The sequence below is a fragment of the Salinisphaera sp. SWV1 genome, assembly GCF_052044155.1.
Classification (GTDB): Bacteria; Pseudomonadota; Gammaproteobacteria; order Nevskiales; family Salinisphaeraceae; genus Salinisphaera.
On sequence record NZ_JBQDYE010000015.1, the window covers coordinates 1 to 56,778 of the forward strand.

The following is a 56,778-nucleotide window of genomic DNA, read 5'->3' on the forward strand; positions in this document are numbered from 1 at the left end:
TTTAGGAGAGGTGTCCGAGCGGTCGAAGGAGCACGCCTGGAAAGCGTGTGTGCGGTAACCCCGTACCGAGGGTTCGACCAGCCGCACAGCGGCTGACGCGAGCAAGCTTGGCTTGTGAGTCCGGAGGATAAAAATCGCCAAAAGCGATTTTTACAATCCCTCCCTCTCCGGTCGCCCGCAAGGGCGACGTATCAGTTACAATCTGCAGCCGTTTTAGGAGAGGTGTCCGAGCGGTCGAAGGAGCACGCCTGGAAAGCGTGTGTGCGGTAACCCCGTACCGAGGGTTCGAATCCCTCCCTCTCCGCCAACAAAGTGCGTCGGCGCGAAAACCGAAGCACTCGTTTGCAATGGTGGCCCGCGTCGGTGCCCCCGCGACGATATGCCGTAAACCCCGTCAGGCCCGGAAGGGAGCAGCGGTAGCGGCGGACTCGGGCGCCGGGGTGTCGCTGGCGCGGGCCGCCACCTTTATCTGCCCGCGGGCAGCGCGGGCGATGGCCTTCGCTGGGTGAGGGGCGGGCCCTGGCTGTTGACGCGGCCGACGTTCCCGCTTGAAACGTCCGGGCCATGCCGCGATAGTTGAGAAGATCAGCCGCATTCGTTCCAGGATGGTTCGCCTCATGACGCAAGCGCCGCTAGTGTCCTGTAACGTCAGGTCACGTTTCTCCGCATGAGTTTTCAAGCGCTGGCGCGAACATGGCGGCCCCGCCGCTTCGATCAGCTCGTGGGCCAGGAGCATGTCGTCCGCGCGCTTACCCACGCGCTTGACGGCGACAAGCTGCATCACGCGCTGCTGTTTTCCGGTACGCGTGGCGTGGGCAAGACCACACTCGCGCGCATTATTGCCAAATGCCTGAACTGCGAGCGCGGCGTAAGCGCGTCGCCCTGCGTCGGCGAGGAGGCCTGCGCCACCTGCCGCGAAATCGACGAAGGCCGCTATGTCGACCTGATCGAAGTCGATGCGGCGTCGCGTACCGGTGTCGACGACACCCGCGATCTGATGGACAACGTGCAGTACGCACCCACGCGCGGCCGCACCAAGGTGTACCTCATCGACGAGGTGCACATGCTGACCAAGCATTCCTTCAATGCGCTGCTCAAGACGCTCGAGGAGCCGCCGCCACGCGTTCAGTTCCTGCTGGCGACGACCGAACCGGAAAAGATCCCGGTGACCATCCTCTCGCGATGTCTGCAATTTCCGTTGAAACGTCTGTCGGCAACGCGTATCGCCGATCGGCTGCGCCATATTGTGGACGCGGAGTCGTTGTCGGCTGACGAGGAAGCGCTGGCCGAGCTCGCCCGCGGTGCCGACGGCAGTATGCGCGACGGCCTGTCGTTGTTGGATCAGGCCGTTGCGTTCGGTGGCGGTCATCTGGACGTCGACGGTGTGCGCGACATGCTCGGCACGATTGGCGAAGCGCGTGTCGCCGAATTGATCGACGCGGTGATCGACGCGCAAGCCACCGCCGCCCTGATTGCGCTGGAATCGCTCTATGCCCAGGGCATCGACATGCGATACCTGCTCGAGGCGATCGCAACCGCCTGGCAGCACATCGCCACAGTGCAGGTGGTCGGCGAAGCAATCGATGACGAAAGCGCGCGTTGGCAGGCCTCGGCAGATCGCCTCGATCCGCGTGTCACACAGTTGTTCTACGACATTACGGTTGCCGGCATACGCGACTTGCCGAATGCGCCCGATCCGTTGGTCGGCGTCAAGATGTCGGTATTACGTATGCTGGCTTTCGCCCCGGCATGCAGCGATAACCCCGTGCCCGCGTCGACCACTTCGCCGGCGCCCGTCGCGCGCGGGCCCGAGGTGCCGGAACAGGGTGCCCCGGCGGATCGCAAGCAGAGCGCGCGCGAAGCGATGGCCCGCGCCCGCGCGCAGCTGCAGGGCAAAAAAGACGGCGGATCAGACGAGTCGACGACGGTCACGCCCGCTGAGCAGTCCGTCACGCCCGATGCCGCAGGGCCATCCGTGGCCGTGTCGGAACCGTTTGCACAAGCGCCGGCCGACCTTGCGCCAGCGGTTGCCGAACGGCCTGCGGCGATTAACGAGCAAAGCGCCCCAGCAGCGGAGGAAGCCGCGACGCCAGCCCCGGCGAATCGCGCGGCGGCCGAGGAGGTGCCGGCGCCGGTTGCGCCGGCTTCCCCAGATCGCGAATCGGCCGGCGGGGCCCAGCGACAACAGGGCGGGCTGACCGTCGCCGCCGCGCACACGAGTTCTGCACAGGCGCAGCCCGAGGCGGAGCGTCAGGCGACCCACGAGGTCGCCGTGACGGCGGTTGGCACGCCGGAACAAAGCCCGCTTGATCCGGCTATCGCGGTTGTCGATTCGTCGCGGGCGGCGGACGCGGCCGAGGCAGACACCGGGCACGCGCCCGAGGCCACAGGCGACACGTTCGATTTTTCGTCGACCCGCGATCACCCCGAGGATTGGCACGCGCTCGTTCCGCGTCTCGATGTTCGCGGGTTCGCCGCCCAGCTTGCCAACAACGGCGTATGCCGCCATCTCGACAACGCGTTGATCGAGCTCGATCTGGCCCGTGCGAACGCGTTTCTGGCTACCGAGGATGCCCGCGAGCGGCTGCAATCGGCCCTGTCGGATGCCTGGGGCACGGCCGCGCCCCCGCACCTCAAGATCAACGTGGTGGACGAGCTGCACGACACGCCGGCCAAGCGTATCGAGGCCAATGCCGAAAAGCGGCAGCAGGACGCGGTTGCATCCATCGAAAATGACCCGATCATTCAGCAATTGCGCAGCCAGCTTGGTGCCCGGCTGCGTCCCGAAACGATCAAACCCCATCGCTCACCGGGCGCGATGCAGCAAAGAGACGATCAATGAAAGGTTCCATCGGCAAAATGATGCAACAGGCCCAGGCCATGCAGGGCAAGATGCAGGAAGCCCAGAAAGAGTTGGCGCAGATGGAAATCACGGGTGAGTCCGGCGCCGGCCTGGTCAAGGTCGTGATGACCGGAAAGCACGAAGTCAAAAAAGTGCATATCGACCCGTCCGCGCTGGAAGAAGACCCGGAGTTCCTCGAGGATCTCGTGGCCGCGGCAATCAACGACGCCGTTCAACACGTGGAGACCGCAAGCAAGGAAAAAATGTCCGAGCTGACCGGCGGCATGGAACTGCCGGAAGGCATGAGCCTGCCGTTCTAGACGGCCGATCGAGGCCCGTGCAACGCGCGGGCCTCGCGCCTGGCGTCCATGTCGGATGACGCCTCCGGCTTAATCCACCTACAACAACAGCCCGGCCGAAGCGCGTAGGTCGGCTTAGGCCGCAGGCCGTAAGCCGACAGAGCCCCGCGCACCCGGCGAGCCGGTCCAGACGCGCAGACCGAAGCCCTGCGCCAGCCACCGCCGCGCCCCTCGTCATGCCGATCAGCCCGGGCTGCGGCACCTGCCGGCAGCAACAAGCCCCCAGAAGCAGGCCGCATTCCGGCATAATCGCGGCCTCGGCCCAGACGATGTGCACCACGAAACCGCCATGGCCTTTGCTCCCGCTTTATCCCGGCTGATCGACGCTTTCCGCGTACTGCCCGGCGTGGGCGCGAAAAGCGCCCAGCGTATGGCGTTTCATCTGCTTCAGAACGAGCCCGAGGGCGGTATCCATCTGGCGCAGACGATTCAGACGGCGATAGCCAACATCCGGCATTGCCGCGAATGTCGGATGTTCGCCGAAGCCGAGCTTTGCGAGATCTGTCGAAACGAGCAGCGGGACGCCAGCCGTGTGTGCGTGGTCGAGAGTCCGGCCGATGTCATGGCCATCGAGCAGAACACCAACTTCGACGGGCGCTATTTTGTGCTCATGGGCCATCTGTCGCCCATCGACGGTATCGGCCCCGAGCAACTCGGCCTGGATATTCTGCGCGATCGTCTGGTCCGTGGGCCGGTGGCGGAGCTGATACTCGCGGTCGGCGCCACCGTCGAGGGCGAGGCGACCGCTCAGTACATCGCCGACCTCGCGCGCCAGAACAGCGCCAGTGTCACCCGTATTGCCCACGGCGTACCGGTGGGGGGCGAGCTCGAGTACGTCGACGCCGGCACTCTGAGCCAGGCGTTCTCCGGCCGCCGGCCGCTGTAAACGAAAGACAAGCGGGCGGTAGCGGCTGCGCCGGGCCTGGCCGGCCGCGTATCAATTCAACAGGCGGTCGATCTTCGCTGCGCTGATGAAATCATTGTCGGACAGGCCGCCGATGGCGTGCGTGGTCAATTCGATGCGGCAGCTGTTGTAACCGAACGTGATATCGGGGTGATGATCTTCGCAGTGCGCGATGTACGCCACGGCGTTCACGAATGCCTGGGTCTGGTAATAGTTCTTGAACTTGAACTGGCCTACGATCTTCTCGTCATCCGCATTTTGCCAATGATCACTGAGCTGCTTCATGCGATCGGTCACCGTCTGACCCGTCATCGGCTGGGTGCCGCCTTCGCAGGGGGCGCATTTCTGATCCGCGAGCGCATTCATAAGCGTGACTTGGTTGCGAACTGTTCGATGTCACGATAACACTGCCCGCCGCCGTGACGAACCCCGGTGGGTGGTCGTCGGCGAACGTCTCGCGCACAATGCAAGTTTAGGAATCAAGAAGAACCCATGAGCTACGCCGACGATAACCTGATCTGGATCGACCTCGAGATGACGGGTCTCGACCCGGACGCCGATCGCATCATTGAAATCGCCACGCTGGTCACCGACGCGAATCTTCACGTGCTGGCCGAAGGGCCGGTGCTGGCCGTCCGCCAGAGTGATGATCGGCTGCAGGGAATGGACCAGTGGAACACGCGCCAGCACAACGCCTCCGGGCTGGTAGCGCGGGTTCGCGCCTCGAGTGTTGATGAAGTCGAAGCCCAGCGCCGCACCATCGAGTTTCTTGAAAGCTACGTGCCCGCGCGCCGCTCGCCCATGTGCGGCAACAGCATCTGCCAGGATCGCCGCTTTCTCGCCCGCTACATGCCCGAACTGGAGGCCTACTTCCATTACCGGCATATCGATGTCAGCACCCTCAAGGAACTTGCCCGCCGCTGGGCGCCCGAAGTGGCGAGCGGCTTCTCCAAGGATTCGAGTCACCTGGCCATGGACGACATTCGCGACTCGATCGAGGAGCTGTCCTACTATCGCGATACCTTGCTAAAGGTATGATGATAATAGGAAAAATGAAATCGTTCGTCTAAGGTCTAACGGCCGATACGTTGACCCGAGCCGGCGTGCGGCGTAAAACAAAGTATACGCGCCGAGGGCCACTAACGAATCAACGCATTGGCGCCGTATCGCGCGGTCTCTCGGAGGGGACGGAGAACAACAATCCACGACACGGCGAAATAAAGAATCCCGGCAGCCGCAGCTTCAAAGCTGCAGAAAAACAATACGGGAACGCCACCTCAGGACTCCTTCGGGAGTCCTTTTTTATGAATGGAAGCCCGGCACCCACATGCACATGCCAGCCCCGCTCCGGATGTCGGATCACGCCTCCGGCGAATCAGGCCTACAACAGCTCGATCGAAGCGAGTAGGTCAGCTTAGACCACATGGATTGCATCGCAATCCATGATACCTTTGGACTTGGCCAAAATCAGCGCCAAAAAAAGTCTTTTGGCACAGATGCTTGCGATGCAATCCATATCAGGCCACAGGCCGTAAGCCGACAGGCCCGCGCGCCCGGCGAACCACCCAATTCGCCCGGGCCGGCCCGTACGTCCGATTACGCCACCGGCGAATCCGACCTGCAAAAGCCAGATCGTTGCCGCAAATCACCGACGGCTATGTATTCTTGATCCGATCGAACGCGTCGAGCGCCGCCTGGCGCGAAGCCTTGAGATCGACTATCGGGTTCGGATAGGTCTGGCCCAGCGTCACGCCGGCATCGTCGAGCACTTTCTGTGGCGCGGCCCATGGCCGATGAATATGTTTGTCCGGCAGACCGCTTAGCTCGGGAACCCAACGTCTGACGTACGCGCCGTCCGCGTCGAAACGCTCGCCCTGGCGTGCCGGATTGAATATACGGAAGAATGGGGCAGCGTCGGCGCCACAACCCGCCGCCCATTGCCAGCCGAGCGTATTGTTCGCCAGATCGGCATCCACGAGCGTATCCCAGAACCAGCGTTCGCCATGCTGCCAGGCGATCCGCAGATTCTTGGTCAGGAACGACGCCACCGTCATGCGCAGGCGGTTGTGCATGATGCCGGTCGCCCAAAGCTCGCGCATGCCCGCATCTACCATCGGGACCCCGGTGCGGCCGGCCTGCCAGGCTTGCAGGGCCTCGTCATCGTGGGTCCAGGGGAAATGCTTGAACCGCGGATCGAGCGGTTCATCGGGCGTATTCGGAAAGTGGAACAACACGTGGTGTGCGAACTCACGCCAGCCGATTTCGCTGAGAAAGATATTCGCATGCTTACGATGCGATTCATTACCGTGGTCGTGCAGCCACTCTGCCAGGCGATGCACGATCTGGCGGGGCGCGATCTCACCGAAATGCAGGTGCGGCGAAAGATACGACGTGCCCGGCTGCGCGGGGCGCTCACGGCTTTCGCCATAGCCGCCGAGCGTGTCGTTCACAAAGGTTTCCAGACGCGCGTGGGCCCCGTTCTCGCCCGGCCGCCACGCTTGCCGGATACCCGTATCCCATCGGATATCCGGCAGCAGGCCCAGGTCCGACAGCGCCTCCGAGCCAATCCGGGACCATACCGCCGGCAATGCCTCGGGGGCGGGGAGTGGATTGCGCACCGGGTCGTCGCGAATGGCTTTCCAGAACGGCGTGAACACCTTGTACGGCGTATTCTGCCGGGTCGAAACAGTCCACGGTTCGTGCAGCAAGGCGGCATTGAAGCTCGCGGCCTGGATGTTTGCCTCCTCGAGGTGGCGCTTCACCTGTTTATCGCGAGCGATCGTGCTCGGATCGTACAGCCGATTCCAGTAGACCGCGCATGCACCGCTTTCTTCGATCAACGCATCCAGCGCGGCTATCGTCGGCCCCTGACGAATCACCAGCCGCGAGCCCAGCGCTTGAAGATCGGTGTCCAGCGCCGCAAGCGAAAGATGTTGCCAGACGCGCTGCGCACCGCCCGGCGCCCAGTCTCCCAGTTCGTCGGGCGCATGGATGAACACCGGTACGATCGAATCGAACCCGGCGTCGATCGCAGCGTGCAGCGCCGGATTGTCCGCCAGCCGCAAGTCGCGCCGAAACCAGATAATCACGCGTTTTTTCATCGAAGCTCACTCGTCGATCGATACACCACTGGGCGTACGCAGACCCCGAAACAACAGATGATAGCGCGCAAGTCATTGGCGACGGGTCCAAAGGCCGAACAAAGCGCGTAGGTCGGCTTAGATCACATGGATTGCATCGCAACCCATGATGCCCTGGGGATCGGCCAAAATCAGCGCCAAAAAAGTCTTTCTGGTACAGATATTTGCGATGCAATCCATATCAGGCCGGAGGCCGTAAGCCGACACTGAGGCCCCGGCGATCAAACGCCGCGTCCGTACGCCGGTACGCCTCATGTCGAACCCATCGGCCCTATCCTGCCGCGCCGCGTTATCAAATTCGCTCGCCGTCTTCGATCTGCTGCCGGAGCGTACGAGCCTGGCGACGAATGGCCGCCATCAATCCCGCATCCGCGCGTTTCTTTTCCAGATTCTTGACCTGAAACACCATGCGTGGATTATCGCGAAACGCCTCGAGATTGCGGTCGAGGAAATCCCAGTAAAGCGTTGTTATCGGGCACGCTTTGTCGCCACTCGCCTGCTTGTAATCGAACTGGCAATGCTTGCAGTAATTGCTCATCTTGTTGATGTAATTGCCTGATGCACAATACGGTTTGGTTCCAAGCAGGCCGCCGTCGCCGAACTGGCTCATGCCGAGCGTGTTGGGCAGGCTGGCCCAGTCGATGGCATCCAGATACATGGCCATATGCCACTCGTGAAAGCGGTACGGGTGCACGCCGGCCAGGAGCGCAAAAAGCCCGAGCACCATCAACCGCTGGATATGATGGGCGTAACCATTGTCCACCACGTTGCGCATGGCGTCGGCAACACAGGCCATATCGGTGTCGCCGTCCCAATACGTGCGCGGCACCGGTAATTCGGCGCGCAGCGCGTTCCGGCCGGCATAGCCGGGCATTTCACGCCAATAGATGCCACGCACGAATTCACGCCAGCCCAGCACCTGGCGGATATACCCCTCGACGCTGTTCAGCGGCGCCTTGCCGGACTCGTAAGCCGCGATGGCCGCGTCGACGCATTCGCGCGGGCCGACCAGATGAAGATTGAGCGCGGCGGACAGGCGGGAGTGATAGGCGAACGGCATGTCGGTCCAGAGCGCATCCTGGTAGTCGCCGAACAACGCGAGCCGATGGTCGGTGAAATCGCGCAACGCGGTACGCGCTTCATCGTGGGTGACGGGCAGGTCGAAGCCCTCGATCTGGCCCGGGTGGTCATGGAATCGCGCTGCGACCATATCGATAACGCCGCGCGTGATCGCGTTGGGTCGAAAGCCGCGGACGTGCGGGAGTTTGCCGGGGCCGTCTCGGCCAAAGGCGCGGCGGTTCTGTTTGTCGAAGTTCCATTGGCCGCCTTCCGGCTGGTCGCCATCCATCAGAATATACTCGGTGCGCCGCATCCAGCGATAGAAGTACTCCAGCGTCAGCGAGCCCCGGGCATCGGCCCAGTCGTTGAAGGCATCGAGACCGCAATAGAAGTGGCGGTCGGGCCGAACCTGCAGGGGTAGGTCTTGATGCTTCGCGCAATCGGCCAGCACGCGCTGTACCCGATAATCACCGCATTCGCTCATCACCAGCCGTTTCGGGCCGAGCTCGCGCACCGCGGTCGTCAGGATCGCCGCGAAATCGACGCCGCTGTCGCACCGCCCATCCACATCCAGCGCGTGGTACCAGACGCGGAACCCACGTGCGCGCAGATCGTCGCGATGATGGCGCATGGCGGCGAAAAACAGCACCAGCCGTTGCTTGTGGCACCACATATGCGTCGCTTCGGTCTGGTTTTCTGCCATCCAGACCACATCCCGTGCGGGATCGTAGTCGTCCAGCGCCGACAGTCCACGATCCAGCTGATCGCCGAGCACGATGACGAGATTTCGGATACCAGCCAATCGCGGCTCCTGCAGGGTCGGGTCACGTATCGTACGCGGGTCAATCCGAGCCGGATGCCGGCCCGTGCCACGGCCGTCCCATGCCGGACGACGCCTCCGATGAATCCGAGCCACAACAGCCGAAACAAGGCGCGCAGGTCGGGTTAGACCACATGGATTGCATCGCAATCCATGATGCCCTCGGGATAGGCTAAAATCAGCGCCAAAAAAAGTCTTTTTGGCACAAATGCTTGCGATGCAATCCATATCAGGCCGTAAGCCGACAGAAGTACGCCTACCCACCAGACCAAACCGCCCAAGCCGCGGCCGCCCCACATGTCGAAGCGCGCCGCCAACGAATCCCCCCACAAACGCCAACCCCACCAACCGGGCCGGGCGGTTGGCCCACTCGCCACCCCGCGCCGCGGGGGCACAACGGTCTGCGTCCGCGGCGCACCGGGCCGGCCACCTACATTCATCATTCGGCCTCCGGCATACTGCGCACCATGTCACGTTCGCTCGACGACAACATCGCCCGTGCGGCAAACGCTCTTGGCTCGGCCTCGCGCGTGCTCGCGATTACCGGTGCCGGCATGTCCGCCGACTCGGGCATGCCGACATACCGCGGTGTGGGCGGCTTATACAATGACCAGGCCACGGCCGACGGGGTGCCGATCGAACAAGCGCTCTCGGGCCCGATGTTCGCGCGCGAGCCGGCGCTGACCTGGAAATATCTGGCGCAGATCGAGTCGGCCTGTCGCGGCGCACGGCCCAATGCCGGCCACCGGGGGCTCGTGTCGCTGGCCGAACATGTCGACCATTTATGCGTGGTCACGCAGAACGTGGATGGCCTGCATCGGGCCGCGGGTACGCGCCAGCTGATCGAAATGCACGGCAATATTCATCGTCTGTTCTGCGTGCGCTGCGGACAATCCCGCGACGTGCCGGACTACGCCGGCTTGCGACGATGGCCGCCCCTGTGTGCGCGTTGCGCGGGGGTGGAGCGCCCGGCGGTGGTGCTGTTCGAGGAAACGCTGCCGCGTTCGGCGCTGGAACGTTATCAGCGCGAACTCGCCCGCGGTTTCGACGTGGTACTAATGATTGGTACCACGGCGGTTTTCGAATACATTGCCGCGCCCGTATACGCCGCGGCATCGGGGCGGGGCACGGCAATAGAGATCAATCCCGCGGACACGCCAATCACGGAATTGTGCCATGTAAAGTGCGCAGGGCGTGCCGCCGATGTCATTCCAGCGCTCCTTCGGCAACTCGCGGCCGGCGGTCGCTGACGGAACACCCGCAAACCGTTCAGATGAGGGCATAGGCTCGAACCCATGAGCAATACAGAAAATATCGTGTGGCACGAAGGCTCGGTCAACCGGCAACGGCGCGAAGCCATCAACCGGCACCGCGGCCTCACCATCTGGTTCACGGGCCTCTCCGGTTCGGGCAAATCCACCATCTCCGTCGCGCTCGAAGAGCGGCTCACCAACATGGGCTGCCGCACCTATCGCCTGGACGGCGACAACGTCCGCACAGGGCTCAATCGCGACCTGTCGTTCACGCCCGAAGACCGGATCGAGAATATCCGGCGGATCGGCGAAGTGGCCAAGCTGTTCCGCGACGCCGGCATCATCAACCTCACCGCGTTCATCTCGCCGTACCGCCGGGACCGCGAAATGGCGCGGGCCCTGTCCAGCGAGGAAGATTTCGTCGAAGTGTTCGTCGATGCCCCCCTGGAAATCTGCGAGCAGCGCGACCCGAAAGGGCTGTACAAGAAGGCCCGCGCCGGCAGCATCCCCAACTTCACCGGCATCAGCGCACCGTACGAGCCGCCGGAACACGCCGAGGTGCATCTGCACACCGCGGAGAAGGACATCACCGGCTGCGTGGACCAACTTGTCGAGTATCTAATCACACACGGCTACCTCGAGCGTTCGCTCGTCGCCGCCGCCGGTACCGCACGGTGAAGACAGTGTGTTTTGAACGTGTCGGTAGACCTGACACGTTGTGCTATCCTCCCGCGCTTCGACTCGAACCGCTGGTGCCACCCGTATGTCCCTAATGCGTCTTGGCCTGCTTTTAATCGCCTCCGTTGCCATAGCCGGCTGCAGTACGCTCCACCTTGGTAGCAGCGCATCGGGTGTATCGGTGGTGGGCAAGAGCACGTATTGCGGCACGCCGTCGCAAGCCTCCGAAGTACATTACTTTGCCGATCCCGACGCCTTTCAAAACTGGATCGACTACCGCAACGTCAACGGCTTTAACCCGAAGATGGCGCGCAACGGTGTACTCATCGTCGAAATGGGCCAGCGCCCGACTGGTGGCTACGACATCCAGCTCGCCAGCAAGAAAACCGGCATCAAGAATAATGTGCTGACCATCGGCATGGATTGGCACGCCCCGCGGCTGGATGCAGCCGTCAGCCAGGCGATGATCACCCAATGTGTGGCCCTGCATTTGCCACAAGGGCAGTATCACAAGGTCCGCGTCGTTGATCAGCTGGGCAATGTCAGGGGCAGTGCCGACGTGAGCAGCTCGGCGAAAGGCAGCTGAGCGGTAACCTTGCCTGATAGGGTTTAACAAAATTCTACGCTTATGTACGAGCAATCACTGCTGTGCCACAGGTTTCGCAGCAGCCCGGGTCGGGCCGACGCAGTGGCATCGGGCTGATCACCGCGGAGCAGCCGAAACCGGTCTCGGCGCTCGCACAAGTTGAGCTGCAGCAATCGAGTTATCTGCCCCGGGCTGCGATCGATACGACTACTGAATTTAATTGACGTCCGAAGCAGATAAACGCATACATCAGGCGATCCAGATCTGCGCCGGGACCGTATTCCGGGAGAGGTGTCCACTAACGACTTGATCCTCAGGTTCTGGTTGACGAACCTGGAAAGAGTTCTATCTTCCAGCGCGCCTTGTAGATATCGGGGAGGGTCCTGGCGGCCAGATAAAAATTGCTGCTCAGCACGCCCTGGCCCGTCAATGCATTGAACCAGGCGTAGTCGTTGTGGGGGCGCGGTCCGTCACGACGCTGCTGTCGCGTGGCACGCCCCTCCCTGCGCGCCACGATGGCATCGCGGGTCGCACCGTCGGTGAGCACCACAAGGCACGGCAGATAACCGTCGTGATTCAGCCCGACATGCAGCTTGACCGCGCCTTTTGTGGTGCGGAACTTCGTGCAGGGAAAGACCGACAGACAGAGACCGATGGTCGAGGCATCGAGCGAGATCAGTCGCTTTTAGAACCACGTAACCGACTATTCGGAGACGTTATTGTCGAAGCGGTCGAGATCGGAACGTAGGGGCTGGTCGGCGAAGTGTTCGTTCCAGCGCCGCGGGATGAGTGCGGCGACGCCGCTCGCCGGATGAATGCCGACCCGTTGGAGCATATCCACCAGATAGATATACGGATCGATGCCATGCAGCCGGCAGGTGGCGATCAGGCTCTGGATGATGCCCATGTGCTCGGTGCTGGCTTCCATCCAACAGAACAGCCAAGTTGCCACGCCCCATCGGGATCGGCCGCAGACCACGTTCCAGATGGTTGGTGTCAATTGGCACCTCGCGATCGCCGAGTAAGACTTCGAGCGACGCCTTGCGCTCGGAACGCGCAGGCCACCGCCCTGGCCAGGGGATGACTGGGCTCCAGATCCAGGCACTGGCCGCACCATTGCCGGAACGCCCGGACCGCCGGTCCGCGGTATTTCGTTCGCGCGGCCTGTTTGTTGGGGCCTGTGCATTGTTTTTGCCGGATTGTGGCGTCGGTCTGGTAACAAGTCACCGATCAGCGTCAGTGCGTGTTGCGCCTGGGGATCACTGTCCAGCACCCGTTCGAAGCCCCGGCGGATATGCGCGCCCTGCGCTGGGCATGGATGACGCCCGACCGGGCCTCGGCATAGCGGACTTGGGCCGCAGCTTGCCGGGCCGGCCCGCCCGGCCTTGAAGGGCGTCTCGTCCATCGCCAGGACCCCACTTTGCAGCAGATGTTCGAGCTGGGCGAAATGGATCGGGCAGAGCAAGGCCGCTGTTCGGGCCACCAGTCGGGTCAGTGTGGCGCGGGCCAGCGTGATGCCGCCGGCGGCCAGATGCGCGGGCCACCGGTCGAATGCACGCCATCACGTATCGTGACGGGCCGTGCGTCGATCGATGTTTATGACCGTTGGTATCATTCCTCAGCACGACGGGCCGTGACCCACCGTGCCGTGGTCGAGTTCCCGGTGCTGGTCTAGGTCGACTAGTTCAATGATCAGCATCTGTTCGAGCCGATCGGCGATATTCCCCGGCCGAGGCGGAAGCCAAATTCTTTGACACAATTGCCCCGGCTACCGAAGTGGCGTGACTCAAACCCACGAGTCTTCAGTAAACCCGGGGCGGTTCAAATCTAAACTGGTCTGATAGTCCATGCCGAATTTACGTATAGCCCTGGTTCACTATTGGTTTGTAACGGATCGTGGAGGGGAAAAGGTTGTAAATTCTTTATGCAAGCTTTTTCCTGATGCTGACGTATTCACGCATGTGATCGACCGTGAGCGATTTGGTGCTTTAAACAAGGCGCATTATGTGCGTGAAACGTTCATTGCCCGTATTCCTGGCGCGCGCAAACATTATCAAAGGCTTTTGCCGTTGATGCCCCTTGCGCTTGAGCAGCTGGATCTTCGTGAATATGATTTGGTAATTTCCAGTGAGTCCGGGCCGGCGAAGGGGGTGTTGACTGGTCCAGACACGTTACATATCTGCTATTGCCATTCCCCGATGCGCTATTTATGGGATATGTATCCGGATTACCGCGAGGCGGCCGGTCGATTAACGCGCGCAATGATGGTTCCGCTAACGCATTATTTAAGGCTATGGGACCGAGCCTCAGCCGATCGCGTAGACCACTTCATTGCGAACTCGCATTTCATCCGTGCACGTATTCGGAAGTGTTATCGGCGCGATGCGAAGGTCATTCATCCGCCGGTGGATGTTGGGCGCTTTGAATGTGTGTACGAGAAGGGCGATTATTTTCTGCTATTAGGGCAGCTGACCCGGTATAAGCGTCCAGATATCGCGATTGAGGCTTTCCGCGCTCGCTCGTCGATGCGATTGCTTGTGGTCGGGGAGGGGGATTTCAGAGATGAGTTGCGGCGAAATGCGCCAGGTAACGTGGAGTTCCTCGGGCGCGTGGATGACGCCCGTGTGAAGGAGCTTCTGGAGTCAGCGCGCGCGCTGGTTTTTCCCGGAGTGGAAGATTTCGGAATTGTGCCGATAGAGGCCATGGCCTGCGGCACGCCAGTGCTCGCTTACGGGCGAGGTGGCGCGCTCGAAACCGTTATAGACGGTGAAACGGGTTTGCTGTTTTCTCACCAAACGCCCGAATTTCTGATGTCGGCTCTGGAGCGTCTTGAGCAGTGGGAGCCGACCATTGACCGCGCGGCTATCCGGGCGCATGCCCTAACCTTCTCGGAGGAGCGATTTCATCACCGCATGAAGGAAGCTGTTGACGGTTGGCTAGCCCAGGTGCATGGAGGATATTCGGCGGGTGGATAACGAATGGGTGGCGTTTGTTGATGTGCCGAGATCCATCCGGGCGAGCGCGCATGCGGGTTAGTGAGCAGCACCGCGCCTTCGTCGTATACTATTAACACGGCACAAAATAGATGATTCTTCGGGCTAATAGCGCGAGTATACGACCGCATGCTCGTCGCGGCTATTGGCCGCTAAGCCTTTGAAAATAAACGATGTAAAGGCGACTGCTTTTATTTTCATGGCGTTGAAAACAGCGGATGAAGTCGGCTGTTTTGATGCCTTATTGATAATAGTAGTCGGGCACGAGGGCTATTTGTACGGAATTTGCCAGCTGCAATCGGCAGACGTTATACCGCGCGAGTTGCGCGGTCGTCTGACGCGGGCCGCCGGCGGGCGCGAAACCGGCAGTGGACTTGTACGGTGGCCCGATTCTCGTTTTCTTCCCTTCTTTGTTTTGCTAATCGTTTATTGGCGTACTTCGCTTTGTTGCGCATATTTTGTTCGGTCGGGCATGGCGTGCGGAAATTTCGCGGTATATACCCGGGTGTAGAAGTGTGCCTGCAACAGCTGCGCGGATACGCGTGTTGAATGGCAGACGAACTTGGAGTTGAAAAAGATCGCGGGGTGACTCCGTTTGGGGGCTGTTCTTAGGCGGTCGAGCTTGGATGAGCTGCTTCAGTCGTTGCGTGTGGTGGTTGGCGATATGTTCCTGGTTGGTCCGCGGCCGATTGTGGAAACATGAGTTTGTGCGTTATGGCGGTCATGGGCGGCTCGACCTCTCGGCATGCCCGGGCATGCGCGGCCTTTGGCGCCGCATCGGCTGTCGCGATACCCATTACCGATTATCGATAGCGTATTGCCTTGGATTGCGCCTATGTTTGAGCGCAGGGCCTTGGGCCGGATCTTAAGATGCTGTTCAAGGCGATTGCGGTAGTACTGCGAAATCGCCGGGGTGCCTACCGCTTTCACCGGTATACGCCGGGCTCGAATTGGTAGCGGCATCGTATATCCGCAGGAGGCTCGGCGGCGCATGCTTTTTCCGTTGTAAAATCTTGTACCTAACGCGTTTTCCATGGGTCGGCTGGAGGTTCGATAGGGCTAAGCCGTTTTCGAGCCCGAGCGTGTAAAATCGCGTAGTTGAATTGGTGAATAAGAGGCATGTTCCAACGCGGTTTTCTTAGAGAGCACGGTAATATTTCGGTCGCGCTTTATGTGTTGGTCGATCTGGCGATGATCTGTGCCGGGGCCTACCTCGCTTACTTCTGGCGGTTTGATGCGCTTGGCCTCGGGGCGCATTACCGCGGTCCGGTCATTGTCGCGCTTCTGCTCACAGTCAGTGTGTTCCCTTCACTGCAGCTTTACGACTCGTGGCGCGGTCGTAACCTCGTGGATCAGTTCCGGGCCGTAACGTTCGGGTGGGGGGGCGTCATGCTCGGTTTGATCCTGGTCGGTTTCGCGGTCAAACAAAGCGATAGTTATTCGCGCTTATGGGTCGCCACCTGGGCGGGTTGCGCCTGGGCATTGCTGGTTGTGGGGCGGGTGGCGACATTTGTCACCTTGCGTGAACTTCGCGCTCGCGGGTTGAATCACCGTCGAATCCTCATTGTCGGCGACAGCGCACTAGCCGAAGAAGCCTTGGCACGGGTAAAGGCAACGCCTTCCACCGGTTGGGAGGTTATCGCCGTGGCGATGATCGATCACGACGGAAACCAGAAGCTCGGCGATGTGCGAGTGGTGGCGTATCAGGACCGGACCGAGCGCCTTGCGCGCCGCTTCCATGTGGATGAAATCTGGCTCTGCTTGCCGCTCGATCAGCAGGCGCTGATTGACCGTGTGTTGTGGGACTTTCGCCATAGCCCCATTACCATGCGCCTTGTGCCCAATCTTCGCGGTATGCGTCTCATCCAGCATCCAGTCACGGAAATTCTCGGCGTGCCGATGCTGAATCTGAACGTCTCGCCCATGCATGGGCTGAGTCGGGTGATCAAGGCGGTCGAAGATCGGACGCTAGCCTTGATCATCCTCGCGCTCATCAGTCCGTTGTTGCTGGTACTCGCGTTTGGCGTAAAGATGAGTTCTCCTGGGCCGATCTTCTTTCGTCAGAAACGCATGGGATGGAATGGTCGACTTTTTACCATATTGAAGTTCAGGTCCATGCTCGTGGATGCGGAGTCCCGAACCGGCGCGGTCTGGGCGCGGGCAGGCGAGACGCGTTCGACGCGTTTCGGTGGTTTTCTGCGGCGGACCAGCCTCGATGAACTGCCCCAGTTCATCAACGTGTTGCGCGGAGACATGTCGATTGTCGGGCCGCGGCCGGAGCGGCCGGTTTTCGTCGACCAGTTCAAGGCCGAAATTCCCGGCTATATGCAGAAGCACATGGTGAAGGCCGGGATCACGGGCTGGGCCCAGGTCAATGGCTGGCGCGGCTCGACCGACCTTACAAAGCGGATCGAGCACGATCTGTATTACATTGAGCACTGGTCGCTGTGGTTCGATCTGAAGATCATCTTCCTCACGATCTTCAAGGGATTCGTGCACAAGAACGCGTATTAGTGGGCCTCGTGCGATCCGATCGGTGTTTGGCTCGTGAGATCAGCGGGCTTTGTTCTGTTCGCATAGGCCGAGTGGTTGACGTGAGTCGGTTCAGCCGTAATAGCTCTGATACCAGTCCACGAATTTCTTCACGCCTTCGTCGACGGTGGTTTCGGGGCGGTACCCAACGGCTTCGAACAGGCCATGGACATCGGCGTGGGTCGCTTCGATGTCGCCGGCCTGCATGGGCAGCATTTCCTTTTCGGCCGTGATGCCCAGGCATTCCTCGAGGCGGTTGATGTAGTCCATCAACGGCACGGGGTTGCCGTTGCCGATGTTGTAGATCCGCCAGGGTGCGGGGCTGCGGTCGACACGGGGGGCGTCGCTGTTCCAGTTTTCGTCCGGTGTGGCGGTTTTATAGAGGACGCGGGCGATGCCTTCAGCGATATCGTCCACGAAGGTGAAGTCGCGCCGGTGTTTGCCGTGGTTGAACACCGGGATGGGCTCGCCCGCCAGCATCTTGCGAGTAAACAGGAACAGCGCCATGTCGGGCCGGCCCCAGGGGCCGTATACCGTGAAAAATCGCAGGCCTGTCGTCGGCAGGCCGTACAGATACGAGTAGGAGTGCGCCATTAACTCCGTGGCCCGTTTCGAGGCGGCGTAAATGGCCAGCGGGTGATTGGCGTCGCCGCCGGGCGAGAAGGGCATGTCGGTGGAAGCGCCGTACACCGAGCTGGTGGAGGCGTATACCAGGTGGTCGACTTTGTTGTGCCGACAGCCTTCGAGGACGTTCAAGGTGCCCGTGACATTCGAGTCGATGTAATCATGTGGATGGTCGATTGAATGCCGTACCCCAGCCTGGGCGGCCAGATGTACGACGCGCTCGAAGCCGCGTTCGGCGAACAGTGCCGGCATGGCCTGACGATCGGCGATGTCGAGCTCGACTTGTTCGAACGCCGGATTGTTTTCGAGCACGGCCACGCGGGCACGCTTGAGCGCGACGTCGTAATACGGGTCGAAATTATCGACGCCCACCACGTGCTCGCCTCGATCCAGCAGTCGCTGGGCGACATGAAACCCGATGAAACCTGCGCTGCCGGTGACGAGAATGGTCATGAGCAATCCAGTGGTGACGCTGCATATGGGGCGGACCTGATTATACCGGGCATGTGACGCCTCCGACGCGGATCTGCCGCATGGCGTTCCGGGTTTTTCGCATATAGCCGGTCCGGCCCCCGGCGCCTGCGAGTTTCGGTATGATCGCAGGACAACGGGCTCGGGCCGAGCGCGCGGCTTTCGCGTAGCGCCCAGAATAATAAAGAGGGTGGAACGTGTCGGAAACGAATATGCCGGCAAGCGACCGGTTGGCGGTTCTGGGCCTCGGCTATGTTGGGTTGCCGCTGGCGGTGGCATTTGGCCGGCATCAGTCAACGCTCGGGTTCGATATCGACGGAAAACGCGTCGCTCAGCTGCGCGACGGCCATGATTTCACGCGTGAAGTTTCGCCCGAGCAGCTGGCAGCCTCGAACGGGCTGTCGTTCTCGTCCGATCCGGCGGATCTGGCCCAAGCGAATATCTATATCGTGTCCGTACCGACGCCGGTGACGGATGCCAAGGTGCCGGACTTCGGCCCGCTGGAATCGGCCACGCGCGCGCTCGCGCCTTATCTGTCGCGCGGCGACATCGTGGTGTACGAGTCCACGGTGTACCCGGGGGCGACCGAAGAGCGCTGTGTGCCGATTCTCGCCGCGGGCTCGGGGCTGGTGTACAACGAAGGCTTTTTCGTCGGCTACAGCCCGGAGCGCGCAAACCCCGGCGATACCGAGCACGGGTTGGCCAATATCGTGAAGGTGGTGGCCGGCTCCACGCCCGAGATCGCGGATCGTTTGGTGGCACTGTACGGGCAGATCGTGCCGGCGGGGGTGCATCGGGCCTCGTCGATCACGGTGGCCGAAGCGGCCAAGGTGATCGAGAACGTCCAGCGCGATATCAACGTCGCGCTGGTCAACGAACTCTCCAAGATCTTCGGGCGCTTGAACATCGACACCCAGGAAGTGCTCGAGGCGGCGGGCACGAAATGGAATTTCCTGCCGTTCAAGCCGGGCCTGGTCGGCGGGCATTGCATTGGCGTGGACCCGTATTACCTGACCTACAAGGCGCAATCGGTGGGCTACCACCCGGACATCATCCTCGCCGGGCGGCGCATCAACGACGGCATGGGCCGTTATATCACGCACGAAGTCGTGCGCCTGATGCTGCGGCGCAAGATCCAGGTGAACGGCGCGCGCGTGCTCATCATGGGGCTGACGTTCAAGGAAAATTGCCCGGATATACGCAACACGAGGGTAGTGGATATCGTGCACGAATTGCAGGCCATGGATGCAGCCGTCGATATATACGACCCGTGGGCCGATCCGGCGAAGGTGACCCACGAATATGGGCTGACATTGGTCGATTCGCCGCAACCCGGCACCTACGACGCCGCCATCGTGGCCGTCGCGCACCGTGAATTCCGCCAGGCCGGCAGCGACACCGTGCGCAGTTATTGCAAGCCCATGCATATCGTCTACGACGTGAAATACGCCTTCGCCGCCGACGAAACGGACGGACGGCTTTAGTCACGTAGCGCGCGATGCCGGCTTACAGCCTCTGGTCCGCGCCCGCAGACGGAGGCCAAGCAGACCGCGTAGCTCGGATCAGCCGCAGGCGTAATCCGACAGATCGAAGTCACCTGTACACAACTCAAACGGCGCCCGAGTCGGGCCACGATCCGGCCCGCGCCGGACTCTCTCTATCCCGGCTTGCGGCCTTGGGTCTCGAACCACACCGCTCGGCCTCAGAACGCGAGGAGCACGCCCATGCCGACGGCCATGTTGCCGCGGAGACCGCCGCCGCTGCTCTGGCGCAGCCGCTCATCCTTGATTGCCAGTCCGCCCTGGACGCCTACGCTCTTGTTGAGCCAGTTGTGCGCCATGAAGCCGCGTAGGCCGTTGTTTCGGTTAAACAGGTGCGTGTCCGGCGCCGCGGCGGCCGCATTGTCGCTGCCGGTATTCTGTTGCGCGTCCGTTGCCAGCGGGCCGGCCAGCGGCGCCCGCACCGAATGAGCGGTCAAAACAAGCGACGCGCGGCTTTCATTCGTCAGTGGCACATCGCGCGGCGTATTGGCGGGCAGTTTGAGATTGAGTGGCGGTGGCACGCTTGCCCGCGTGATGGTGACGACGCTCGCGTCGTGATGACGTTCGGGCTTCAACGGCGACAGACTATCCATTGGCGCCCAGGCCAGCCGCGCGTGAGCCCGCGGTGGCGCTACGGCCCATTTTGAAACAGTTGGCTCGGCCGAATGCCGGCTCGCCACCGCGGCAGCAGGCGGTGCCGGCCGCTGGGCCACGACCGGATCGTGGGGCGTACGCCATAAAAAACAAATGCCCGCCACAACAGCGCCGATGACCAGCGTCGAAGCGGGGTAGATGAACACTGTGCGCGAATTCATGGCGCGGCACGTAAATAATAGCCGAGTCGCATATCGTCGTCGAAATCGTGCGGACTTTCAATAATTATCGACGGCCCAGCCGCTTCGGGCCCGGCTTTCTGCCAGTGCTGAACAACATGAAGCCCGCGCGATCGGCGGATTCGCGGTCGGTTACCGTGGCCGCCGGGTAGCCCGAGGCTGGCCGCGGCGTTTATCCGGCCAAATTTTACGTCAAACGCAAGCCGGGCCGAGTGGGGCGTGATTATGGCTCGATGGTGTCCGGAGGCCGGCGCGGGCGTCGGCCGTTGAGCGTGCCGTCCGCCCAGAAGCGCGGCTCGTTGGCGTTGCGTAAATAAACGCGATTCGCCTGGATGTCCGGCCCGCCGCGGTGCGGGCCGTTCCAGTAGCTGAACACCGCGCTATAGATCGCGGCCGTTACAGTGACCAGCGCGAAAACCGCTCGGCCTGTTGTAGATAAGGGGTCAGACACGATTCGACGAGCGAGAGATAAGGGGTCAGACACGAGTTAGATAAGTGTACGAGTAGATAAGGGGTCAGACACGATTCGACAAGGGAGATAAGCTAAGCGGGACGGGAACGCCGGGCAGGAAAGCCCGGCCATCACGATCCTATCGGTCGGTAAAGGCGTTATTTTTCTTCGGCCGGCCTCGCCGCCCGGGCGTGGCTCGGATATTGAGTGATTGCCCGATGCGTTCGCGAAAAGCCTCACTGCCAAGCACAACGCCCTGACGGGCGCTCAGCCGAATCTCGTGCTCCGTTTCCGCTGTCAGCGGTATGCGGAACAACTCGCGGTATGCGTGCTGCCGCGCCGCCGCGGTCGGACCGAGGGCATTGTAGAGAGAATGGGGCGTGAGCCACGCATCGCCTCGGCCCAGCGCGTTGGCGTGGTAGCTGGACCAGCGGTAATCGTCCGGCATATCGGCCATGCCCTGCGCTCTTACCGGGTTGAGTTCGATGTAGCGATAGCAAGCCAACAAATAACGCTCGGACTCCACCGGGCTGGCGCGGCAACGTCCTTCCCATAACGTACCGGTGCGCTCATGTCGGCGGTTGACCTGCCCGACGTAGCGACGCCCAACCGATTGCATCATACGCGACACCGCGCGATCCCGGTGGGGCGTGACCAACAGATGGACGTGATTGGTCATCAACACATAAGCATGGACATCACAACCGCTGACCCCGGCAGCCGTCTGCAAGCATTCCAGGTAAAACAGGTAATCGTCTTCGTCGAAAAAGCAGGCCTGACGATTATTACCACGCTGAATCACGTGCTGGGGCACGCCGGACAGGTTGAAGCGGGGCAGGCGGGGCATGGGCTGGCTGCGAAGCGTTGCTTGTATTGCTTGGCACTATATCAGGACTGGAGCTAATGTATCTGACCCCTTTATCCCCGCTATATCAGGACTAGAGCTAATGTATCTGACCCCTTTATTGTTGGAGTGGAATCCGCCTATCAGGACTGGAGCTAATGTATCTGACCCCTTTTATTGCTCCTCGGCTTACACCGTAGGTCGTAAGCCGGCAACGAAGTCGCTCGTGATTGATCAAGCGCCGGGGCGTTGAATCGGCCCCGCGCCTGTTTCGTTGGATTACGCTGCGCTGGTCGAACTACGCGACTTAAGAGCCGCGACAGCTAGATGGAAGGAACTTAACGGGAACCGTGCCCGCGCCGCAACTCCATGTAACCCCTGAGGTGTCGCCCGTACCCGTAAACACCACAGTTTCCCCGTCGGTTACGCCATTACCAATTGCATTCATAGCAACGGTAATTGTTGCTTTGTTAGCATTTGTCTGCGCATATGCTACGGATTTAACGTATTTGGTATTAGAAGGAGTTACGTCTATTGCAGCTGTTGTTGCATCGGGAGGCATCTTTCCTTGAGTTTCATAATACTCTGAAACCGACGTCTTCGCGGCGCTGGCGAATGATATCGCTTCAGACATTTTGGCTCGGGTCGTATAGTCCTGATACTGCGGAATAGCGATCGCCGCGAGAATGCCGATGATCGCGACCACGATCATCAGTTCGATCAGTGTGAAGCCTTGTTGCTTCTTCATTGCGGGTTCCCCCTTGAGTGCTGAAAATAGTCATGTCGACTGGACGCATGCAACTGAAAGCACGAGTTGTGCCAGTCGGGAATCGCAGTGTAATCAGAATGTTGGCGTGAGCGCCATGGCGACATTTGATCGCGTAGGCGTCAGAGAGTGACGCCAAGCGTCACGTGCGGGCCGTGTTAGCGGCCGCGGTAGGTGATGCGACCCTTCGTGAGGTCGTAGGGGGTGATCTGGACGGTGACGCTGTCGCCGCGCAGGATTCGGATGTAATGCTTGCGCATCTTGCCGGAGATGTGGGCGGTCACGATGTGGCCGTTTTCCAGCTTCACGCGGAATGTGGTGTTGGGCAGCGTCTCGACGACGGTGCCTTCCATCTCGATGTGGTCTTCTTTTGCCATTAGCTCCTGATCTCTTGCTCTGCGCGGTTTGACGCGCCGAATTATCTGCCATGTGCGCGCGGGGTTCAATCACGCTGTGGATACGGCGGGCTCGCGCCCCCGGTTTTAAGCGACCGGCGCATCGGCGGTTCAGTGGGTGTGTGATGTATTGGTGCGCTGGCTTTTTTCAAGATGCGCCGGGTCCCGGGGCGCGTCGATGGTGAAATGCCAGGGCGACTCGGGGGGCGCGGCGGGTTCCGGCTGGCGGATGGCATCCAGAAAATGCGCGCGCGGGATGTCGATCGCGCCCATGCGATACAGATGCGGTGAGCCCACCTGGCCGTCGAGGTAGCGATAACGCCAGGCATGGAGTTGGCGCGCGAGCCACGTCAGCGCGATCTTGCTGGCATCGGTGGCGGTGCTGAACATGGATTCGCCGAAGAAGACCCGCCCGCGGGCGACGCCGTACAGGCCGCCGATGAGTTCACCCTCGCGCCATACTTCGACCGAATGGGCATGACCGAGTTCGTGCAGCCGGATGTATGCCGCCCGCATTTCGGGGCCCAGCCAGGTGCCTTCGCGATGGGCACGCAGCGCGGCGCATTGCTGGATGACGCGGCAAAACGCGTGGTCGAGCGATACGGCATAGTCCGGCCGCGCGAGCGTGCGTTGAAAGCGCCGCGAGACCCGGACGCCGTCCGTGGGAAATACGGTACGCGGGTCCGGCGACCACCACAGAATGGATTCGTCCGGGTTGTACCAGGGGAATATGCCGAGCGAATAGGCGCGAAGCAGGCGCTGGGGCGAGAGGTCGCCGCCCATGGCGAGCAGGCCGTTGGGTTCTTCCAGGGCCAGCTCGGGATCGGGAAATGCGCCGTCCGGCTGGTTGGGGTCCAGCCAGTAGAGTCGGAGGCCACTCACGGCGGCGTCGTCGCCGGCGCTTGTTCGAAATTGCAGCGCTGGCGTTGTTCGGCCTCGAAGTCCGCCATCATGGCGGCCTCGCGTTCCACGAAGTCGCCGATGGCGTGTTCCAGCCGCGGATCGGCGATCACATGCGTGGACCAGGTGGCGACCGGCTCGAAACCGCGCCGTATCTTGTGTTCGCCCTGGGCGCCGGCATCGAAGCAGGCCAGCCCGTGTTCGATGCAGTATTCGATGCCGGCGTAGTAACAGGTCTCGAAATGCAGGCTGTGGTAATCGGTCTCGCAGCCCCAGTGACGACCGTACAGGGTGTCGGCGCTGCGCATCATGAAGGCCATGCCCACGGGGTGGTCGTTGTGGTAGGCGATGAAGAACAACACCTGATCGCGCAGGCGCGTCGTCAGCTCGGCGAAGAATGCGGGGGTCAGATACGGATCCTGGCCGCGGATGGCGTAGGTGCGGTCATAGAAGGCGTAGAGCGTGTCCCACAGTGCCGCCGGGATCTCATCCGGGCGGCGTACGACGACGGCCACGCCGGCATCGGTCATGCGGCGGCGCTCGCGCCGGATTTCCTTGCGCCGTTTGGACGAGAGTTGCTGCAGGAATGCATCGAAATCGGCGTAGCCGCGGTTGAACCAGCGGTACTGGCAGCCGCGGCGGGCGTGCGCATCGGCGCCGAGCATGGCCGCGGTGGAGCCGTCGTCACCGAACAGGCTGTGCAACGACGATACGCCCATGTGCTCGGGCAGTTTGGCCAGCGCCCCGGCCAGCGCGCGGCGCGCGCCATCGTCGCGGGCCAGCAGGCGCGGACCGGAGACGGGCGTGAACGGCACGGCGTTGAGCAGTTTCGGGTAGTAATTCAGCCCGACCTGGGCATAAGCGTTGGCCCAGGCGAAATCGAATACGAATTCGCCCATGGAATGATCTTTCAGATACAAGGGTGCCGCGGCAACGAGGGCGCCGTCGTCGGTGCGCAGCAAGGCATGGGCCGGCTGCCAGCCGAGCTCCGGCGACACGCTGCCGCTGGCTTCCAGCGACGCCAGAAAACCGTGCTGGATGAACGGCTGGTCGGTACCACAGAGCGCATTCCACTCGGCGGCATCCACATCGAGAATGCTTTCGGCCTGCGTCAGTGTCGCCATGATATCGGGGGTGGAATGAAGCGCCGCCCGGCCGGGCGCCCTTGGAACACGCGGGCATCCGCGCCCATCAATTCAGGGCATAACTCCGGGGCAGGGTGTCGCGCAGCGCGAATTGCACGCAGGCGTCGTGCTCGAATTCGTTGAGTTCGTCCTGGGCATCGTGCGCGCGATCGGCCTCGGTCAGGCGTCCGGCATCATCGAATTTCACGATGGCGCCCAGGGTCTTGACCTGGATCTCGCCCTCGTCGTTGGCTTGATCGTCGAAGGCGACCTGTACATAGCGCAACTGCTGCTCGGCGAAGCGGGGCAGATCGCGTTTGCCTTCAGCAACCGCCGATGCCTCGTCTTCGGTGAACTCCTCCATCGCGCCGTCTTCGGTAAGCAGGAAATGGCGGACCGACATCGTTACCTCGTATTAGCCTCTTGTGTCGTAGATATTGGCGCAAACAGCCTGAATTCAAGGGTCTGCGCCGACGCTCACAACAGCTAGCAATGAGCCTCGGTTACACTATGCGCATGAGGACTACGGAACCACAACCCATCGACTTCGATCGCCTCCGTGGAGCGCAGCGGTAATGGCCAGGGCAGCGAGCAGGCAGGGCAAGGCGGATTCCGCGTCCAAGGCCGCCAAGGCCGGCCCCAAAAGCCGCGCACGCAGTGCGGCCAACGACGTCGACGCGGCGCCGAGCGCCTATCGCCAGCGTCTCGGCCGCTTGTTGCGTGAAGCGGCGCTGTTCATCGCCATGGCGATCACGCTGTTTCTGCTGGCGGCGTTGATCTCATACAACCCGGCCGACCCGGGCTGGTCCGATAACGGCAACGGCACCGCGGTGCACAATCTGCTCGGGGTGCCCGGCGCCTGGTTTGCGGATGTCCTGCTCAGCCTGTTCGGTTATCTCGGGTTTATTTTTCCGTTTCTGGTGCTTTACGGCGGTTGGCTGATTTTCGTCGATCGCAAGCGGCCGAGCGGCGAGCTCATGTCCAAGAGTATCCGGGCGGGTTCGTTGTTGCTGTGCCTGATTTCGGCCTGCGGCCTGGCCTGGTTGATATTCGGCGGCATTCAGGCGACCGGTCTGCCCCAGGGCAGCGGCGGGGTCGTGGGCGTGGCCGCGGCGCGCCCGCTGGCCGGCGTGATCAACATGATCGGCGCGGCCTGGGCCTTGACCACCGTGTTCGTGATCACGCTTTCCATGGGGCTCGGTTTTTCCTGGCTGGCGGTGGCCGAACGCATCGGCCATTTCGTGCTGGGTGGGGCCATCGGCATGCTGATGGCGATGGTCGACCGCGTCGGCGCCTGGCGCGCGAACCGGGCCGAACGCGCGGCACAGCGCGCCGCGGCGCCGCCGAAACCCAGCAGGCGCGAGAGACGACGCGACAAGAAACGCAAGGCGCCGACCCTGGACCCAACCGAGACCGCACCGAAACCTGCCGCGGCTGCGCCGGAGCCCGCGGCTGGCCGTGGCTCCGTTGCGGTCAAAAAGCCCGGGAAGAAAGACAAGAGCAGCAAGAACAAGGCGACCCAGCTCGATCTGCCGATCAGCGAACAGCCGGTCGATGTGCCCCGGTACGATCCCGAACGCGACAGTCCGATTCCGCCCATTGAGCTGCTGGATCCCGCGCGTGAGCCCAAGAGCGACCAGGACGAGGCCGTGCTGCAGCATATGTCGGCGCAGCTCGAACAGCATCTGGCGGATTTCAACGTACAGGCCAAGGTAGTGGCGGTGCAGCCGGGCCCGGTGGTCACGCGCTTCGAGATCGACCCGGCGCCGGGCGTGAAGGTCAACCAGATCTCCAATCTGTCCAAGGATCTGGCGCGGGCGATGTCGACCACCAGCGTGCGCGTGGTGGAGGTGATCCCGGGCAAGTCGGTGGTGGGCCTGGAGATCCCCAATGCCGATCGCGAGATCGTCGCGCTGCGCGAGATTCTCGACTCGGCGCGTTATGCCAATGCCACGTCGCCGCTCACGCTCGCACTCGGCAAGGACATCGGCGGCAGCCCGGTCACCGCCGATCTGGCCAAGATGCCGCATATGCTGGTGGCCGGCACCACGGGTTCGGGCAAGTCGGTGGCGGTGAACGCCATGATTCTGTCGATCCTGCACAAGGCGACGGCCGAAGAGGTCCGCCTGATCATGATCGACCCGAAGATGCTCGAGCTTTCGGTCTACGAAGGCATCCCGCATCTGCTGGCGCCGGTGGTCACCGACATGAAGGACGCGGCCAACGCGCTGCGCTGGTGCGTGGGCGAGATGGAGCGGCGCTACAAGCTCATGGCCGCGCTCGGCGTGCGCAACATGGCCGGCTTCAACACCAAGGTGAAAAAAGCCATCGAGGCCGGCCAGCCGATCGAGGACCCGATCGCGAAGAACGCGCAGTCCAACGAGGCCGCCGAGGCCGGCGAAGAGCTGCCGACGCTCGTGCCCCTGCCGGCGGTGGTGATCATCGTCGACGAGCTGGCCGACATGATGATGGTGGTCGGCAAGAAGGTGGAAGAGTTGATCGCGCGTATCGCGCAGAAGGCGCGCGCGGCCGGGCTGCACATGATCCTGGCCACGCAGCGCCCGTCGGTGGACGTAATCACCGGCCTGATCAAGGCCAATATCCCGACGCGTGTCGCCTTCCAGGTGGCCTCTAAGATCGATTCGCGCACCATTCTCGACCAACAGGGCGCGGAAAGCCTGCTCGGCCACGGCGACATGCTCTATTTGCCGCCCGGCACCGGGTTTTCCAATCGCGTGCATGGCGCTTTCGTGGACGACCATGAAGTGCACAAGGTGGTGGAATACCTCAAGCAGACCGGCCGGCCCGACTATATCGAGGAGATTCTCGAAGGCGGCGCCGGTGATGCCGAGGGCGGCGCGGACGGCGAGGACGATGTCGAGGCCGATCCGCTCTACGATCAGGCGGTCGCCATCGTGCTCAAGTCGCGCAAGGCATCGATTTCCTACGTACAGCGCCGGCTGCGCGTGGGCTACAACCGCTCGGCGCGGCTGATCGAACAGATGGAGAATGCCGGCGTCGTCGGCCCGGCCGAAGGCAGCGGTGGGCGTGAGGTGCTGGCGCCGGCGCCGCCGGACGACGACTGATGCGCGCCCCGCAGGACAATTCAGGCATGATTCACGGCAGTGTCGCCACGCTCGCCGGCATCATCGCCATTCTAGTTGGCGGCGGCCATCGAGTTGCCCGCCCGTGACATCGAGGATTCAGGTATGCGGATGACCCGCTGGCTCATCGCGTTTGTGATGCTTTTCTGCGTTGCCGGTCTGGCCCAGGCCGAGTCGGGGTCCAAGGCCCTCCAGGGTTTCTACAACAAGGTCAATACGCTGTCGGCCGATTTCCAGCAGGTCCAGCGCGACGACAACGGCAATATCGTGCAGCAGGCCAGCGGCACGTTCCTGCTGTCGCGGCCGAAGAAATTCCGCTGGGAATACAAAAAGCCCTACAAGCAGATCATTGTCAGCAACGGCAAGGTCTTCAAGTTCTACGATGTCGATCTGGCGCAGGTGACGGTGCGCGATATCGGCGCCACGCTCAAGGCGACCCCCGCGCTGCTGCTGACCGGCGGCGAAGCCCTCAATGACGCGTTCAAGATCACCAATGGCGGCCAGCGCGACGGGCTGACCTGGGTGCACCTGACACCCAAGGCCAAGGACACCGATTTCAAATCCGTGGATCTGGGTTTGAAGAACGACGTACCGGCGCTGATGAAGCTGCACGACCACCTCGGACAGACCACCAGCATCAACTTCGGCAACGTCAAGATTAATCCGAAAATCCCGGAATCCAAGTTCACCCTGAAGGTGCCGAAAAACGTGGAAGTGGTGGACGGCCGCGCGAATGGGAATGGCGGGCAGGGTGCCTCGCGTTGAACCCGCACCGGGTGCGGCGGCTGTGGTGGGCGCTCGGTCTGGTTTTGTGCGCGATCTTCGTCTATGGCTGCCTGATGCCGAACCCGCCGTCCGCGCCGGGCATCCCATTTTTCGATAAATTCGAACACGGCTCGGCCTTTCTCGTCATGGGCGCCTGGTTCGGCGCGCTGTATCTGCGCGCGCCGCTACGCGTACTGCTCGCGCTTTCGGTTTTTGCGGCGGCGACCGAACTCATGCAGTGGGCCAGCGGCTACCGCGATGGCGACCCGTACGACTGGATGGCCGATACGGCCGGGGCGGTCGTGGCCCTTGTACTGCTTCGCCTGTTGGGTATTGACTGGGTCGCATGGGTGGCCACCCGTCTGGGTACGGCAGGCCGAAAGCGCGCCTGATTCCGGGCGCGCCCGGTGCGCCCCAGTGTTACATTCGCGCGATATCGAACGACAGCGCGACCGGCCTGGCCGGCGCGCGTTCCGCATTCATAGCGCAACACAGACTATCTCGTGTCAACACAACAGGAAATCGACTTGGCGACCGGCGCGGAGCCGAGCGCGCGGCCGCTGGCGGATCGCATGCGCCCCGCGACGCTGGAAGAATACGTCGGCCAGACGCATATCTTGGGGCCGGACAAGCCGCTGACGCGCGCGCTGGCCGCCGGGCGCATCCATTCCATGATCCTCTGGGGCCCGCCGGGCACCGGCAAGACGACGCTGGCACGCCTGCTCGCCGCGCGCGTGGCGATGCGCTTCGTGCAGATTTCGGCCGTCATGGCCGGCGTCAAGGACATTCGCGCCGCGGTCGCCGAGGCCCAGACGGCACAACAGGCAAGCGGCGAGGGCACGCTGCTGTTCGTCGACGAGGTGCATCGCTTCAACAAGGCGCAACAGGATGGCTTGTTGCCCTACGTCGAGGACGGCACCCTGGTCCTGGTCGGGGCGACGACCGAGAATCCCTCGTTCGAGGTGAATAACGCGTTGCTCTCGCGCACCCGAACCTACGTACTGCGGGCACTGGATGCCGACTCGATCCGACTTTTGATCGACCGGGCGCTGAGCGATTCCGAGCGCGGGCTCGCCGGGCTCGGCGTGACCATGGACGATGCGCTGCGCGATCAACTCGCCGCGCGATCCGACGGCGATGCCCGCCGGGCGCTGAACCTGCTCGAACTGGCCGCCGAGATTGCCGCCGGCACCGATGAGCGCGTCGTGACCCAGGCCGAGCTGGAAGAAGTACTCAGCGCGGGCCTGCGCCGTTTCGACAAGGGCGGCGATTACTTCTACGACCAGATGTCGGCGCTGCACAAGAGCGTGCGCGGCACCGACCCCGATGCCGCCCTGTATTGGTTGTCGCGCATGCTCGAGGCCGGTGCCGATCCGCGCTACGTCGCCCGGCGTGTCACGCGTATGGCCAGTGAGGATATCGGCAACGCCGACCCGCGCGCCCTGCGTATCGCCCTCGATGCCTGGGAAACCTACGAACGGCTCGGATCGCCGGAAGGTGAGCTGGCGATCGCGCAGGCGGCGGTCTACATGGCCTGTGCGCCCAAGTCGAATGCGGTGTACATGGCCTTCAACGCGGCCTGGGCAGATGCCAGGAACCGCGGCTCGCTGGAAGTGCCGATGCACATCCGCAACGCCCCCACGCGCCTGATGAAGGATCTCGGCTACAGCGAAGGCTACCGCTACGCCCACAACGAGACCGAGGCCTATGCCGCCGGAGAAACCTACCTGCCGGAAGCGCTGGTCGGCACGCGCTACTACGAACCGGCCCCGCGCGGCCTCGAGATCAAGATCGGTGAAAAGCTGAGACGGCTGCGCGAGCTCGACGCCGGCCAGGACCCGCGCCAGACCCGAAGCCATCCCGGCGAAAACGACGCCACCGATGGCACATCCAACGACGCCTGAGCCCGGACCCGTCCACGTCGACCGACCTGCAGGCCGCTCTGGCACCGGCGATGGGCCGGGCCACCGGGCATGGCCTGTCGGCTTACGGCCCAAGCCGACCTACGCGTGTTGGTCGGCGGCGATGATGCGCTCGGCGACGTCCGCGAGGCCGTGGCCCACAATGTCGGGGCGCTCGCCGGCGGCATTGAGCGAGCCGTCGCCGCGAGCGACGAAGGCGGCCTTGAGGCCGGCGCGTAATGCGCCGGTGACGTCCCAATCGTGGCAGGCGATCAGGCGCAGGGATTCGGGCGTGGCGTCCAGGGCCTTCAGAGCGACGCCGTATGCCGCCGGATGCGGCTTGTAGCAGCCGGCGCCGGCCACCGAAAGCACGTTGTCGAATGCCGTATCGAGGCCGGCGTTGGTGAATTGGGCATCGACGGTCGATTGGGCGGAATTGGTCAGCGCGGTCAGCGTGAAGCCGGCCGCGCGCAGTCGCGCCAGGGCGGGACGTACATCGTCGTGCGGCGCCAGCGTGGCGACGGCGTCGAAAACGCGTTGGCGTTGACCGGCATCAAGTGCGATCTCGCGCCGGGTGGCCAGTTGATCCAGGCAATGACCGGCAAGCTGCGTGAAATCGACAAACGATCCGGTCAGGGTCGTGACGGTGGACCAATGCAGCAGACTTGCGAACCATTCCCTGCGACTGTGCGGGTCACCGAACAAGTCGGCAAAAACGGGGTCCAGGGTCGAAAGGTCGAGCAATGTTTCGTTGACGTCGAATACCAAATGGCGCGTCGGCATATGGGGTTTGTGGGTATGAGCAATACATCGAAGGCTAGGGGGATCCGGCTGGTGACGCAACGCGGCGTCGCCGGAATCGACAACAGGACCCGGGACGGAGGGTATTGAACGCGGCAATGCAGCGCAGAAACCGATTGAAAATAACTATGGGTCGATGCGTGATCGGGACGCGGAACGCACATACAGCGCGACTTCCCCCGCCGCCGGTTCGCGAAGCGGCGGGATTCAGATAAGCTGTTTGCGAGCAGTCGCGCGCAACAATCTTCATGGTATCTCTGCACCGTGCAACGACCCGCCGGCTGTCACTATCAGCAATAGGTCTATCATCGCTAGGTCGTATATGATGGGTGGGGGAAAAACGCCGAGGCCGTCTACTATATGAATACAAGTTCAAAAGCCGGAAGCGCACATCGGGTCATCATTGCCGACGACCATCCGCTGTTTCGCACCGCGCTCAGCCAGGCCGTGTCCCAGGCGCTGGGGGAGCCTGAACTGCTGACCGTGGGCAGCGTGGATGAATTGACCGCGTTGCTCGCGGATAGTCATGGCGACGCCGACCTGTTGCTGCTTGACCTGAACATGCCGGGCGCGCGTGGTTATTCGGCGTTGGTGCATGCGCGCAGCGTGGCGTCTTCACTGCCGGTTATCGTGGTGTCCGCGCACGAGGGCGCGAGCATTGCCCAGGCCTCGCTCGAACATGGCGCGGCCGGTTTCATTCCGAAATCGTCGTCGCCCGAGACCATGGCCGAGGCGATTTCGGCGGTGCTGTCGGGCCAGCGCTGGATTCCCGAGCATGCGGAGAACGCGGAACCGGACAAGGACAGCTTTACCGAGAAACTCGCCACCCTGACCCCGCAGCAACAGCGGGTGCTGATGATGCTCACCGATGGCTTGCTCAACAAGCAGATTGCGATCGATCTCGATATTTCCGAGGCCACGGTCAAGGCGCATATCACGGCAATCCTGCGCAAGCTGGAAGTGCATACACGCACCCAGGCCGTGATTGCCGCGCGTAGCCTCGAGATCGACTGGGGCAATTACGCCCGCCGCGAGTTGAACGACTCGAACCCCTGAGCCGGCGCGAATCCGTACATTCCGCCCGCCCATCGTCGGCAGGCCTGCAGCGCAGGCCGTAAGCCGACAGGCTATGCCTCGCGGGTCGCGCTCATCTTCCCCGCCAGAGCGGCCCGCTTGTCGGATTACGCCTTCGGCTAATCCGGCCTGCAACCGCTCGATCAAAGGGCGCCGCGGGCTGTCACCTGTCCCTTGGCTCATACGGCTTCGATCTCGCCGCCGCGCACTGGCCGGCGCACGGTTTCGCGGAGTTTCTCCGGCCCGATCGGTTTGTAGACCAGGCCGATGTTCATGGCTTCGGCACGGGCGATGATGTCCTGGCTGCGATTGGCCGTGACCAGGATGAAGCGCGTGTCCTCGAAGCGCTGACCCAGCGATTCGATCAGTTCCAGGCCGTTGGCGTTATGTTCGCCGAGGTCGTAGTCGAAGATCGCGATATCGAATGGCTCGTCGGCCAGAATGGCGTGGGCGTCCTCGGGCGGCGCGGTCATGCAATCGATGTCCCAGCGTTCGAGCAGGCCGACCAGTGCGTCCAGCGATGCGTTGTCGTCGTCCACGCACAATGCGCGGTGGATCGGCTGGGCGGCGACCGGTTCGATTGCCGGCGAATCCGCGGCCGGGGTTTCCGGCGCCACGCGTTCGATATGAATGCGAAACACGGTGCCGTGCCCCGGCTTGGAATTGACCTTGATCTCGTGGCCCAGCAGCCGGGCCATGCGGTCGGCCAGGGACAGACCGAGGCCGAGGCCGCGCTCGCCGGAGGCGTGGCTCGAGGTGCCGCGCTGGAATTCCTCGAAAACGGATTCGAGCTGGTCCTCGCTAATGCCGGGGCCGGTATCCCAGACTTCGATACGCACGTGATCGGCCCGGCGCCGCACGCCGATCAGCACGCGGCCGCTCTCGGTGTAGCGCACCGCGTTGGACAGGAAGTTCTGCAGAATCCGGCGCAGCAGGTTGGGGTCGCTCCGGACCCAGGCGTTCGAGGGCACGGCATGCAGGACGAGCCCCGCGTTGCGGGCCAGCACATCGAACTCGCGAGTGAGTGGGTCGAGGATGCGCGACAGCGGGAACGCCTGGTATTTGACGTCCCAGGCGCCGGCGTCGATCTTGGAAATATCCAGCAGGGGTTCCAGCAGGGCCTGGGCCGCCTCCAGCGACATCTGGATCTGCTGCAGCGCGGTGCTCTGGGCGCTGACGCTGCCCTGTTCGGCGCCGGCGGCGAACAGCCGCGCGGCGTTGAGCGGCTGCAGCAGGTCGTGGCTGGCTGCGGCCAGGAAGCGGGTCTTGGACAGGTTCGCCCGTTCGGCTTCACGCCGGGCCTCGAGTGCGGCGCGCTGGGCCTCGGCGCGCTGCTGGTTCTCCCGGCGCAGCCCTTCGTTGGCGCGCGAGAGTTCCTCGGTGCGCTTGGCCACGCGCGCCTCGAGTTCCTCGTTCATGCGCGTCAGCGCGGCTTCGTTGCGCTTGAACTCGGTGATGTCGTTGAACGTGGTCACGAAACCGCCGCCGGGCATGGGGTTGCCCGTCATCTGCAGCACCGTGCCGTTGCGGCGATGACGCTCGAAGCGGTGCGGCTTGCCTTCGCGCAGGTGTTCGAGCCGCTTGCGGACATGTTCCTCGACCGGGCCCGGTCCGCATTCGCCGCGCATGGCGTTGAAGCGGATCAGATCGGCGATATGGCGCCCCGTACGGACCATGCCGGGCGGGTATTCGAATACTTCGAGATAGCGTGAGTTCCAGGCCACGAGCCGCAGGTCCTGGTCCACCACGGAGATGCCCTGGTCGATATTCTCGAGTGCGGCCTGGAGCACGTTGCGATTGAACTGCACGGCGTCCGCGGTGCGATCGAGCAGGCGGACCATGTCTTCCAGGGCCAGATCGCGCTGGCGCAGCCCCGAGGCCAGCATGAGACGGGCCGAGGCGCTGCCGACCACGCCGGCCAGGCGCTGTTCGGCAAACTGCAGCAGCGATGCGTCCACGATCTGGTTGGACAGCAGCTGGCGATCGTGATGGCCGGAGTACTCGTGGAGGGCGGCGCGCGCGGCCTGCGGGCCGAGAAAGCGCTGCAGCAGGACTTCCAGTTCACCGACCCGGATCGCGGGCGGACGTACGTCGGTGGTGCTGCGCGGCTGGCGCCGCATGCCGAGATCCACGAAGGCCACGGCCTGGGCGCGTTCGATCAGCGTGATCGATGTGTTCAGCGACACCGACGCCATGACCGCGATCTCGCCCGCCAGCGTCCAGAACACGCCGTGGGTGAGCGTGTCGCCGAAGTGCGTGCCGAATAGCGCCTGTGGCGCCAGCCAGCCGATATCGAACGGTCCGGCCGCCATCCAGCCGCCGGGCAGCCAGCCCTGGGTGACCATGATCGGCACCACCAGCGTGTACAGCCAGATCAGCAGGCCGGCCAGCAGACCGCTGATGGCGCCGCGGCGGGTGATGCGGCGAATGAATATGCCGCCGATCATGGGCGGTACGAACATCACCACGCCCGACAGCGACAGCAGTCCGATCCCGGCCAGCGTCTGGCTGGTGGCGAACATGCGGTAAAACGCCCAGGCCAGGATCAGAATGACGACGATCAGAATCCGCCGGGTGTTGAGCAGCGCGCGCGACAGATCCTGGCGGTGTCCGAATTGCGCGCCCGGCAGGCGCAGCGCGATCGGCACCACGATCTCGTTGCAGATCATGGTGGCAAGGGTGACGGTGGCCATGATCACCATGCTCGTCGCCGCCGACACGCCGCCGACGTAGGCCACCAGCGTCAGCCAGGGCATGTCCGCATGCATTGGCAAGGCGATCACGAAGCGGTCCGGGTCGACCGTATTGGCGCCGAACACCGTCAGCCCCGCGGCGGCCAGCGGCAACACGAACAGCGACATGAGGAACAGATACAGCGGGAACAACCAGCGCGCGGTATTCAGGTCCCGTGTTTCGGTGTTTTCGACCACGCCGACATGGAACTGGCGGGGCAGGCACAGCGTGGCCGACGTGGACAGAATCAAGACCGTGATGAAACGCGGCGTGATCAGGGGTTGATTGAACAGGTCGCGGAACGCGGGTACGTTTTTCGCCTGGGCGAACAGGTCGTGCACGCCGCCGAACATGCCGAAGGTGACGACCGCGCCGACGATGAGAAAAGCGCCCAGTTTGACGATCGACTCGAACGCGATTGCGCGGATGATGCCCTGGTGCGATTCGCGCGGATTGACGTGGCGGGTGCCGAAGGCGATCGAGAACACCGCCATGGCGATGGCCACGAGCAGACCGGTGTCGGTCCAGCCGGCCAGCGTGACTTCGGTTTGCGGGCGGCTGTAGGCACCGTGCACGATGATGTTGAACGAGGTGGTCAGCGCATCCAGCTGCAGCGCGATATACGGCAGCACGACCAGCAGCGCGATGCCCGAGACCAGCGCGGCCAGCCCCTGTGACTTGCCGTAACGGGCGGCGATGAAGTCGGCGATCGAAGTTGTGTTCTGCTGCTTGGCGATCAACAGCATCTTGCGCAGCACCGGCGCCAGGATCAGCAGCGCGATCATCGGGCCGAGATAGACCGGCAGGTAGCTCCAGCCATCGCTCGCCGCGCTGCCGACGCTGCCGTAGAACGCCCACGATGTGCAGAACACGGCCAGCGACAGGGCATAAACCACCGGGCGCGGCCCGGGCCGGCGCATCATTCGGCCACGGCGGTCGCCGGCATAGGCGATATAGAACAGAACGCCGATGTAGATCAGCGATATTGTAATGAGTATCCAGGCACTGATGATGCGTCGCTCCCGGGCAGTCCCACTGCCAGTGTCTGATTGGGCCCGCGGCGCCCGGCCGCGCCGGTGCCGTTTTGTAGCCTGTTGCCGTGCGCCGTGATCTGCGGGCAGCGGCAGGCGGCCGTCGCGTCGATCGTTGGTGTAGCACGGCGCCACGGCATTGCCAACGGCGCGCAGCGGTTGCGGGCCGATGGCGCGGTGCCGCACGAAACCGCAACAGGCTCTATAATGCGCGCGGCCATTCTAACCCTGATCTCGCGATGCTCGACCCCCGACTGCTGCGCAATGACCCGCAACGCGTGGCCACGGCGCTCGCCCGCCGCGGCTTCGAATTCGATGCGGCCGGTTACGGCGCGCTGGAAGAAAAACGCAAGGCGCTGCAGACGCGGGCCGAATCGCTGCAGGCCGAGCGCAATCAGCGTTCCAAGGCGATCGGCAAGGCCAAGGCAGCAGGCGAGGACATCGAGCCGCTCAAGGAGGCCGTGGCCGGGCTGGGCGCCGAGCTCGACCGGGCCAAGGCCGAACTGGAAACCGTGGCCGGGCGGCTTGCCGATATCCAGGCCGGTCTGCCCAATCTGCCGGATGCCGCCATGCCGGATGGCGCGGATGAAGCCGACAATGCGGTCATCCGTCATTGGGGCGAGCCGCCGGATTTCACCTTTGCGGTGGCCGATCATGTGGCGATCGGCGAGGGCCTGGACGGGCTGGACGCCGCGACGGCCGCGAAGATCACCGGCGCGCGCTTTACCGTGCTGCGCGGCGGCATTGCACGGCTGCACCGGGCGTTGATCGCCTTCATGCTCGACAAGCATATCGGCACCGGCTACACCGAAGTCAACGTGCCCTATATCGTGAATTCGAAGTCGCTTTACGGCACCGGTCAGCTGCCCAAGTTCGGCGACGATCTGTTCCGTCTCGCCGAGCCGGACGACTACTACCTCATTCCCACCGCCGAAGTGCCGGTGTCGAACATGGTGGCGGACGAAATCCTGGAGCCGGAGCAACTGCCGCTGCGCTTCGTGGCGCACACGCCGTGTTTCCGCGCCGAGGCCGGCGCGGCCGGGCGCGATGTGCGCGGCATGATTCGCCAGCATCAGTTCGAGAAGGTCGAACTGATCAATATCGCCCATCCGGACGATTCGGATGCCTGCCACCAGGCCATGCTCGCCAGCGCCGAGAGCGTGCTGCAGGACCTGGCGCTGGCGTATCGCGTGGTCGATCTGTGCGGTGGCGATATCGGCTTCTCGGCTGCGCGCACCTTCGATCTGGAAGTCTGGCTGCCCAGCCAGCAGACCTATCGCGAGATCTCGTCGATCAGTAATACGCGGGATTTTCAGGCGCGGCGCATGGGCGCGCGCTACCGCGACCCGGACACCGGCAAACCGCGGCTGCTGCATACCCTCAACGGTTCGGGCGTGGCCGCCGGCCGCGCGCTGGTCGCGGTGCTGGAAAACCACCAGCGCGCGGACGGCAGCGTCGGCATTCCCGCCGCGCTACGGCCGTACATGGGCGGCATTGATGTCATCGAGCCGGCGCCGCCTGGTCGCGCGAGAACGTAAGGTTCTGGCAAGCACATCCACAGATTGCGCAGATGACGCAGATTGATAAACAAGATAGATCGTCGGCTGACAGTCGAGCCGGGCTCGATCTAGCGGGGCATCTTTACTCCGTTGTTTTCGTTGCAAGCAGCGGAAAACACGACGCTTTTAATCTATGCAATCTGCTTAATCTGCGGATAAACCGCCTGTATTCGCGAGCGGCCGATCACCAATCCGTACATGTCTTTCAGCGCGTTGGCAGCTGCGGCCAGAGTTCTTCCAGCAGCGTATCGAAGCTCGGGCCCGGATAGGCCTCGATCGCGCGATCGACCACGTCCTCGGTGAGATGCTCGGCGAACATGCGGATGAAGCGACGCATGAATCCGGTCAGGAACAGGTTGTGGCGAAAGCCGATGTGGGTGGTGCTCGATGAGAACAGATGGCTGGCATCGAGACTCACCAGGTCCTGGTCGCTCGCCGCGTCGTACGCCATGTTGGCGATCACGCCCACGCCCAGACCGAGGCGGACATAGGTCTTGATCACGTCGGCATCGACCGCCGTGAGCACCACGTCCGGGGTCAGCCCGTGTTCGTTAAACGCGGTGTCCAGCTGCGAGCGGCCGGTGAAGCCGAAGGTGTAGGTCACCAGCGGATAGTCCGCAATGCGTTCCAGGGTAAGCGGGCTGCCGTCGGCCAGCGGATGCCCGGTGGGGACCAGCACGCAGCGGTTCCAGTGATAGCAGGGCAGCATGATCAGTTCGTCGAAATGCTCGAGCGCCTCGGTGGCAATCGCGAAGTCGGCGTCGCCGGCGGCTGCCCAGCCTGCGATCTGGGGCGGGGCGCCCTGATTGATATGCAGCGATACCCGGGGGTAGGCCTGGCGGAAACCGGCGATCGTCGCCGGCAGGGCGTAGCGCGCCTGGGTATGCGTGGTGGCCACCCGCAGCGAGCCGCGATCGGTATCGGCGAATTCGCTGGCGGTCCGGTTGATGTTGGCCACTTCCGAAAGAATCCGGCGGGCGGTGTTCAGGATACGTTCGCCGGCCGGCGTGATGCGGTCGAGATGCTTGCCGTTGCGCTCGAAGATCAGCACCCCGAGCTCTTCCTCCAATAACCGGATCTGCTTGCTGACACCGGGCTGGGAGGTATGCAGGCTGCGCGCCGCGGCGGTGATGTTGAGTTGCTGTCGCGCCACCTCGTGGATGTACTCCAGCTGTCGCAGCTTCATGTCGGCTCGCTTATTCTATTGGGGCATTACTGCATCAGCATATATTACTTTTCGGTTTGTCGGGTGGCTGGTAGCTTGGCGCCCTTCATCGGCTGGCGGGTGCCTTGCAGCGTCGGCCACAGGCAACGCCGGCCGGGCGCCGGACAAGGATCTCTGCATGCTCGCTTTTGTCGTCGCCGGCCTGTTCGTCGGGGCCGCCGTGGGTCTCACCGGGGTGGGCGGCGGCTCGCTCATGACGCCGATCCTGATCCTGTTGTTCGGTTTCTCGCCTTCGGCCGCCGTGGGTACGGATCTGTTGTATGCCGCCGGTACCAAGGCGTTCGGTACGCTGTTGCACGGCCGGCAGCAGACGGTCGACTGGCCGGTGGTCGGCCTGATGGCCGCCGGCAGCGTACCGGCGGCCATCCTCACCATTGCCTGGCTGCATATGGTCGGACTCCGGCCGTGGGTGCAGGAGCTGATGGTGGTGACGCTGGCCGTGACCATGATCGTGACCGCGCTGCTGACCTTCGCCCGCGACCGGCTGGTGCACTGGCTGCAGGCGCGGATGCTGTTCGTCTCGGGCAAGAGCCGCGCCGAGCTGCTCGCCTGGCGCCCGGCGATCACGGTGCTGGGCGGCGTGGTGCTGGGGGTGCTGGTGAGTCTGTCGTCGGTGGGCGCGGGCGTGCTCGGCACCACCATGTTGCTGATTCTGTATCCGAACACGCGCGCGGTGCGCATTGTCGGCACCGACATCACCCATGCCGTGCCGCTCACGCTCATCGCCGGCCTCGGCCACCTGACGCTGGGCACGACCGATCTGGGCGTACTCGGCCTGCTGCTCGCGGGCTCGTTGCCGGGGATCTATGTCGGCACCCGGCTCGGCCGGCGTTTGCCCGATCGCGCGCTACGCCCGATCATTGCCATCGTATTGATTGTCGTGGCCGTCAGCATGATCTACAAGACGCTGCATTTCGGCGCCTGACGGCAACCGCCCACAACACATCGGGAGCCAAGTCGAGCCGATGAGCGAACAGTCCGTGGACCCGCGTTTTGCCCCGTACCCGGTGGCGCTGCGGCTGGCAGGGCGCCGGGTGGTGGTGGCCGGCGGCGGGCGGATCGCGGCACGCCGTGTGGAACGCCTGCTGGCGGCCGGCGCGCGTATCCGCGTGATTGCGCCGAGCGTGACCCCGGCGCTCGCCGAACGCGCCGCGGCGGGCGCGATCGAATGGCAGCAGCGCCCCATCGCGGACACCGACGCGCGTGACGCCGTGCTGTGCTTCGCCGCCACCGACGATGCCGAGGCGAACGCGCGCTTTGCCGCGGCCGCGCGCGGGCAGGGCATACCGGTGCAGCGGGCCGACGCGGCCGAGGATTCGGATTTTCTGGTGCCGGCACTGATCGAGCGCGGGCCGTTGCAGATCAGCGTATCCAGCGATGCGGCGGCACCCAGCCTCACCCGTCGCCTGCGCGCGCGGCTGGAAACGCTGGTGCCGCACACATATGGCGATCTGGCGGCGCTGGCGGGTGAATTCCGGGCCGAGGTCCGGCGCCGCATAGCCCGGCCCGAGCGCGCCGCCTTCTGGGACGCGGTGTTCGACGGCCCGATCGCCGAGCAGGTGTTCGCGGGCCGGCTGGACGCCGCCCGCCATGCCTTGCGTGCCCTGCTGGACCAGGGCGATGCCGGCGGAAAGCCGCCTGGCGGCGAGGTCTATCTCGTGGGCAGCGGCCCGGGCGAGCCCGATCTGCTGACTTTCCGCGCATTGCGCCTGATGCAGCGGGCCGATGTCGTGCTCTACGACAGCCTGATCGCGCCGGCGATCCTGGCGCTGGTGTCGCCCGAGGCCGAACGGATTCACGTCGGCAAGCGGGCCGCGAAGCATACTTTGCCGCAGGACGATATCAACGCGTTGATGGTGGCGCTGGCCCGCGACGGCAAGCGCGTGCTGCGGCTGAAGGGCGGCGATCCGTTCGTGTTCGGCCGCGGCGGCGAAGAGATATCGGAGCTGGCTGCCGCGGGTATCCCGTTCCAGATCGTGCCCGGCATCACCGCGGCCAATGGCTGCGCGGCGTATGCCGGTATCCCGCTCACGCATCGCGATTGTGCGCAGTCGGTGACTTTTGTCACCGGGCATCTCAAGGCCGGCGAGTTGAATCTGTCGTGGGCGGAGCTGGCGCAGCGCGGCCAGACGGTGGTGTTCTTCATGGGGCGGCGCAATCTCGCGACGATTTGCGCCCGCCTGATCGAGCACGGCCTGCCGGGCGACTGGCCGGCGGCGATGATCATCGATGGCACCACGGCGCGCCAGCGCCTGATCGCGGCGACGCTGGACGACCTGCCGGATCGCGTGGCCGCCGAGCGCTCGACCGGCGCGGCGCTGCTGATTGTCGGCGAAGTCGTGCGGCTGCACGAGCGGCTTGGCTGGTTTCATCCCGCCGCCGGGGAGTGAACTTGCTACCGGGCGCCGTCAGTGGGCATCGCTGCGGATGATCTGCCAGTCGGGCGACAGTAACTCGCGCTCCACCACAGCGGCGCGCCCCGGCCGCAGACGCGCCAGAACCAGTGTGATCTCGGGGGCCGCCGCAGCCAGCGCCAGCGCGAACCGGCCGGCCGGCAACTGTAGATCGCAGGCGCCGAAAGACCAGGCGCCGGCGGCCGGCGGGCGGGTACACGCCAACCGCGGTCGCAGCGCGAAACTCGGCCGCGCCATGCCGCTGCCGAGGCCGAGCCCGCGGGCCTTGAGGCTGGCTTCCTTGAGCGTCCACAGACGATGGAAATCGGCGATACGCTGCCCGGGCGCCGCCATACTCAGGGCGGCGGTCTCGCCGGGGTGAAAACAGTGCCGGGCGTATCGCTCGGGGGCGAAGCGGCGCCTGCGTACCTGCTCGATATCGCAGCCCGCCACGCCATCCGCGACCAGACTCAGGCAGGCGACCCCGCTATGGCTGAGGCCCAGATGCGACGGCGTATCGGCGCTGCGCGGGGGCGCGCCCGGCGGGTATTCGATGGACAACGCCCGCGGCGCGGCCGGGTGGATACAGGCGAGATGCTGGCGCAGCAGCCAGCGGCTGGCGAGATATTCACGCCGTCGGCGTGCGCTGGGAAGACGCGCATGCCGTGCGCGTTCGGCCGGGCTCAAGGCCGCGCACAGGCGCGTCGGGTCAATGGCGTCGTCGAACACGAACAGCGCCAGACTCAGCCGCGTCATGCCAATACCCGCGGCGTTGCGGTCAGCACAGCCCGCCGTTGACCGAGATCACCTGGCGAGTGATGTAGCTGGCGTCCGCCGAGCACAGAAACGAGACCGCGGCAGCGACTTCCGCCGGGCGGCCCATGCGCTGCTGCGGAATCATGCGCTTGAGCTGGTCGGCCGGCAGCTCGTCGGTCATGTCGGTTGCGATCAGTCCCGGGGCCACGCAGTTGACCGTGATCCGACGCTTGGCCAGCTCGAGCGCCAGGGCCTTGGTCGCTCCGATGATCCCGGCCTTGGCGGCGCTGTAGTTGACCTGGCCGCGATTGCCCATGACACCGGCGATGGACGATAGCGTGACGATGCGCCCCGGCCGGCGCCGTCGGATCATGGGCATCACGCAGGGCTTGGCGACGTTGTAGAAACCGTCGAGATTGGTGTCGAGCACGGCGTCCCAGGCGGCGTCGGTCAATGCCGGAAAGGCGGCATCGCGGGCGATGCCGGCGTTGAGTACCAGGCCGTAGTAGGCGCCGTGTTCGGCGATGTCCGCCTCGAGCGCTGCGCGGGTCTGTTCACGGTCGGCGCTGTCGAAGGCGATCAGGCGGGCCCGGCGGCCCAGCGCGCGGATGGTCTCGGCGACTTCCTGTGCCGCGGCTTCGCGCTGCCGGTAGTGCACGACGATGTCGAAGCCGTCGCGCGCCAGGCGCTCGGCGATCGCACGGCCGATACCGCGGCTGGCGCCGGTGACGAGAATGGTGTCGCTCATGGCGTGTCTGAATTCGAAGGGATATTGAAGGCCAGCGGTTTGACGTCCAGCCGGTAACCGAGCCGGGCATCGTAGACCGTCAACCGGCTGTGCCAGGGATCGCCGTGGCCCCGGTAGGCCAGCCACAACAGCTTGTTGCCGCGCCAAAGCGTGCGCGTGTCGCCGAGCTGGCGCAGGCGCAGATCCGGATCGACGAGCGCCTTGCGCAGGGCCGGCAGCGGCCAGTAGGCGAGCTCCAGATCCGCCAGAATCCGCTTCGCCGGAATGCGTTGGCCGGTGTCGAGCCCCTGGCCGCGCGCGATGGACTGGCCGTTCCAGTCCAGCGTGAACACGCGTTGGCCCATGGCCGACAGCCCGACCAGCGTGAGGTTGTTCGGCACGACGCGCAGCGCGACCTGCAGGCTGCGCGTATGGCCATGGTAGTGCACGGTCACTTGCTGCCGCGCCTCGACCGATTGCCCGAGCACGCCCGGGCCGAGTGGCCGGATCAATGGCCCCGGCATGCAACCGCTCAAGGTGGCGACCACGGCGCCGGCCATGAGCCCCCGCAGCAGCGCGCGCCTCACGATGAGGCGGGCGCGCACAGCCGGCACAGGGTGTCGAGACGGCGTTCGGGCCCGGCAACGTAGGGGTTGTTGGTGTCCCAGACATAGCCGGCCAGAATCGAGCTCAGCATGGTGCGGATGGCGGGATCGGGCGCCGGGTTGAACAACACATGCTTGAGTGCGCCGCGATACCAGGCGGCGATGAAGCGGGTGAATACCCGCTGGCCGTCGCGGATTGGGCCTTCGAACCGGGTCTGCCAGTCGGGTGCGGCGCCGCGCAATTGATCATCGATCGGCTCGACCGCGCGCAGCGCGGATTCCAGCGCGATGGTTACGCCCGAGGAAAAGATCGGGTCGACGAAGCCGGCGGCGTTGCCGAGCAGCGCATAGTCCCGGCCGTGCAGCGCGGCGATGTCGTAGGCATAGTTTTCGGTCTGGCCGACCCGGCTGTCGAACTCGGCCTGCGCCAGCAGCCGGGCCAGCCGTGGCTCCTGGGCCAGGTAATGCCGCAGGCGCTCGACCGGCGGGCCATCGGCGGCCTGCAGCCATTCGGGCGGGCCGATCATGCCGACCGAGGCGCGTCCGTCGGCCAGGCCGATGAGCCAGTACCAGACGTCCGGCTGCTCGGGATGGATGCCGATCAGGATTCGGTCGCGTTGGTAATCGGGATCGTCGATACGGTCGGCGACGTGCGTGAACAGCGCGGCCCGTGACGGGGCGCTGCCCGGCCGGTCGAGACCCAGCAGTCGCGGCAGCACGCGTGCCGAGCCGCTGGCATCGCAGACGAACCGCGCGGCCAGCTCGGTGCGGGTGCCGTCGTCGGCGACGATACTCAGCCGCGGCGCGCCCGGTGTGGCGAAATCCACCGACGCGACCGTCTGGCCGAAGCGCAGCGCCGCGCCGCGCCGCTCGGCCTCGCGGGCCAGCCGATGATCGAAATCGGCGCGCTGCACCTGCCAGGTCCAGGACCAGCCGGGCGTGAACTGCTCGTCGAAGGTGAAGCTCGCGTCGCGGTCGTTCTCGCTGAAGGTGACGCCGCGCTTGATCTGATAGCCGGCGTTTTCCACGGCCTGCAGCATGCCGGCGGCGGCCAGGGCGTCCATGCAGCGTGGCAGCAGGCTCTCGCCCACGGCAAAGCGCGGGAAGTGGCTGCGCTCGAGCACGGTCACCCGCCAGCCGCGATCGGCCAGCAGCGCGGCCATGGTCGCGCCCGCCGGGCCGGCGCCGATGATGGCGATGTCGGTGTGTTGCCTGTTCACATCACTCCTGTTGCGAAGGACTCGTGTCGGGGACGGGGCGGCCCAGCAATGACGCTAGCAGGAACGTGAACGTCAGGCCCAGCGCGAGCGTGAGCCCGAACTCGTGCAGCGCCGGTGTATGGCTGACGCCCAGCAGGCCGAACGCGAGCAGGGTGGTGGCGACCGACAGGCCCACGGCCAGCATCGCGGGCGCATGATCCGCCGGCGCCGTGCGCAGGAAGATACCGTAATCCGCGCCCAGCCCCAGCAACAGGATCAGGGCCACCAGATTGAACAGGGCGAAGGTCGCGCCGGTGGCGGCGAAGATGGCCAGTACGGCGATGCTCGCCAGTGCCGGCGGCAACAGCAGGGCGAGCGCCCCGCGCGCGCCGAATGCGCGCCACAGCACCAGCCAGGCCAGAATGTATTCCAGCCCCAGCAGCCAGGTCGCCAGCCGGCGATAATGCGACAACAGGCTCGAGATGCGCGCGACGCTGTCGATGTATTCGGCGTGCGGGTATTGGGCGACGATCTGCTTCAGGCGCGCGGCATCGTGGATTCGGTCGATGCGGACAATCGCCGCATCGGCGCCGTTCACGCGCCCGAGCCAGAGCCCGCGCAGCCCCAGGCTGGCCGGGCTGGACAACCAGTCGGCCAGCGACAGCGTCCGGCCCTTGGCGGCAACAAAGGCATGGCGCGCCGCCGCGATCTGCGGCGGCTTGAAACCGGCCGATTGCAGAACCTGTGTCAACGCGCCGTGCGGCGCATACAGCGTCTGCGCCAGCCGGGCGTAATTGCGCTGCTGCCGGGCGACCGGGGGGTAGGCATCGGTGATCGCACGCACGTCGGCGGCCGGCCTGGCGCCCGCCTCGAGCCGATCGGTCAACTGTTGCTCGGTGGCCAGTACCCGGGCGGTCGTGCCGCCGCTGACCACGATGGCGTGGGTGGACAGCGTGGCCCCGAGCAGCCGGGCGACCTCGCGATCGGTTTTGACCAGCTGCGCCGGCGGATTGTAGAGCACACGGACGCTGTCGTCGGGGCTGAGCTGCCAGAGCGCGAAGCCGCCGAGCACGAGGGCGAGCGCCGACAGTGCCGCCACCAGAACGCGTTCGTGGCCGGCGGCCAGTCGCGCCGGGCCGTGCGAGCGCCACAGTGCCGCCAGCCGTAACGCACGACCCGGCCGCGGCGCGGGTCCGCCGGCGCCGGGCAGGAGCAGCCACATGCCGAGCCAGCCCCCGATGAGTCCGGTTGCGGTGAAGACCGCGATCTGACGCAGCCCCGGGAAGGGGGCGATCACCATGCCGCCGTAGGCGATTACGCTGGTCGTGAGCCCGAGCAGCACCGGCCGGCGCACGCGGGCCAGGGCGGTGGCCGGATCGGGGGTGGCCAGGCGCTGGGCAAAGAAATGCAGACAATAATCGATCGACACGCCGACCAGGCTCGTGCCGAACACGAGCGTGAGCATGTGGATGCCGCCGAACACGAGATCGGTGACCACCACGGCCAGCAGGATGCCGCCGCCGACCGCGGTCAGGCTGAGGACGAACGGCCGCACGCGCCCGAAGGCCCAGAACATGAGCAGCACGATGCCGATCAGCGAGCCGGTGCCGATGACCGACATCTCGAACTTGGCCCGTTGGGCCGCGACCGCGGCATGGCGAACCACGCCCGAGATACGGATCGTGGCCGCGGGCGCGGCCGCGTGGCCCGCCGCGCGCGCCTTGGCCAGCGCCGCCGAGGCCTGGCTTTCGCTGGCCAGCGAGAACGGATTGTGGCGTGTCTGCGCGAACATCACATCGGCTCGATGCCCCCGCGGCCCGACCACATAGAACGTGCCGTCGCCCGCGATGCGCAGATTGGGGGCGGGGTTGGGCAGCGCAGTGCGCTGGTAGGCATCCGCGAGGCCGAAGGGGTCGTCGATGAACCGGCCGCCGCCGTTCACGCCGAGCCCGTAAAGCCGGCTCTGGGCGCGGTTGGTGAAGTGTTCGCGGGCGTGGCGCGCCGCGGCGCTTGCCGCCGGCGCCTTGGCCAGTGTGGCCAGTGCCCGGGCATCGGCGGGTGCCAGCAAATGGAAGCGGTGGGCGAAATACAGCTGGTCGAGATCGCTGCGCTGGCCGGCGCCGAGCGCATCGTCGGCGCGGGCGATGACCTGGTCGAAGGCCGGACTCGCCGTCAGCACCGTGGCCATGGCCTGGATCGCGCGCCGACGATGCGCCCGGCTGTCGCCGGACAGCAGGACGGTGACGCGCCGCTGGCCGAAAGTGGCCATGCGCTGCACGGTCGCATTGACCAGCGCATCGTGCTGTGGCTTCGGCAACAGCGCCATCAGGTCGGTGCGCACGCTCAGCCGGCCGGTGCTCGCCAGCGCCGCGAGAATGGCGCCCAGGGCGATAACCCCGAGCAGCCAGATGACCGCCCGCATCTTCAAGGCGCGGCGGCCCCGTCACGCCGCGTGCGGGCGCCATCGGCAACGCGCACTCGGGCGCGCCGGGGCGGCGTCGTTCGCTGTGTACTCGCAACAGGCAAGATCGGACTCCTTGTCAGCTGCCGCGGGGCCGGCGGCCGGTTACCGCGCGAAGGCCCGCCGTTCGGCGGGGGTCAGTGCCTTGGCGGTGTGCTGCGCGGGATGGAGGTCGATGACGCTGTAGTCCCCGCCCGGCTGATCGATGCGGATACGGCGCACGCGGTCGCCGCCGCTGATCTTGAGCCGGGTGATGAAGTGCTTCACGGCGTCGGTCCGGGGGATGAGCGTGAGCGCCTTGCCGCCGGAACCCTGGCCCGGGCGTTGAATCTTGAAGTAGCGCGACAGCTGATCCGTGTTGCCCTGGAACACCGCGAGCAGAATCGAGGCGACGGCGCCGAGCGCGGGCTGTTGTTGCGCGCTGATGTGTGCGGTCTGCTGCCCCTGACTGGATTCGGTCAGGGCCTGGGGCGTGATCACCAGCGTGCTGTGTACCGGTTTGTCGACCTGCCACAGCAACCCGCGATTGCGCGCCACGACATAATGGCCGCGCGACACCAGCGCCCGGTCGAGTTCGGCCAGATGCTTGTGCTGAACGAAGCGGCCCCGCAGCACATGGCCGGGGGCTTCGTGGCCCAGGGCCGGCATGTCGCCCTGGCCGGACTGTGCCGCCAGCGCCATCGGGCCGGCGGCCAGCGCGATCACCAGGACGATCAGCCGTGCCAGTACGGCGTGTTGCAGGCGTCGGCGCGCTTGTATCATTGATTCGGCTCCGCTGTTTTCGATCGTTCGGCGAACCGGGCGAGGGCCTCGCGTACGGCCGCCGGCGTGCCCGGGTAGCGTTGGCCCGATTCGATTGCCACCGGCACCTGCAGGGTGCTGCCGCGCGCCAGACTGGTGCCTGAATCGCGATCGCGAAGCCGGTAGGCGATGCGCAACTGCTGATCCCACTGTTTCAGGGTGGCGGTGACGCGGACCCATTGCTTGAAGGTCAGCGACCGCATGTAGCGCACGCGAAGATCGACCACGGGCCAGGAAAAACCGGAGGCGGCCATGGCGTCGTAATCGTGCCCGAGGTCTTCCAGCAGCTGGCATCGGGCCAGCTCGAAGTACTTCGCATAGTGGCCGTGCCAGGCGATATGCATGGAGTCGACGTCGAAAAACGGCACCTGGAACTCGATGTGGCTGCGGTGTTCGATCACGGTTCAGGCCGAATAGAGGAAAATCCGATCGCGCGCCCCGGCGTGACCCGGTCGCGCTCGGCAAGGGGCGCTCGGGTTTGGCGACAACGAGCCGACAGGCGCAGCGACGCCGCGTGGGGCGGATGATGGACGCCGAGCGCGATCGTGTCGATACCCGGTGCGCGTGCGTGGCGGGGTGAATCGAAGCCTCGGTTCGTGGACAATAGGTAGGCTGAGTGCCGCGAATGGCCCGCGATGCCGGAACGCCGCGGGCGACGAGCCCGGTGACCCATGCCGGGCATATCGAATGCGCGGGCGCACGTACCGCGGCGCAAGTACAACAACGAGTGAAAGATTATGAGTGAGCAAAGCGATCTCGAGCGCGATGTCGCACAGCTGCTGGTGACGTCTCTGGATCTGGAAGATGTGGTCGCCGCGGAGATCGAACCCACGGCGCCGCTGTTCGGGCCGGAGGCCGACGGCCTGGGCCTCGATTCGATCGACGCCCTGGAAATCGCGCTGGCCGTGAATCAGGCCTATGGCATCGAGTTGCGCGCCGACGATGAAGCCAACAGCCGCATATTCGCTACGCTGCGATCGCTGAGCGCGCACATCGAGCGCGAACGCGCCGAGGCTTGAGGTTTTTGTCGCGCTGGCGCGGTTACACGTTGCTGATGCATCCCGCAGGCATGCCGAACGCGGGCGCAGCCGGCCATTGCGGTGCGGGCCGGCCCGGGGCCGTGCGCTGATTCATGCGGCGTCTGGGCTTGGTCGCGGGCCTCGTGCCGCTGCTCTATCCGGTGCTGGTCCACGCCGCGGTGGTGACGGGCTGGCCCGGGCTGCGCTTCGTCGCCCTGGCGGTGCTGATCGTCAATGGGCTCGGCCCATGGTTGATTCGCCGGCGTCCGGGGGCCTGGCTGGCGCTGTTGGTGCTGATCGCGATCGCCGCGCTCAGCGTGCACACGGTGGACGCGCTGGTATTCTTCTACGCCACGCCCGTGCTCATCTGTCTGGCGCTGGCCTGGTTGTTCGGCCGCACGCTGCTGCCCGGTCAGACCCCGTTGATCACGCTTGTGGCACGGGCGATCCGTGGCCCCCTGCCGGGCCCGGTGGCGCGTTACACGCGCGCGGTGACGCGTTTCTGGTGCGCCGCGATGCTGGTGATGGCGCTCGCCAATCTATGCCTGGCGGTGTTCGCATCCGCCGAAATCTGGTCGCTATGCGCGAATTTCCTGAACTATCTGATCGTGGGATTGCTGTTCGTGGCTGAATGGTTCGTGCGTCGGCGCGCCATCGGTGAGTACGAGCACATGAGCTGGCGCCAATACATGGCTGCCCTGCGGCGCATCGACTACCGCGATCTGCGACATGGCTGAGTCGGCCCGGGCTTTGCTTGCCGATTACCGTCCCGGGCGTGTGTTCGCCTGGCGCCGGGGCGTGCCCGTCAGCGCCGCGGCGGCGCTCGCGGATATGCGATCGGTGGCGGACGCGCTCGCCGGCCGCACCGCGTTTTTCAATCTCTGCGACGATCGTTATCTGTTTACCGTGGCCTTTGCCGCCGGCTGCTGGGCCGGGGCGCTGAATCTTTTGCCGCAGACACGCCAGGCCGCCACGCTGGATCGGATACGCGCGCGCTATCCGGGGGCGATCGCGGTCGACGACGCCTGGGTGGCGGCTCGGCTCGGCGGCGAATCGCCGCCCATGCCGGCTCCGCCGGAAATCCCGGCGACGCGCGCGGTGGCGGTGGTGTTCACCTCGGGCAGCACCGGCGAGCCGGCGCCGCAACGCAAGCGGTGGGGCGATCTTGCGATCGGAAGCGCGCTGTTGCGGCGCCGGTTCTTCCCGGCGAGGCCGGCCATGAATGTGGTCGCCAGCGTGCCGCCCCAGCATATGTACGGCCTGGAAAATTCCGTGCTGCTGGCCTTGCACGGCGGGTTCGCCGCCGACAGCGCCCGCCCGTTCATGCCCTGGCAGATCGCCGATGCACTCGCGCGCCTGCCCGCGCCGCGGGCCCTGTTCACGACCCCGATCCAGCTCAAGGCCTGCCTCGACGCCGAGGTCGCGCTGCCGGCCGTCACGCGCATCATTTCGGCGACCGCGCCGTTGTCGAGCGCATTGGCCGCGGCCGCCGAGCGGCATTGGCACACGGAAGTCCACGAGATCTACGGCAGCAGCGAGACCGGCAGCATGGCCAGCCGGCGCACGGCCGTGGACGATCGCTGGCAGCTGTATGACGGCCTGCAGCTGGCGCAGGGCGATGAGCAGGTCGTGGTCCGCGGCGGCCAGCTGCCGCGCCCGGTGGCGCTGGCGGACGAGCTGGACGTTCTCGACGCGACATGTTTCCGACTGATCGGGCGCTCGGCGGATATGCTCAAGGTGGCCGGCAAGCGCATATCGCTGGCGGGGTTGACCGCGGCGCTGCTGGATATCGAGGGCGTGGAGGATGCAGTGGTATTCGCCTCACCCGAGGCTCCGGCCGCGGAGCGTCCGACCGCGCTGGTGGTGGCGCCGTCGCGCACGGTGCGCGCGCTGGGCGCCGAACTGGCGCAACGCGTGGACCCGGTCTTCGTGCCGCGGCCGCTGGTCAAGGTCGAGCGGCTGCCACGCAACAGCATGGGCAAGCTGGCGCACGCCGATGTGGTGGCGGCCTGGCGCGCCGCGCGGCGCCCGGAGCGCGGCGTCCGTGGCTGATTACGTGTTTTCCATCGCGGCCGATCACCCCTGTCTCGACGGGCATTTCCCGGGGGCGCCGATCGTGCCCGGTGTCGTGCTGCTCGACCACGTCGGCCGGGCGGCGGGGCGCCGGTACGGCGGCCGCATGCGAGGGATCCTGCGCTGCAAGTTCGTGGCCGCGCTGTATCCGGAGCAGCACTGTGTCGTTGCGCTTACAACCAGGACCGGCGGCCGTCTGCAATTCGCCTGCACCGGGCCGGCCGGCTGTGTCGCCCACGGCGTGATCGCATGGAGTGCCCCGATCGATGGCTGAAGCCTGGACCCGCCGTACCGAGCGCAGCCATCCGTTCGTGCTCCATGCCGTCGCCTGGGTGGCCGGATGTCTGGGCCGCGGCGCGGCGCGCGCGATGCTGCACCTGGGCGTGGCCTATTTCATGATCGCCGCGCCGGCCGCGCGCCGCGCCTCGCGGGATTATCTCGCCCGCGTGCTTGCGCGTCGCCCGCGCTGGTATCACAGCTACCGCCATTTGTATGCGTTCGCGACCGTGTTTCTCGATCGCATGTACATGCTCGGCGGCGCCGACTCACCGTTGTCGATCGCCCATCATGGGGTGCAGTCGTTTCGCGATTGCGTGGAGCGCCGCCAGGGCGGGATCATCATGGTGTCGCATCTCGGCAGCTTCGAGGCGCTGCGTGCCCTCAGCGACCGGCGCGACGACCTGACCGTGCGCATCCTCATGAACTGGGCGACCGGGGCGAAGATGAACGCCGTGCTGCAGAAGCTCGATCCGGGTTTCGGCGATCGCGTGATCGACACCGCCACTGCCGATGTCGATCGCGTGCTCAAGGTCAAGGCGGCGCTCGATCGCGGCGAGATGGTCGGCATCATGGCGGATCGCGTTCATGCGGGCGAGCGCACGGTGGATTGCGATTTCCTCGGCGGCACGGCGCCGTTCCCGGCGACGCCCTGGCTGCTGGCCGGCATGCTGGGCGTGCCGGTGTTTCTCGCCTTCGGTCTGTATCGGGGCGGCGGGCATTATGACCTGTATTGCGAGCAGTTCAGCCCCGGTCTGTCGCTGCCGCGCGGCGAACGCATGCAGCGTGCCGGCGCCTGGACCCAGGCCTACGCCGATCGGCTGGCTGAGCACGTGCGGCAAGCCCCGTACAATTGGTTCAATTTCTATCAGTTCTGGCACTGAGCCCGCCGCGTGTCATCGCCCGAGGCACGGGCACAGCGCGCGCCGGCCGGACCGCGTGAACATGAGCGCAATGGAGCATCGAGCGATGAAGCCAATGGCCATCCGGGCCTATACCGCGACCACCGCCGTGGGCGCCGGGTGCGACGCACTGTGGCAGGCGCTGCGCGAGCAACGCAGCGGCCTCGTGCCCTGCGATTTCGACGGCGCGGATCTGGCCACGTGGATCGGCCGCGTGCCCGGCTGCGAGGACGTCGCGCTGCCCGCGGCATGGTTGGACTGGCATTGTCGCAACCATCAGCTCGCCGAGCTGGCACTGCAACAGGATGGCTTCATCGATGCGGTGGAAACCGCCAAGCGGGTATGCGCGCCCGAGCGTATCGGCCTGTTCCTGGGCACCAGCACCTCCGGCATCGGCACCACCGAGCGCGCCTATCGCGAGGTGGCCGACGGTCGCTTGCCGGCGTGGTTCTCGTTCGAGCATACGCATGACTATTTCGCCCTGTGCGGCTACGTGCAGCGGCGGCTCGGCCTGGCCGGTCCGGCGTTGACTGTGTCCACCGCCTGTTCTTCGAGCGCCAAGGTGTTTGCGTCCGCGGCGCGTTCGATCGAAGCGGGATTCTGCGACATGGCGGTGGTCGGGGGCGTCGACAGCCTCTGTCTGACCACCCTTTACGGTTTCGCCTCGCTCCAGCTGACCTCGCCCGAACCCTGCCGGCCCTGGGATGCCCATCGCCGCGGGATCTCGATCGGTGAGGCGGGCGGTTTCGCACTGGTCGGCCCGGCGGCCGGCGCCGCGCCGGGGCCGCGCGTGATCGGCGTGGGAGAATCGGCCGATGCGTATCACATGGCGGCGCCCGAGCCCGAGGGGCGCGGCGCGGCGCTGGCCATGCGGCGTGCGCTCGACAGCGCCGGCCTGGCCCCCGGGGCGGTCGATTACATCAACCTGCACGGCACCGCGACCCCCGCCAATGACCAGGCCGAGGATCGCGCGGTGGTCAGCCTGTTCGGCACCGCGACGCCGGCCTCCGCCACCAAGGGCTGGACCGGGCATACGCTGGGCGCTGCCGGCATTGTGGAGGCGGTCATCGCCTGTCTCGCGATCGCGCACGATTATCGCCCGGCGACCCTGAATACGCAGGACCTCGATCCGGCATTGCGGTGTCGTCTGCTCACGGCGCCCGAGCCCGGCGGGGTCCGTCGCGTGTTGAGCAACACCTTCGGCTTCGGCGGCAGCAATTGCAGTCTGTTGCTGGCCGCGGAGGATGTCTGATGCGGCGCGCGTATCTGCATGGCCTCGGCATCGCCGCGCCCGGGCTCGACGGCTGGCCGGCCGCGCGCCCGGTGCTGGCCGGCGAGACCGCCTATGTCCGCGAGCCGCTGGCCCCGTTCCGCACCCGCTTGCTGCCGCGCAATGAGGCGCGCCGCGCCGGCGCTGCGGTACATCTGGCGTTTCGCGTGGCCGAACAGGCCAGCCACGGGTGCGATGCGTCGACGGTCGCGGCGGTGTTCTCGTCGTCGGCGGGCGATATCGATATCGCCGATCAGCTGTGCGCGGCGGTGAACACGGCGGAGCGTGCGATTTCACCCACCCGTTTTCACAACTCGGTGCATAACGCGCCCGCGGGCTACTGGAGTATCGCCACCGGCGCGCGCGAACCCTCGACCAGCCTGTCGGCCGGGGCGGGCGGATTCGCCGTCGCTCTGTGCGAAGCCTGGGGGCTGCTGGCGCAACGCCGACGCCCGGTTCTGCTGGTGTGCTACGACATGGACGGCACCGGCATGCTGGCCGAGGCGCGCCGCGATATCGGCGCGACCTTCGCCATGGCCTGGTGGCTGGATACGCGCACCGACGGGGCCATGGCCGCCATCGATCGGCCGCAACCGGTGAACGACGCGCCGGCCTCGATGGTTGGGCCCGAGCTGGAGCGGCTTCGATGCCTGAACGCCAGTGCGCGCAGCCTGCCGTTGTTCGCGGCGCTGGCCGCGAACCTGCCGGCCGCGCCGGTCATCGAATCGGAACAAGGGCACTGGTGCGTGCCGATCACGCCGCTGTGAGCCCGGTGCGGGTGGCCGGACTCGTGCCGCATGCCGGCATGATGTGTCTGCTCGACGAGGTCGTCGCCTGGGCCGATGACTGCATTCATTGCCGCAGCCGGCTGCCTGCGCCGACGGCGCATCCGCTGGCCGATGGCGGCGTGATGCCGGTGACCGCGCTGATCGAATACGCGGCGCAGGCAACCGCGGCCCACGGGTCGTTGCGCGCCCGTGCGGCTGGTGGCGCGGGGTCGGCCGCTGCCGGCCGGCTGGTGGGGCTGCGGCATATCGAGTTGCTGGCCGACCCCGAAGCCGTGGCCGACCTGGCCTCGATCGATATTCACGCCGAGCGTCTGATGGCGGATGCCAGCGGCTCGATCTATGCATTTCGCGTGGCCGCCGGCGCGCGCGATCTGGTGCGTGGACGCCTGACCATCCGAACGGTCGCGGCCGACTGAGACCGCCACGCGCACGGCGCATGGCGTACGTAACGGCCACAAAAAAGCCCGGCCGCGCATGGCCGGGCTTTTTCGCCGATCGCGCCGCGATCAGTCATCGCCGGCGAACACGCCGAGCAACTGAAGCAGGCTGATGAACAGATTGTAGATCGTGACGAACAGCGTCAGGGTGGCGCGAATGTAATTCGTTTCGCCGCCGTGAATGATCTCGCCGGTCTGGTAGACGATCAGGCCGCTCATCAGCAGCACGAACATCATCGACACCGCGAGCGACAGGGCGGGGATGGAGAACAGCACCGCGATCAGGCTCATCACGAAGGCCACCAGGATGCCCATCGTGAGCATGCCGCCCCACTGGTTGAAGCGCTTGCCGGAGACCAGGGCATACCCCGACATGCCGACGAAGATGGCGCCGGTGCCGCCCATGGCCATCGTCACCAGCTGCGGCCCATTGGAAAAGTGCTGCAGGTACATGTCGATGATCGGGCCGAGCGTGTAGCCCATGAACCCGGTGAAGGCAAAGATCGACACCACGCCCCAGCCGCTGTTCGCGGTGGCCTGCACGAGAAACATCAACCCGAACATGCCGACCAGCGTGATGATGAAGCCGGGATAGGGCAGATGCAGTGTGGCCGTGGCCCCCGCGACGACGGCCGAGAACAGCAGCGTGGCCGACAGCAGCATGTAGGTGTTGCGTAGCACACTGTTGGTGGCCAGCGCGGTCTGCGCACGCGCGGTATAAGTCGAATTTTCGACGCTCATCGTTTACCTCGTTATCAGCTTGCTGCAAGGCTAGCACGCTGTGTCGTGCGTGCCATATCTGGGTGGCAGATGCAGCGATGCCGCGGTGTCTGCCTGCCGTCATTTAAGACCGCGCAGGCGTGGCAAAGTTGCGTCGCCGACGCCTAAAACTCGCCGCCCATCCGCCGTTATCGTATATTGGGGGTGTTTGTCGAGGGGCCGTGATGGGCCGCAGGGGGATGGTGGAACGGCATCTAACGTCAGCGGGCGCGCTCGCCCGACTGCTGGGCGGTCTATCGATTCGACGCCAGCTCATCGGTTCGATCGCGCTGATCCTGGTGCTGTTCGGCGCATCCTGCGTGATCAGCCTGATCGCGCTGGCGAGCGTGAATAGCGCGCGTCTGAGCGCCGGGCGGACCCATGCTTCGCTGGCGCGCTCCCAGGAGCTGGGGACGGCGATCACCGCGCAGGAATCCGCGCTACGCGCCTACGTCCTGACTGCCTCGAAGCGCTACGAAAACCAGCTGCGCGGCGCCAACGCCGCGGTCGAGAATCACCTGCATCAACTGCAGGACGCGGGGGTGCACGACCGGGCCAAGGAGCAGTTGCTCAGCAAGATCGACCGGCTGGAATCGAGCTGGCAGGCGCAGGTGGCCGAGCCGGTGATGGCGCGCGTGGACACCGGTGCCATGCAGGCGGCGCGCCAGACGCTGGTGCACGGCGCGAGCGTGGCGTATTTCGATCCCATGCAGCAGGCTTTGTCGGATTACCGCATGCGGCTCAAGCGCGATCTGTCGGGCCGCAACGCCAATGTGGCGCAGCGCCAGTGGGTCGCGGATGTCACGCTGGTGAGTCTGCTCGTCGTGGGGCTGATGATCGGTCTGGCCACGGTGATCGGCGTGCGCCGGCGCATTGCCGCGCCCTTGTCCCAGTTGACCGATACCACCGGGCGTCTGGCGGACGGCGAGCGCAACGTGCAGGTCCGGTTCCAGCATCGCGGCGACGAGATCGGTGCGATGTCGCGCGCGCTGGAGAAGTTTCGC

53 protein-coding genes, 2 tRNA genes, 1 other RNA gene and 2 pseudogenes (1 of these 58 only partly in view) are annotated in these 56,778 nt (G+C 64.9%); 31 read left to right on the plus strand and 27 right to left on the minus strand.

The features are described from left to right. Nucleotides 1-4 precede the first annotated feature (4 nt). The 6 genes from ACS8YF_RS09055 to recR all read left to right on the plus strand — a co-directional run bounded on the left by ACS8YF_RS09055 (nt 5) and on the right by recR (nt 4,087). A tRNA-Ser gene (locus tag ACS8YF_RS09055) sits at nt 5-170 on the plus strand. Nucleotides 171-216: 46 nt separating this feature from the next. Further along, nucleotides 217-307 (plus strand) — tRNA-Ser (locus tag ACS8YF_RS09060). Nucleotides 308-358: 51 nt separating this feature from the next. Then, an RNA gene (ffs, locus tag ACS8YF_RS09065) (signal recognition particle sRNA small type) lies at nt 359-455 on the plus strand. A 212-nt stretch (nt 456-667) separates the two neighbouring features. Beyond that, nucleotides 668-2,842, plus strand: a complete 2,175-nt coding sequence (gene dnaX, locus ACS8YF_RS09070) for a DNA polymerase III subunit gamma/tau (protein WP_440849900.1) — start codon at nt 668-670, stop codon at nt 2,840-2,842. Beyond that, nucleotides 2,839-3,162 (plus strand): YbaB/EbfC family nucleoid-associated protein, encoded by a 324-nt coding sequence (locus ACS8YF_RS09075; protein ID WP_109994828.1) that lies wholly within the window; start codon nt 2,839-2,841, stop codon nt 3,160-3,162. The genes dnaX and ACS8YF_RS09075 overlap by 4 nt, the downstream gene beginning before the upstream one ends. A gap of 328 nt (nt 3,163-3,490) precedes the next feature. Next, nucleotides 3,491-4,087 carry a recombination mediator RecR gene (recR, locus tag ACS8YF_RS09080; RefSeq protein ID WP_440849901.1) on the plus strand — a complete coding sequence of 199 codons (597 nt, stop codon included), beginning with the start codon at nt 3,491-3,493 and terminating at the stop codon, nt 4,085-4,087. 51 nt (nt 4,088-4,138) lie between these two features. Here the strand turns inward: recR and ACS8YF_RS09085 are convergent, their stop codons facing one another. After that, entirely contained in the window at nt 4,139-4,471 is a 333-nt protein-coding gene (locus ACS8YF_RS09085; RefSeq protein WP_440849902.1) for a 4a-hydroxytetrahydrobiopterin dehydratase, read from the minus strand. Between the two features lie 126 nt (nt 4,472-4,597). Between ACS8YF_RS09085 and orn the strand changes: the two genes are divergently transcribed. After that, nucleotides 4,598-5,143 carry an oligoribonuclease gene (gene orn / locus ACS8YF_RS09090; protein WP_440849903.1) on the plus strand — a complete coding sequence of 182 codons (546 nt, stop codon included), beginning with the start codon at nt 4,598-4,600 and terminating at the stop codon, nt 5,141-5,143. A gap of 617 nt (nt 5,144-5,760) precedes the next feature. Here the strand turns inward: orn and ACS8YF_RS09095 are convergent. From ACS8YF_RS09095 to ACS8YF_RS09105, 3 genes are all read right to left on the minus strand, one after another. After that, entirely contained in the window at nt 5,761-7,206 is a 1,446-nt protein-coding gene (locus ACS8YF_RS09095) for a cryptochrome/photolyase family protein (protein WP_440849904.1), read from the minus strand. Between the two features lie 331 nt (nt 7,207-7,537). Then, the gene (locus ACS8YF_RS09100) at nt 7,538-9,106 is read right to left on the minus strand and encodes a cryptochrome/photolyase family protein (protein ID WP_440849905.1); all 1,569 of its coding nucleotides are present in this window, start codon (nt 9,104-9,106) and stop codon (nt 7,538-7,540) included. A gap of 143 nt (nt 9,107-9,249) precedes the next feature. Continuing rightward, nucleotides 9,250-9,441, minus strand: coding sequence for a hypothetical protein (locus ACS8YF_RS09105; protein WP_440849906.1), 192 nt, complete (start codon nt 9,439-9,441; stop codon nt 9,250-9,252). Nucleotides 9,442-9,591: 150 nt separating this feature from the next. Between ACS8YF_RS09105 and ACS8YF_RS09110 the strand changes: the two genes are divergently transcribed. From ACS8YF_RS09110 to ACS8YF_RS09120, 3 genes are all read left to right on the plus strand, one after another. Next, nucleotides 9,592-10,374: an NAD-dependent protein deacylase gene (locus ACS8YF_RS09110; protein ID WP_440849907.1), complete on the plus strand. Its 783-nt coding sequence runs from the start codon at nt 9,592-9,594 to the stop codon at nt 10,372-10,374. Between the two features lie 45 nt (nt 10,375-10,419). Continuing rightward, nucleotides 10,420-11,055: an adenylyl-sulfate kinase gene (cysC, locus tag ACS8YF_RS09115; protein ID WP_440849908.1), complete on the plus strand. Its 636-nt coding sequence runs from the start codon at nt 10,420-10,422 to the stop codon at nt 11,053-11,055. A gap of 85 nt (nt 11,056-11,140) precedes the next feature. After that, nucleotides 11,141-11,641 carry a hypothetical protein gene (locus ACS8YF_RS09120; protein WP_440849909.1) on the plus strand — a complete coding sequence of 167 codons (501 nt, stop codon included), beginning with the start codon at nt 11,141-11,143 and terminating at the stop codon, nt 11,639-11,641. Nucleotides 11,642-11,954: 313 nt separating this feature from the next. Here the strand turns inward: ACS8YF_RS09120 and ACS8YF_RS09125 are convergent, their stop codons facing one another. From ACS8YF_RS09125 to ACS8YF_RS09135, 3 genes and pseudogenes are all read right to left on the minus strand, one after another. Then, nucleotides 11,955-12,191, minus strand: a complete 237-nt coding sequence (locus ACS8YF_RS09125; protein ID WP_440849910.1) for a hypothetical protein — start codon at nt 12,189-12,191, stop codon at nt 11,955-11,957. Nucleotides 12,192-12,344: 153 nt separating this feature from the next. Beyond that, nucleotides 12,345-12,687: pseudogene (locus ACS8YF_RS09130) on the minus strand (transposase domain-containing protein); the annotation flags it as partial. 395 nt (nt 12,688-13,082) lie between these two features. After that, nucleotides 13,083-13,172, minus strand: a pseudogene (locus ACS8YF_RS09135) (hypothetical protein); the annotation flags it as partial. A 316-nt stretch (nt 13,173-13,488) separates the two neighbouring features. Here ACS8YF_RS09135 and ACS8YF_RS09140 point away from each other — a divergent pair. From ACS8YF_RS09140 to ACS8YF_RS09150, 3 genes are all read left to right on the plus strand, one after another. Further along, the gene (locus ACS8YF_RS09140) at nt 13,489-14,616 is read left to right on the plus strand and encodes a glycosyltransferase (protein ID WP_440849911.1); all 1,128 of its coding nucleotides are present in this window, start codon (nt 13,489-13,491) and stop codon (nt 14,614-14,616) included. A gap of 613 nt (nt 14,617-15,229) precedes the next feature. Further along, nucleotides 15,230-15,337 carry a sugar transferase gene (locus ACS8YF_RS09145; RefSeq protein WP_440849912.1) on the plus strand — a complete coding sequence of 36 codons (108 nt, stop codon included), beginning with the start codon at nt 15,230-15,232 and terminating at the stop codon, nt 15,335-15,337. 416 nt (nt 15,338-15,753) lie between these two features. Next, nucleotides 15,754-17,148 (plus strand): undecaprenyl-phosphate glucose phosphotransferase, encoded by a 1,395-nt coding sequence (locus ACS8YF_RS09150; RefSeq protein ID WP_440849913.1) that lies wholly within the window; start codon nt 15,754-15,756, stop codon nt 17,146-17,148. Nucleotides 17,149-17,238: 90 nt separating this feature from the next. On the opposite strand, the gene ACS8YF_RS09155 is transcribed toward ACS8YF_RS09150, so the two are convergent. Further along, complete coding sequence (locus tag ACS8YF_RS09155; protein WP_440849914.1) at nt 17,239-18,243, minus strand: NAD-dependent epimerase; 1,005 nt, start codon at nt 18,241-18,243, stop codon at nt 17,239-17,241. A gap of 230 nt (nt 18,244-18,473) precedes the next feature. On the opposite strand from ACS8YF_RS09155, the gene ACS8YF_RS09160 reads away from it, so the two are divergent. After that, entirely contained in the window at nt 18,474-19,745 is a 1,272-nt protein-coding gene (locus ACS8YF_RS09160) for a nucleotide sugar dehydrogenase (protein WP_440849968.1), read from the plus strand. A gap of 218 nt (nt 19,746-19,963) precedes the next feature. On the opposite strand, the gene ACS8YF_RS09165 is transcribed toward ACS8YF_RS09160, so the two are convergent. The 8 genes from ACS8YF_RS09165 to ACS8YF_RS09200 form a co-directional block, all read right to left on the minus strand. Further along, complete coding sequence (locus ACS8YF_RS09165; RefSeq protein ID WP_440849915.1) at nt 19,964-20,395, minus strand: hypothetical protein; 432 nt, start codon at nt 20,393-20,395, stop codon at nt 19,964-19,966. Nucleotides 20,396-20,858: 463 nt separating this feature from the next. Then, the gene (locus ACS8YF_RS09170; RefSeq protein ID WP_440849916.1) at nt 20,859-21,086 is read right to left on the minus strand and encodes a hypothetical protein; all 228 of its coding nucleotides are present in this window, start codon (nt 21,084-21,086) and stop codon (nt 20,859-20,861) included. A 139-nt stretch (nt 21,087-21,225) separates the two neighbouring features. Continuing rightward, nucleotides 21,226-21,933 (minus strand): transposase, encoded by a 708-nt coding sequence (locus ACS8YF_RS09175; protein WP_440849917.1) that lies wholly within the window; start codon nt 21,931-21,933, stop codon nt 21,226-21,228. A 304-nt stretch (nt 21,934-22,237) separates the two neighbouring features. Then, nucleotides 22,238-22,678 carry a pilin gene (locus tag ACS8YF_RS09180; protein ID WP_440849918.1) on the minus strand — a complete coding sequence of 147 codons (441 nt, stop codon included), beginning with the start codon at nt 22,676-22,678 and terminating at the stop codon, nt 22,238-22,240. Nucleotides 22,679-22,854: 176 nt separating this feature from the next. Then, nucleotides 22,855-23,073 carry a translation initiation factor IF-1 gene (infA, locus tag ACS8YF_RS09185; protein ID WP_109994791.1) on the minus strand — a complete coding sequence of 73 codons (219 nt, stop codon included), beginning with the start codon at nt 23,071-23,073 and terminating at the stop codon, nt 22,855-22,857. 129 nt (nt 23,074-23,202) lie between these two features. Next, nucleotides 23,203-23,973, minus strand: a complete 771-nt coding sequence (aat, locus tag ACS8YF_RS09190; protein WP_440849919.1) for a leucyl/phenylalanyl-tRNA--protein transferase — start codon at nt 23,971-23,973, stop codon at nt 23,203-23,205. Beyond that, entirely contained in the window at nt 23,970-25,115 is a 1,146-nt protein-coding gene (locus tag ACS8YF_RS09195; protein WP_440849920.1) for a GNAT family N-acetyltransferase, read from the minus strand. Before ACS8YF_RS09195 ends, aat begins: the two co-directional genes overlap by 4 nt. A 67-nt stretch (nt 25,116-25,182) precedes the next feature. Beyond that, a complete protein-coding gene (locus ACS8YF_RS09200) occupies nt 25,183-25,518 on the minus strand; it encodes a hypothetical protein (protein ID WP_440849921.1) in 336 nt (111 codons plus the stop codon). A 172-nt stretch (nt 25,519-25,690) separates the two neighbouring features. Here ACS8YF_RS09200 and ACS8YF_RS09205 point away from each other — a divergent pair, with 172 nt between their 5' ends. The 4 genes from ACS8YF_RS09205 (at nt 25,691) to ACS8YF_RS09220 (ending at nt 30,888) form a co-directional block, all read left to right on the plus strand. Next, on the plus strand, nt 25,691-28,201 hold the full coding sequence (locus ACS8YF_RS09205) for a DNA translocase FtsK (RefSeq protein WP_440849922.1): 2,511 nt from the start codon (nt 25,691-25,693) through the stop codon (nt 28,199-28,201). Nucleotides 28,202-28,324: 123 nt separating this feature from the next. Next, a complete protein-coding gene (gene lolA / locus ACS8YF_RS09210; protein WP_440849923.1) occupies nt 28,325-28,984 on the plus strand; it encodes an outer membrane lipoprotein chaperone LolA in 660 nt (219 codons plus the stop codon). Then, a complete protein-coding gene (locus ACS8YF_RS09215; RefSeq protein ID WP_440849924.1) occupies nt 28,981-29,376 on the plus strand; it encodes a VanZ family protein in 396 nt (131 codons plus the stop codon). Before lolA ends, ACS8YF_RS09215 begins: the two co-directional genes overlap by 4 nt. 180 nt (nt 29,377-29,556) lie before the next feature. Next, complete coding sequence (locus ACS8YF_RS09220; RefSeq protein WP_440849969.1) at nt 29,557-30,888, plus strand: replication-associated recombination protein A; 1,332 nt, start codon at nt 29,557-29,559, stop codon at nt 30,886-30,888. Nucleotides 30,889-30,987: 99 nt separating this feature from the next. On the opposite strand, the gene ACS8YF_RS09225 is transcribed toward ACS8YF_RS09220, so the two are convergent. Continuing rightward, nucleotides 30,988-31,668, minus strand: coding sequence for a haloacid dehalogenase type II (locus ACS8YF_RS09225; RefSeq protein ID WP_440849925.1), 681 nt, complete (start codon nt 31,666-31,668; stop codon nt 30,988-30,990). A 378-nt stretch (nt 31,669-32,046) separates the two neighbouring features. On the opposite strand from ACS8YF_RS09225, the gene ACS8YF_RS09230 reads away from it, so the two are divergent. Next, nucleotides 32,047-32,742: a response regulator gene (locus ACS8YF_RS09230; protein ID WP_440849926.1), complete on the plus strand. Its 696-nt coding sequence runs from the start codon at nt 32,047-32,049 to the stop codon at nt 32,740-32,742. 197 nt (nt 32,743-32,939) lie between these two features. Here the strand turns inward: ACS8YF_RS09230 and ACS8YF_RS09235 are convergent, their stop codons facing one another. Beyond that, complete coding sequence (locus tag ACS8YF_RS09235; protein ID WP_440849927.1) at nt 32,940-36,416, minus strand: PAS-domain containing protein; 3,477 nt, start codon at nt 36,414-36,416, stop codon at nt 32,940-32,942. Nucleotides 36,417-36,763: 347 nt separating this feature from the next. On the opposite strand from ACS8YF_RS09235, the gene serS reads away from it, so the two are divergent. Continuing rightward, nucleotides 36,764-38,062 (plus strand): serine--tRNA ligase, encoded by a 1,299-nt coding sequence (gene serS, locus ACS8YF_RS09240; RefSeq protein ID WP_440849928.1) that lies wholly within the window; start codon nt 36,764-36,766, stop codon nt 38,060-38,062. Between the two features lie 226 nt (nt 38,063-38,288). Here serS and cysB read toward each other — a convergent pair whose 3' ends face one another. Next, entirely contained in the window at nt 38,289-39,269 is a 981-nt protein-coding gene (cysB, locus tag ACS8YF_RS09245) for an HTH-type transcriptional regulator CysB (protein ID WP_440849929.1), read from the minus strand. 157 nt (nt 39,270-39,426) lie between these two features. On the opposite strand from cysB, the gene ACS8YF_RS09250 reads away from it, so the two are divergent. Both ACS8YF_RS09250 and cysG read left to right on the plus strand, forming a co-directional pair. Next, nucleotides 39,427-40,233 carry a sulfite exporter TauE/SafE family protein gene (locus ACS8YF_RS09250; RefSeq protein ID WP_440849930.1) on the plus strand — a complete coding sequence of 269 codons (807 nt, stop codon included), beginning with the start codon at nt 39,427-39,429 and terminating at the stop codon, nt 40,231-40,233. A 40-nt stretch (nt 40,234-40,273) separates the two neighbouring features. Then, nucleotides 40,274-41,698, plus strand: a complete 1,425-nt coding sequence (gene cysG, locus ACS8YF_RS09255) for a siroheme synthase CysG (protein WP_440849931.1) — start codon at nt 40,274-40,276, stop codon at nt 41,696-41,698. A gap of 18 nt (nt 41,699-41,716) precedes the next feature. Here cysG and ACS8YF_RS09260 read toward each other — a convergent pair whose 3' ends face one another. From ACS8YF_RS09260 to ACS8YF_RS09290, 7 genes are all read right to left on the minus strand, one after another. Then, nucleotides 41,717-42,457 (minus strand): 4'-phosphopantetheinyl transferase family protein, encoded by a 741-nt coding sequence (locus tag ACS8YF_RS09260; RefSeq protein ID WP_440849932.1) that lies wholly within the window; start codon nt 42,455-42,457, stop codon nt 41,717-41,719. A 22-nt stretch (nt 42,458-42,479) separates the two neighbouring features. Beyond that, nucleotides 42,480-43,205, minus strand: a complete 726-nt coding sequence (fabG, locus tag ACS8YF_RS09265) for a 3-oxoacyl-ACP reductase FabG (RefSeq protein ID WP_440849933.1) — start codon at nt 43,203-43,205, stop codon at nt 42,480-42,482. Continuing rightward, nucleotides 43,202-43,771, minus strand: a complete 570-nt coding sequence (locus ACS8YF_RS09270) for a DUF3261 domain-containing protein (RefSeq protein ID WP_440849934.1) — start codon at nt 43,769-43,771, stop codon at nt 43,202-43,204. The genes fabG and ACS8YF_RS09270 overlap by 4 nt, the downstream gene beginning before the upstream one ends. After that, entirely contained in the window at nt 43,768-45,009 is a 1,242-nt protein-coding gene (locus ACS8YF_RS09275; RefSeq protein WP_440849935.1) for an NAD(P)/FAD-dependent oxidoreductase, read from the minus strand. The genes ACS8YF_RS09270 and ACS8YF_RS09275 overlap by 4 nt, the downstream gene beginning before the upstream one ends. Nucleotide 45,010: 1 nt before the next feature. Beyond that, nucleotides 45,011-47,416, minus strand: coding sequence for an MMPL family transporter (locus ACS8YF_RS09280; RefSeq protein ID WP_440849936.1), 2,406 nt, complete (start codon nt 47,414-47,416; stop codon nt 45,011-45,013). Nucleotides 47,417-47,554: 138 nt separating this feature from the next. After that, on the minus strand, nt 47,555-48,211 hold the full coding sequence (locus ACS8YF_RS09285; protein ID WP_440849937.1) for a LolA family protein: 657 nt from the start codon (nt 48,209-48,211) through the stop codon (nt 47,555-47,557). Further along, nucleotides 48,208-48,651 carry an acyl-CoA thioesterase gene (locus ACS8YF_RS09290; protein WP_440849938.1) on the minus strand — a complete coding sequence of 148 codons (444 nt, stop codon included), beginning with the start codon at nt 48,649-48,651 and terminating at the stop codon, nt 48,208-48,210. Before ACS8YF_RS09290 ends, ACS8YF_RS09285 begins: the two co-directional genes overlap by 4 nt. Nucleotides 48,652-48,987: 336 nt before the next feature. On the opposite strand from ACS8YF_RS09290, the gene ACS8YF_RS09295 reads away from it, so the two are divergent. The 8 genes from ACS8YF_RS09295 (at nt 48,988) to ACS8YF_RS09330 (ending at nt 54,994) form a co-directional block, all read left to right on the plus strand. Further along, the gene (locus ACS8YF_RS09295) at nt 48,988-49,269 is read left to right on the plus strand and encodes a phosphopantetheine-binding protein (protein WP_440849939.1); all 282 of its coding nucleotides are present in this window, start codon (nt 48,988-48,990) and stop codon (nt 49,267-49,269) included. A 113-nt stretch (nt 49,270-49,382) separates the two neighbouring features. Beyond that, nucleotides 49,383-50,006 (plus strand): hypothetical protein, encoded by a 624-nt coding sequence (locus tag ACS8YF_RS09300; RefSeq protein WP_440849940.1) that lies wholly within the window; start codon nt 49,383-49,385, stop codon nt 50,004-50,006. Beyond that, complete coding sequence (locus tag ACS8YF_RS09305) at nt 49,999-51,321, plus strand: AMP-binding protein (protein ID WP_440849941.1); 1,323 nt, start codon at nt 49,999-50,001, stop codon at nt 51,319-51,321. Before ACS8YF_RS09300 ends, ACS8YF_RS09305 begins: the two co-directional genes overlap by 8 nt. After that, nucleotides 51,314-51,616 (plus strand): hydroxymyristoyl-ACP dehydratase, encoded by a 303-nt coding sequence (locus tag ACS8YF_RS09310; RefSeq protein ID WP_440849942.1) that lies wholly within the window; start codon nt 51,314-51,316, stop codon nt 51,614-51,616. The genes ACS8YF_RS09305 and ACS8YF_RS09310 overlap by 8 nt, the downstream gene beginning before the upstream one ends. Beyond that, a complete protein-coding gene (locus ACS8YF_RS09315) occupies nt 51,609-52,502 on the plus strand; it encodes an LpxL/LpxP family acyltransferase (RefSeq protein ID WP_440849943.1) in 894 nt (297 codons plus the stop codon). The genes ACS8YF_RS09310 and ACS8YF_RS09315 overlap by 8 nt, the downstream gene beginning before the upstream one ends. A gap of 85 nt (nt 52,503-52,587) precedes the next feature. After that, entirely contained in the window at nt 52,588-53,772 is a 1,185-nt protein-coding gene (locus ACS8YF_RS09320; protein WP_440849944.1) for a beta-ketoacyl-[acyl-carrier-protein] synthase family protein, read from the plus strand. Continuing rightward, nucleotides 53,772-54,557, plus strand: a complete 786-nt coding sequence (locus ACS8YF_RS09325) for a beta-ketoacyl synthase chain length factor (protein WP_440849945.1) — start codon at nt 53,772-53,774, stop codon at nt 54,555-54,557. Before ACS8YF_RS09320 ends, ACS8YF_RS09325 begins: the two co-directional genes overlap by 1 nt. Continuing rightward, nucleotides 54,533-54,994 carry a phosphotransferase gene (locus tag ACS8YF_RS09330; protein WP_440849946.1) on the plus strand — a complete coding sequence of 154 codons (462 nt, stop codon included), beginning with the start codon at nt 54,533-54,535 and terminating at the stop codon, nt 54,992-54,994. The genes ACS8YF_RS09325 and ACS8YF_RS09330 overlap by 25 nt, the downstream gene beginning before the upstream one ends. A gap of 90 nt (nt 54,995-55,084) precedes the next feature. On the opposite strand, the gene ACS8YF_RS09335 is transcribed toward ACS8YF_RS09330, so the two are convergent. Continuing rightward, nucleotides 55,085-55,756 (minus strand): Bax inhibitor-1/YccA family protein, encoded by a 672-nt coding sequence (locus tag ACS8YF_RS09335; RefSeq protein ID WP_440849947.1) that lies wholly within the window; start codon nt 55,754-55,756, stop codon nt 55,085-55,087. A gap of 203 nt (nt 55,757-55,959) precedes the next feature. Between ACS8YF_RS09335 and ACS8YF_RS09340 the strand changes: the two genes are divergently transcribed. Continuing rightward, a protein-coding gene (locus ACS8YF_RS09340; protein WP_440849948.1) for a response regulator crosses the window boundary here: on the plus strand, nt 55,960-56,778 show its 5' portion. Its footprint extends 2,814 nt past the window's final position; the window shows 819 of its 3,633 coding nt (coding positions 1-819); the start codon lies at nt 55,960-55,962; the stop codon falls past the right edge of the window.

Coding starts and splice junctions, on each gene's coding strand:
- dnaX (WP_440849900.1), top strand. CDS start 668: ATGAGTTTTCAAGCGCTGGCGCGAACATGGCGGCCCCGCCGCTTCGAT.
- ACS8YF_RS09075 (WP_109994828.1), top strand. CDS start 2,839: ATGAAAGGTTCCATCGGCAAAATGATGCAACAGGCCCAGGCCATGCAG.
- recR (WP_440849901.1), top strand. CDS start 3,491: ATGGCCTTTGCTCCCGCTTTATCCCGGCTGATCGACGCTTTCCGCGTA.
- ACS8YF_RS09085 (WP_440849902.1), bottom strand. CDS start 4,471: ATGAATGCGCTCGCGGATCAGAAATGCGCCCCCTGCGAAGGCGGCACC.
- orn (WP_440849903.1), top strand. CDS start 4,598: ATGAGCTACGCCGACGATAACCTGATCTGGATCGACCTCGAGATGACG.
- ACS8YF_RS09095 (WP_440849904.1), bottom strand. CDS start 7,206: ATGAAAAAACGCGTGATTATCTGGTTTCGGCGCGACTTGCGGCTGGCG.
- ACS8YF_RS09110 (WP_440849907.1), top strand. CDS start 9,592: ATGTCACGTTCGCTCGACGACAACATCGCCCGTGCGGCAAACGCTCTT.
- cysC (WP_440849908.1), top strand. CDS start 10,420: ATGAGCAATACAGAAAATATCGTGTGGCACGAAGGCTCGGTCAACCGG.
- ACS8YF_RS09120 (WP_440849909.1), top strand. CDS start 11,141: ATGTCCCTAATGCGTCTTGGCCTGCTTTTAATCGCCTCCGTTGCCATA.
- ACS8YF_RS09140 (WP_440849911.1), top strand. CDS start 13,489: ATGCCGAATTTACGTATAGCCCTGGTTCACTATTGGTTTGTAACGGAT.
- ACS8YF_RS09150 (WP_440849913.1), top strand. CDS start 15,754: ATGTTCCAACGCGGTTTTCTTAGAGAGCACGGTAATATTTCGGTCGCG.
- ACS8YF_RS09155 (WP_440849914.1), bottom strand. CDS start 18,243: ATGACCATTCTCGTCACCGGCAGCGCAGGTTTCATCGGGTTTCATGTC.
- ACS8YF_RS09160 (WP_440849968.1), top strand. CDS start 18,474: ATGCCGGCAAGCGACCGGTTGGCGGTTCTGGGCCTCGGCTATGTTGGG.
- ACS8YF_RS09165 (WP_440849915.1), bottom strand. CDS start 20,395: ATGGATAGTCTGTCGCCGTTGAAGCCCGAACGTCATCACGACGCGAGC.
- ACS8YF_RS09175 (WP_440849917.1), bottom strand. CDS start 21,933: ATGCCCCGCCTGCCCCGCTTCAACCTGTCCGGCGTGCCCCAGCACGTG.
- ACS8YF_RS09180 (WP_440849918.1), bottom strand. CDS start 22,678: ATGAAGAAGCAACAAGGCTTCACACTGATCGAACTGATGATCGTGGTC.
- infA (WP_109994791.1), bottom strand. CDS start 23,073: ATGGCAAAAGAAGACCACATCGAGATGGAAGGCACCGTCGTCGAGACG.
- ACS8YF_RS09195 (WP_440849920.1), bottom strand. CDS start 25,115: ATGGCGACACTGACGCAGGCCGAAAGCATTCTCGATGTGGATGCCGCC.
- ACS8YF_RS09200 (WP_440849921.1), bottom strand. CDS start 25,518: ATGTCGGTCCGCCATTTCCTGCTTACCGAAGACGGCGCGATGGAGGAG.
- ACS8YF_RS09205 (WP_440849922.1), top strand. CDS start 25,691: ATGGCCAGGGCAGCGAGCAGGCAGGGCAAGGCGGATTCCGCGTCCAAG.
- lolA (WP_440849923.1), top strand. CDS start 28,325: ATGCGGATGACCCGCTGGCTCATCGCGTTTGTGATGCTTTTCTGCGTT.
- ACS8YF_RS09220 (WP_440849969.1), top strand. CDS start 29,557: ATGCGCCCCGCGACGCTGGAAGAATACGTCGGCCAGACGCATATCTTG.
- ACS8YF_RS09225 (WP_440849925.1), bottom strand. CDS start 31,668: ATGCCGACGCGCCATTTGGTATTCGACGTCAACGAAACATTGCTCGAC.
- ACS8YF_RS09230 (WP_440849926.1), top strand. CDS start 32,047: ATGAATACAAGTTCAAAAGCCGGAAGCGCACATCGGGTCATCATTGCC.
- ACS8YF_RS09235 (WP_440849927.1), bottom strand. CDS start 36,416: ATGATGCGCCGGCCCGGGCCGCGCCCGGTGGTTTATGCCCTGTCGCTG.
- serS (WP_440849928.1), top strand. CDS start 36,764: ATGCTCGACCCCCGACTGCTGCGCAATGACCCGCAACGCGTGGCCACG.
- cysB (WP_440849929.1), bottom strand. CDS start 39,269: ATGAAGCTGCGACAGCTGGAGTACATCCACGAGGTGGCGCGACAGCAA.
- ACS8YF_RS09250 (WP_440849930.1), top strand. CDS start 39,427: ATGCTCGCTTTTGTCGTCGCCGGCCTGTTCGTCGGGGCCGCCGTGGGT.
- cysG (WP_440849931.1), top strand. CDS start 40,274: ATGAGCGAACAGTCCGTGGACCCGCGTTTTGCCCCGTACCCGGTGGCG.
- ACS8YF_RS09260 (WP_440849932.1), bottom strand. CDS start 42,457: ATGACGCGGCTGAGTCTGGCGCTGTTCGTGTTCGACGACGCCATTGAC.
- fabG (WP_440849933.1), bottom strand. CDS start 43,205: ATGAGCGACACCATTCTCGTCACCGGCGCCAGCCGCGGTATCGGCCGT.
- ACS8YF_RS09285 (WP_440849937.1), bottom strand. CDS start 48,211: ATGATACAAGCGCGCCGACGCCTGCAACACGCCGTACTGGCACGGCTG.
- ACS8YF_RS09295 (WP_440849939.1), top strand. CDS start 48,988: ATGAGTGAGCAAAGCGATCTCGAGCGCGATGTCGCACAGCTGCTGGTG.
- ACS8YF_RS09300 (WP_440849940.1), top strand. CDS start 49,383: ATGCGGCGTCTGGGCTTGGTCGCGGGCCTCGTGCCGCTGCTCTATCCG.
- ACS8YF_RS09305 (WP_440849941.1), top strand. CDS start 49,999: ATGGCTGAGTCGGCCCGGGCTTTGCTTGCCGATTACCGTCCCGGGCGT.
- ACS8YF_RS09315 (WP_440849943.1), top strand. CDS start 51,609: ATGGCTGAAGCCTGGACCCGCCGTACCGAGCGCAGCCATCCGTTCGTG.
- ACS8YF_RS09320 (WP_440849944.1), top strand. CDS start 52,588: ATGAAGCCAATGGCCATCCGGGCCTATACCGCGACCACCGCCGTGGGC.
- ACS8YF_RS09325 (WP_440849945.1), top strand. CDS start 53,772: ATGCGGCGCGCGTATCTGCATGGCCTCGGCATCGCCGCGCCCGGGCTC.
- ACS8YF_RS09335 (WP_440849947.1), bottom strand. CDS start 55,756: ATGAGCGTCGAAAATTCGACTTATACCGCGCGTGCGCAGACCGCGCTG.